Here is a 57,671-nt window from a genome sequence, read left to right as displayed (position 1 = left end):
ATCACTTGTTCTTGCAGCAGGCACGCTCTTGGGTGCATGTGGAAAAAGTAACGATAACGAGAACACTGGCGGCGGCAAAAAAGACACATTTTCTGTTGGTATGGTGACTGACATCGGTGGTGTCGATGATAAATCCTTTAACCAATCTTCATGGGAAGGCCTGCAAGCATTTGGTAAGGAAAATGGCTTGAAGAAGGGCAGAGGCGGCTATGATTATCTTGCTTCCAAATCGGATGCGGATTATACAACAAATTTAAATACGCTGGTACGTCAAGGGTTTGACCTAGTGTACGCAATTGGTTTCTTAATGCCGTCAGCAGTTGAAGAAATTGCGAAACAACAAAAGGATTCCAAATTTGCTATCGTTGATGCTGAAGTAGACCTTCCAAACGTGGCAAGCATTCTTTTTAAAGAGCAGGAAGCAGGCTTTCTTGCGGGAATTGCAGCGGCCAAGACTACAAAATCTAACCACATTGGATTCATTGGCGGTATGGAAGTTCCCGTTATTGAACGTTTTGAAACTGGCTTCTTAGCAGGCGTTAAAGCAGTGAATCCAGACATTAAAGTTGACGTTCAAATTGCAGGGGCTTTCGATAAGGCCGAGGTTGGACAGGCTATCGCCTCAAAGATGTATTCATCGGGAGCGGACGTCATCTTCCACGCAGCAGGTGCAACAGGGGTCGGACTATTTAAAGAAGCCAAAGACCGAAAGGCAAAAGACCCTAATAAAGACTTTTGGGCAATTGGCGTTGACCGTGATCAAGCAGACATGGGTCAAGATGTTGTCCTTACATCTGCCTTAAAACGCGTGGATGTAGCAGTTAAAGACCTTGCCACTAAAACAAAAGATGGCAATTTCCCTGGCGGTAAAGTAACATTATATGGTTTAGCAGAAGATGGTGTTGGCTTAGCCCCTATCAATCCGAAGGCAGCAAACAAAGCAGACATTGAAACAACAGTTAAAGATTGGGTTGAGAAAATCAAATCAGGTGCTGTAAAGGTTCCTGAAACACTTGATGAATTAAAGACATTTAATCCAAAACAATAACACTTAGGAAGATTAGTGTAATTTATGGGGTGAGTTTGTGCCTGAAAAACTGACTGAGAAAGAACAATTGATTCTCGATTTAATCCGGAACAACCCCTATGTTTCGCAGCAAGAGCTTGCGCAAAATTTAGAATTGTCCCGGCCCTCGATTGCTAACATGATTTCAGGGCTGATCAAAAAAGGCCATATTTTAGGCAGAGCCTATATTTTAAGTGAATCACAGCATGTCATTTGCATTGGCGGAGCTAATATTGACCGTAAATTTCATATAAAAGGGCAGGCACAGCTGGGAACCTCCAATCCCAGCTATGCCACCCAGAATGCCGGCGGAGTTGCCCGGAATATCGCTGAAAACCTCGGACGCCTAGGGTTGGAGGTATCACTTATATCTGCTGCCGGAGCTGATAAGGACTGGACCATCATTGAGGATTCATCCACTCCTTACATGAATTTAGAAACTGTATCCAAATCCCCCGAAAAAGCAACAGGCTCCTACACAGCAGTTCTGGACGCCAACGGTGAATTAGTGATTGCGCTTGCGGATATGGATGTATATGAAACCATCACACCTGAATTGTTGCGGAAGCATGAGGGATTTTTAAAACAATCAAAATGCATCATCGTCGATTTAAACAGTCCGAAAGAAACAGTTCAATACTTATGTCATTTCGCTAAAAGTCATAACTTACCGATTGTTATAATACCAGTTTCATCACCAAAGATGTCACGCTTACCAGATGAACTTGATGGTGTAACATGGCTCATTACGAATCGAGATGAATCAGAAACCTATTTTCAAAACGAAATCAAAAATGATTCAGATTGGAAAAACGCCTTAGAAAAATGGCTGTCTCTGGGAATCTCCAATGTGGTCATAACTAATGGAAAAGAAGGCTCAATGATCGGGAATAAAGAAGAAGGAATTTTCCATGTTCCTCCTATTGAAGTGAAGGAAATCATTGATGTAACTGGTGCGGGAGACGCATTTTCCTCGGCAGTTATTTACTCTTGGCTAGAAGGCAAATCTTTAATGGAAATTGCCAAGGCAGGAAGTATGAATGCATCCAAAACATTGCAATCGCCTTATACAGTTCGTCAGGATTTATCGGCGGAGCAATTACAAAAAGATCTGGAGGAATTATCATGAAAGAATATATAACATTATCAGAAGAAGTACGTACCGCTAAGGAACAAGGAAAACCAATCGTTGCCCTAGAGTCTACGATTATCTCTCATGGCATGCCTTATCCGCAAAATGTCCAAACAGCCCGTGAAGTGGAGCAAATCGTCCGTGATAATGGGGCTGTTCCGGCTACAATAGCCATCATTGATGGAAAAATTAAAATCGGGTTATCCGATGAAGAGTTAGAAATGTTCGGGAAAAGCTCCGGTGTCGCAAAAGCATCCAGACGCGACCTTGCTTATTTGCTTGCGACTAAAAAACTTGGCGCAACTACAGTAGCAGCAACGATGATTTGCGCTGAATTGGCCGGTATCAATATCTTCGTGACCGGCGGTATTGGCGGCGTTCACCGCGGTGCTGAAACCACGATGGATATCTCAGCAGACTTAGATGAGCTTGGACAAACAAACGTGGCCGTCATTTGTGCGGGTGCGAAATCGATTTTGGATTTAGGATTAACGATGGAATATTTAGAAACAAAAGGCGTACCAGTTATCGGTTACCAAACCGATGTACTCCCTGCCTTCTATACACGCAAAAGCGAATTCCCATTAAACCTGCGCGCCGATGATGTCGATGAAATTGCCTCTACCTTAAAAGTGAAATGGGATTTAAACCTAAAAGGCGGTGCAGTAATTGCCAACCCGATTCCTGAAGAATATGCGATGGATGAGGAATTTATTAATGGCGTCATCGAAACAGCATTGAAAGAGGCGGCGGAACGCCACATCACCGGTAAAGATGTGACACCGTTCATGCTCGGAAAAGTGAAAGAACTGACAGAAGGAAAAAGCTTGGATGCCAATATAGCTTTAGTTAAAAACAATGCTGTTGTTGGGGCAAAGATCGCTGTAAGCTTTAATGCGAAGTAATAATGTTAGAACTTTAAAAGGAGCCGTGGTGGCTCCTTTTTTAATTACACGTTCCATGTGGACTCGGACAGCCGATTGCTTCTTTTTCGACCTGGATTGTGCTGTGCTCGATATGAAAGTCATCATGGAGAACTTTCTGTGATTGCGCGAGAATTTCATCATGAACCCCTTCATCATAGATAGTTACATGGCAACTCAAAACCGGGTAACCGGAAGTAATTGTCCAAATATGGAGGTCATGTACTTCTTTGACACACGGGATTTTTCCAAGTGCATCCTTGACCTGATTTATATCAATTTGTGTCGGCGCCCCTTCCATTAAAATATGGAAAGAATCCTTCGTGACCCGAAACCCGCTGATTAGAATCAGCACAGCAACAATAACGCTGGCAATCGGATCGGCGATTCCCCAGCCGAGGAACATGATAAGCAATGCCGCGATAATAGCCCCAACAGATCCTAGCATATCGCCAAGAACGTGGAGGAATGCGCTGCGTACATTCAAGTTTTCATCCTTATCACCCTTCATTAAAATCCAGGCAGCAATAATGTTCACGATTAGACCTGTGATGGAAATGACCAGCATCCCTGTGCTTTGAATCTCCGGAGGATTGAAAAAGCGATGGACGGCTTCGTAAATAATATAAATCGATATTAGAATCAATGTTAAGCCGTTTAACGCAGCCGCAATAATTTCGAATCGTTTATAACCATACGTTTTTTCCTGAGAAACTGCCTTTTCCCCAAGCTTAATTGCGTAAAAGCTCAACCCTAGTGCAGCGGCATCGCTGAGCATATGCCCCGCGTCAGAAAGCAGCGCCAGACTGTTGGTTAAAAACCCGCCGATGACTTCCACAACCATGAAGGCCGCTATTAAAATAAAGGAACTAAATAACGCTTTTTTATTACTTGTATGTGAATGACCGTGTGAATGGCCATGTCCGTGTCCATGATGGTGATGATGGTGACCCATGTTTATCCCCCCATTAGCCTATTTGTACCGGCCTGCGATTTCTCTTTGTCTAAAACGAAAATATTACGATTACGGTTAGTTTTTTCTAATCTTGATTTTTCGATACATACTAGAATATATCTGCCTATCCCACAGGCCCCCTCTTGTTTAATCTTTAACCCGCAAGAGACGCAATCCATTTAATGTGACAATCAAGGTCATGCCCATGTCGGCGAAGATGGCAATCCAGAGGGTCAACCAGCCGGGTACGACAAGCAGCAGAGCCAAAACCTTTACCACTATAGACAGGGTAATATTTTGTTTAATAATCTGCAGTGTTTTCCGGCTTAGCTTTATCGTAAACGGCAGCTTGTTCAAATCATCATTCATTAGAGCGATGTCAGCTGTTTCTAGCGCCGTGTCCGTTCCGGCGCCGCCCATCGCGATTCCAACGGTCGCAGCAGCAAGTGCTGGGGCGTCATTAACACCATCACCAACCATTGCGACTCTTCCAAATTGCGATTTCATTTTTTTTATAAAAGCTAATTTATCCTCTGGTAAAAGTTCAGCTTCAATACTGCTAACCCCTGCATGCTGGCCAATCGATTTAGCCGTCGCTCGGTTATCGCCGGTCAGCATAACGGTCTGATTAATTCCCAGCTGATGAAGACGCTCAATGACACCGTGGCTGCTGTCGCGGACCTCGTCAGCAACGGCAATCAAAGCAAGAATACCTTTTTCCGTACCGACGAGGATCACTGTCTTCCCCTGGTTTTGCAAAAAGGTAATTTGGCTTTGAATCTCCGCGGGGATTTCCTTAAAAAGCTTTGAGTTTCCGACCAGATATTCCGTGCCGTCCACTAAACCCTTGATACCCTTTCCAGTAATTGAAGAAAAGTTTTCAACCACGTATTCGGTGTGTGCAGCTTTTTTTATAATCGCTCCTGCAAGCGGGTGCTGGGACTTGCTCTCCAGTACGGCGACTTTTTCAAGGAGGTTATCGTCCCCGCTAAAATTAATAAAATCGGTTACTACCGGAACCCCTCTTGTCAATGTACCTGTTTTATCAAAGGCAATTGCCCTTAAGGCACCTGTCTCTTCTAAAAAACTGCCACCTTTGATAAGGACCCCATTTCGGGCTGCATTTCCGATGGCCGTTACGATTGCGACTGGAGTAGAAATCACCAGCGCACACGGGCAGCCTACTACCAGTACGGCGAGCCCTTGGTAAATCCACTCCTGCCAACTTGCTCCGAATATAAGCGGCGGCACCACAGCCACCAGTGCTGCAACCGCCATAATGACCGGCGTGTAGTATTTTGCAAACCGGTCAACAAACGCTTGAGACGGTGCCTTTTCCGCCTGCGCTTCCTCCACCAAATGAATAATTTTTGCTATAGTCGTGTCCTCGCTCAACTTGGTGACTTTTATTTTTAAAAAGCCTTCCTCATTGAGCGTTCCTGCGAACACTTCGTCATTGACGGACTTTTCAACAGGGACCGACTCTCCTGTAATCGTAGCTTGATTAACAGAGGACGCCCCCTCGATAATGATGCCATCCATTGCTATTTTCTGCCCTGGCTTGACATGCATGATATCGCCAATTTCAATGTCCTCTGCTTTTAGGGTCATTTCGCGGCCGTTTCTGAGAACTAGCGCTTCCGCAGGCGCGACCTCCATCAGCGATCGAATCGAAGCCCGCGCTTTGTCCATGGAATAGCCCTCGAGCACCTCGCTGATGGCAAACAGAATGACGACCACAGCCCCTTCACTCCATTCGCCGATGATAGCCGCCCCGATAATCGCTATCGTCATCAGCGTTTTCATATCAAACTCAAGACGGGTTAAGTTTTTCAAGCCCGTTTTAAAAAGAGGAAATCCTCCCAGTAAAATGGCGGCTGCAAACAGAAGGTTATTTGTAAAAAGGTACCCGGCAATCATGAACACTAAGGACAGGCCTAGCAACGAATGCCGCTTCCAAAACGGTTCTTTTGTTACCGGTGCCCGCTTTTCCTTTTCTGGGTAGATCGTTAATTTTTCAAACGCGCCAGCTTCATGCAGTTCTTCCAGACTGGCATTTCCATAGACAGTGAGCTTCGAAGCTCCGAAATTAACCTGTGCATCAGCAACACCCTCCAGGTGTTTCACGTTCTTTTCGAACTTGGCGGCACAGCTCGTTCAGGAAAAACCCTGAACGCGGTAAACTTGTTTTTCAAGCGCTTTATCCACGATCCATCACCTCTACCTGGTGCTCAAAGGCAATATGAATTAATTGTTTTACATGGTCATCATCAAGGGAATAATAAACTAACTTGCCCTCTTTGCGGTATTTGGCGAGTCCAAGGCTTTTTAAATGACGTAAGTGATGCGAGGCCGTTGCCGTCGTCGCCCCGACAATATGGGCGACATCACAAACACAAAGCTCGTCTTCGAGCGTAAGTGCATAGGCAATTTTCATTCGCGTCTCATCAGATAATGCTTTAAAAAGCTTGGTGACTTCTAGGATATGCGAGCTGTTCTCAAGCTGCTGCTGGACTCGCGCCGTTTTTTCACTATCCACACAATTAATCTCACAAACATCTCGTTCCTTCATGGTGACACCTTCTTCATTCAAATATTCGTTTGAATATATCATATTCAAATACAGGTTTGAGTGTCAAACATTTTTATTCAAATGGTGATTTGAATGTTTATTTCTGCTTTTTGAAGCTTTTTCATTATGTTTCTTAATAAATAGAGTTGAATCTCCGCGTCTTTTTTCAGATTCTTTAAATGATTTATTTGCGTTCCCTACCCCATTATTTGCGAAATTTCCTGTTTTATTTGCAGTTCTAAAAAAGATGGGTCGACCCCCATTTTTTATTTGCGGATTTAAAAATTTATTTGCGATCCCTCCCCCGTTATTTGCGATTCTAAAAAAGATGAGTAGACCACCATTTTTTATTTGGGAATTCAATAAATTTATTTACGATCCCTCCCCCTTTATTTGCGAAATCCCCTGATTTATTTACGATTCTAAATAAGATGGATTGATCCCCATCCTTTATTTGTGGATTCAATAAATTTATTTGCGATCCCTCCCTCTTTATTTGCGAAATCCCCTGTTTTATTTGCGATTCTAAATAAGATGGATTGACCCCCATTTTTTATTTGTGGATTCAATAAATTTATTTGCGATCCCTCCCTCTTTATTTGCGAAATCCCCTGTTTTATTTGGGATTCTAAATAAGATGGATTGACCCCCATTTTTTATTTGCGGATTTAATAAATTTATTTGCGATTCCGCCCCCTTTATTTGCGAAATCCCCTGTTTTATTTGCGATTCTAAAAAAGAAGTGACGACCCCCATTTTTTATTTGCGGGTTTAATAAATTTATTTGCGATTCCGCCCCCTTTATTTGCGAAATCCCCTGTTTTATTTGCGATTCTAAAAAAGAAGTGACGACCCCCATTTTTTATTTGCGGCTTTAATAAATTTATTTGCGATTCCGCCCCCTTTATTTGCGAAATCCCCTGTTTTATTTGCGATTCCTATTCTAGATGGAGATGCTTCTCATTCGCTCTTTCATGAGGAACAAATTTTTAGAAAACTGCCTTATAAAATAGTAAAAAAGCCGCTCTGCGAAGCAGAGCGACTTCTTATATGATAGAACCGACTACTATTCCCGCCACCACCACAATCCAAGGCGGCAGTTTCCAATAAGCCAACATCGAAAATAACACGGCAGCAAAGGCAAAATCCTGAGGGGCATGAATCGAACTTGTCCAGATCGGTGTATAAAAGGCGGCAATCAGTATTCCGACGACTGCGGCATTTACTCCAGTTAACGCTCCTTTGATACGCGGGCTCCGCCTTAGGCTGTTCCAAAACGGCAGCGTTCCGAAAACGAGCAGAAAAGCTGGCAAGAAAATCGCTATTGTTGCAACGACTCCGCCCTTCCATCCATTGATAACCGCACCAATATAAGCTGCAAAGGTGAACAGTGGGCCCGGTACCGCTTGTGCCGCTCCGTAACCTGCCAGGAATTCCTCTTTTGACAGCCAGCCGGTCGGAACGAATTCGCGTTCCAGCAATGGCAGAACGACATGACCGCCGCCAAATACAAGCGCCCCGGAACGATAAAAGCTGTCGAACAAAGCAAGCCCACTGGAAGAGACTACTCCCCTAAGCAGCGGAAGAACAATCAACAAGCCGAAAAAAATAGCTAGACAGATCATCGCAAAACTCCGTGAAATAGGAAACTGGGCATTCGCTGCTTCTAGATCATTTTCATGATTTTTAAAAATCAACAGCCCAACTACGGCAGATAGCAATATAATAGCTATCTGCGAATAAGCGGTTTGCCACAGTAATACTGTTACAATTGCAGCAAGTGCGATGGCCTTTGTCGGTTTATTCGGCGTCAGTTTTTGCGCCATCCCAAGTATGGCTTGGGCGACTACTGCAACAGCAACAATTTTCAAGCCGTGGATCCAGCCAGCATCATTTATTTCCATTCCTTTTAGAAAAAGAGCCAAAAGAATTAGAGCAACAGCCGATGGAGCGGTAAATCCGATGAATGCCAAGATTCCACCTATTACGCCGCCTCGCATGACGCCAACACCAATCCCCACCTGGCTGCTTGCGGGACCGGGCAGAAATTGGCACAATGCCACCAAATCCGCATAGCTTTTTTCATCAAGCCATTTCCGGCGACGGACATATTCTTCATGAAAATACCCCAAATGAGCGATAGGACCACCGAATGAAGTTAATCCCAACTTTGTTGAAACAAGTAAAATTTCGATTAATGTCTTCACGTTATTTCTCCTATTTTTTATTAAACTTAAATTTCTGCAAGCCAGTCTAAGATACCTTTATTCTAGCATTCTTCGTCTAAAATTAATGGTCTATTACAATGGAATTATTGCTCTTAAAAGTTGTTTGGCGGATTACTTTCAGATTTCGGCGGATACTTTCAAGGGTTTGGCGGATTTTTACCTGGATTTGGCGGATACTATCCTGAACTCGGCGAATAACCCGCGAAGTTTGGCGGATAACCGCAACATCAATCCCTGCAAGAAAAAAGAAGAACCGCGAAGGCCCCCCTTTAAATAGGTATATTCAACTCAAAAACACTGCTCCATAACCTAGTGCCCCCATAATCACGAATGCCGGGTGGATTTTTAATTTTTCCATCAGTACATAGCTGGCAATGACCAGAAACAAGGTTTGCCAGATGCCAATGTTAATATAGGAGCCTGAAAAGAAGTTATAAGCCATGACACCAAGCATAACGGCGATGGCTGGCCTTACGTACAAAGTCATTTTCTTTACTTTCGGGGAATCTTTAAATTTATACAACAGTCCCAGTAGCGAAATCATTAGGATCAACGACGGTGCGACTGTGGCAAACACGGCAACGGCCGCCCCAAGAATGCCCCCTTGCTGGTAGCCGATATACCCCGCCATCTTTGTCGCAATCGGACCGGGCAGCGAGTTTCCGAGGGCCAGCACTTCGCTGAATTCCTGCACCGTCAGCCAGCCATAATGGTCCACCACTTCATTTTCAATCAGCGGAATAGATGATGGACCTCCGCCATAACCGAGAATGCCCGGGATAAAGAACGCCAAAAAGATTTTCCACTGAAGCATCATATTGTTTTCCTCTCTTTTTCAACGACTTCCGTTTCCGCCTTTTTCCCGCGGCCAAATAACGCCCAAGCCAACAGACCGGCTATAAGGACCCCTGGGTGGATCCCGAGGAGTTCCATAATAACAAAACTCACCACGACCATGGCCAAATTCCCTTTCCAGCCCATCCCCTTCTGGCCGTTTTGGAAAAATTGCCAGGTCAGGACAGCGAGCATAACACCCACAACCGGAACGACCGCTTTCGTCATTCCCTGCACCCATGGCTGATCTTTAAAAGAAGACAACGACGTCAGCAAGACAATCATTAAGGCGATGGTCGGAAGAATCGACGCAAGGATCGCTGTGAAAAGCCCAAGGATTCCTGCCACACGATAGCCAATGTATCCCGCCATTTTCGTGTTGATCGGACCGGGTAGGGCGTTGGCGAGGGCCAGGGTGTCGCCGAACTCCTCATCATTCATCCATTTGTAGATACCGACTACCTCTTTGTGGACAAGCGGTATAGCTGATGGGCCGCCGCCAAACCCAAGCATTCCTGACCTGAAAAAGGCCACAAACAAAGCAAGATGTTGTTTCATTTTTATCAATTCCTTTTCGCTCAAAACTACTTGTTAAAAGATATATGCCATATCATTTCGTTTGTTAACTAAAAAGATGAATATAATTAACAATTGGAATAATTTAGATTTTTCATCATTTTAACGCACATCCAGAAGACTGTCTATTATTTTTTTAAAGAAAACTCGCCGGGTGGCGAAGACAGAGGCGTAGTTGCACTTATACATTCTTATTGGCCAAAAAAAATAATCCATGAAGGATAACCTCCAAGGATTATAGTTTTAATCCGGTACGGCTTTTGAAGCGGCGCAGCATGATTTGGCTTTCGACCCGGGTGATGCCTTCCACCGCGTAAAGCTCCTGGTTGATAAATTTTTCAAGCGAAGCAAAATCCTCAACGAGAACGTGCATATGCAGCGTACTTGGACCTGTCATCTGATAGCAGCTTGCCACATTCGGGTTGTTGGCAAGGTTTTCCGCCACCGAGACGAGATACGCCGGCTCGCAGTCAACTTCAAAAAAAGCAGATACCTTTTTCCCGACCGCTTCAGAATTAATAACCACGCTGAATTTTTCAATAATGCCTGACTCTTCCATCCGGTTAACCCGCTCGCGGACCGCCACCCGCGACAAATTCAGTTCCTTGCCAATATCGGCATATGACGCTCGGCCGTTCTCAGCCAGGATGGCAAGAATTTTCCGATCCACTTCATCTATTTTCATCAAATCTCATTCCCTGTAAATGGATGTTTTCGTTCATTTTATCATAATTCATGGGCAATGATATTTATTTTTTAACCGCGTCATCTTTACTGGCAGCCCAGAACGCCGCAGCCACAGAAAGAAATATTACGATAAACGGCGCGTAAAACATTAAGAATTTTTCCAAAAAGAAGCCCCCCCATTATACATGATCATTGCGGTTCCCCTGCACATAATCCTTGTTGAACAAAAACAGCTTGAGCAGCAGGTACAGAGATGGAATGAGCAAACAGAGCCCAGCAATAAAGGCAGTCACCAGCGCGGTGGCCATTGCTTTATTTGTAAAGCCGTCATAAATAGTAAGGTACGGATACAAAAGGTAAGGATAGTGCGATATTCCGTATGCGAGGAAGGCGGCCGTAAACTGCCCAGCCAATAGCACAAAGGCGAACCCATAGGCAATCCTTCTCCAAAGCAAATACACCGTCCCAGCAAAAAACAAAACTGATAGCCCGAACATCCACCATAAATCAAGGAGACGCTCATAGTGTTCGGGATTATGTGTCCTCATCTCCACAATGATACCGGATGCGGTGATAATCGCCGGTCCCGCCCAGGCAAGGGCATATTTTCGAAGCAGATTTGCTGCATTATAATCCTTCGCCTTTTGAGCATACCAGGTCAAAAAGACGGCAGATATATATAAAACCGACGTCAAACTTAACACAACAATGCTCCATGCTAATGGGCTGGTAAATAACACCCAGTAGTCGAGCTCTGGTCCGCCGTTTCTTATTGTGACAAAGCCGCCCTCTGAAATAACCAGCACGATGGACAATGAAGCAGGAATAAATAATCCGGTCAATCCGTAAAGGATGGTGTACCGTCTGTACTTCAGGCCCCCATAGATTGTAAAAGCATAATAGGCTCCGCGTATCGCCAGGAGTATCGTCGCAATACTAGCCGGAACAAGCAGGGTCGAACCGTAGTAATAAGCTGTTTTCGGAAAAAAGCCGACCATCCCGACAAAGAAAAACACTAAAAATACATTTGTCACTTCCCAAACAGGAGAAAGGTAACGCTGAATTACTCTGGTTAAAATGTGTTCTTTTCCCGTGACGACACTAAAAGCATTGAAGAACCCGGCGCCAAAATCAATGGAGGCAACGATGATATAGCCAAACAAAAATACGCCTAGAACTGTTATTCCAAGTATTTCGAGCGTCATTTTAGGTCACCTGCCCTTTCCGCGTCGCGGTCCGCCAGTTCCTGTTCCACCGGATTTTTGCGGAACATCCGAATCAAGACTAGTATGCTGCCAATCCCAAGGATCAGATAAAGCAGCGAAAACAGCATTAACATCGTATCGACCTGACCGCTGCCCGTGGCTGCCTCACTTGTCCGCATGATTCCGCGAAGAATCCATGGCTGCCGGCCTACTTCGGCCATCCACCAGCCTGCTTCAATAGCAATTACCGCCATTGGCCCGCAAAGCACCAACAGCCAGCTAAACCATTTTTTAAAAATAATTCTCCATTTCCGATGCACACCTAGCACATAGACGAATGCCAGGAACGTCAATCCCATCCCGAGGGTGACCATTAAGTCGAATAAATAATGGATATAGAGAGGAGGTTCTTCATTATCAGGGAAACGGTCGAGCCCGATTACTTCTGCATTTGGATTGCTGTGTGCCAAAATACTAAGACCAAATGGAATTTTTAAAGCATATTTCACTTCCCCATTATCAAGAACTCCGTACAGATAAAGCGGTGCGCCTTTCTCTGTTTCAAAATGCCATTCTGCGGCCGCTAATTTTTCCGGCTGGTATTCAGCAAGGTATTTTCCGGAAAAATCGCCGATTACTGCGGTGGCTACGGAAAAGATCAAGCCAAGTTTCATCGTTAAGAAAAGTGCCTTTTTGTGATACACATGCTTGGTGCCCTTTATGAGAAGGCGGTAAGCCCCGATGGAGGCCAGGACAAACGCAGAGGTCATATAGGCCGTGGACAAGACATGGGCGACCTTTGTCGGCATTGCCGGATTGAACATCGCAACCAGTGGACTAACATTCACCAACTGACCTTTTACAATGTCAAAGCCTTGCGGCGCGTTCATAAAAGCATTGACGATAGTAATAAATAGGGCGGAAAAGGAAGCACCCAATGCCACAGGAATTAATAGAAGAAGGTGCTTCTTTTGATTTTTGAAGCGGTCCCAGGTGTAAATGTAGATTCCCAGAAAAATGGCTTCAAAGAAAAAGGCAAACGTTTCCATGAACAGCGGCAGGGCAATGACATTTCCGGCCAACTCCATGAAATTCGGCCAGAGGAGCGATAGCTGCAGACCAATCGCCGTTCCGGTCACAACACCCACCGCCACCGTGATAACAAAGCCCCTTGTCCACCTTCTTGCTAATAAAATGTAGTGTTCATCCTGTTTCTTGATTCCCACCCATTGTGCAATCATAATCATCAGCGGTACCCCGACGCCGATCGTTGCGTAAATAATATGAAAGGAAAGAGTCAGCTCGGTTAAAACCCGGCTGAAAAAAACCGCTTCTTGGTTAACCATTTTTCCTCACTAGACCACCTTTCTAAGAAAATGTTATGTATGTCATCTTTGGTGGTATGGAATTTTTTCGCAGCGTCCTTATGTTCTCCATTTCATCCGGTTTTCATTATCCTGAAAAAATCCGCCCGATGATGGATAATGCCATGATGGCTGCTACCGTAAAGGTGAGCCAAACTAGCATCCGTTCTTGTTTTTTATAAATAGGAATCACTCTCCCATTGTCCAATAATTATTGTTAATTTACTTCAAAATGGTTTTTTATATTAAAACAGAAGAAGAGAAGCGTCAGATTCTTCTCTTCTACTCTATTTCATTTAAAATCGACATCTGAAGATGGTCTTCCCAATTCCCATTAATCTTAATATTTTTCCGTGCAATGCCTTCTTTTTCAAAACCTGCTTTTTCTAGTACACGGATGGAGCCAATATTGGAAGGCATGACACCTGCGGCAATCCGGTGGAGTCCGAGTTCCTTGAAAGCATAATTAACTACTAGCTTCACCGCTTCCGTCATATACCCTTTTCCGTTGTATTGACGGTCAATACTGTAACCGACATAACAGCTTTGAAAAGAATCTCTAACTATGTCGAATAATTCGATATCGCCAATTAACTCGTTCGTTTCTTTTAAGAAGATCCCAAATGAATACTGGGTTTCTAGTTCCCGGCACTGAATGACAAACCGTATCGACCTCAATTGGTGCTCAAAGGAGTAAAAGTGCTCACTTCGCTTAGGTGAAGTTTCTTGGAAAAATTCGCGGTTTTTGATCGTAAGCTGCGTCATCGCCTTCGCATCCTTCTCCTCCAAAAAGCGAAGATAAATCTCCGTTCCTTCCATCCTCAAAATCCTTCCCCCTCTCTGATTCGGATTCCCGTTCCCGCTTCTATTCTATAAACATATGCACCAGCAATCATAAAAATCTATATAAACAAAATTACACATTCATGAAAAAAACTCCTTCTTCCTACGAAAAAAGGAGCATATGCACGTCGCTAGTGTGACTTATGAAGTTATGCAACCGACTGGAGTTATTCAATACTGCTAAAGATGTTAGGGAACGGTACCTGCTATTCCACAGTGTCAAGATTGCTAATAGTTTCAGGCCCCCGTATGTACTTCCGTACTGTCAGTGCTAAATCGGCTATGAAATATAACATGAGGGCTGGCCATGTCCAGTTCCATAGCGTTTCCGAAGCCTCATACATTTTGATAACAGCAGGATGAATCCATTTTAGACATAGGAACGAGAGCACACCCCAGCAAAGGGAAAATGGCAGACAAATATGGCCGTGCAGCTGCATGGGCGTGCCGGAATAATCCCACCACTGCTGTCTGAAAAATTTCTGCAGCAGGGCGCCGCTTATATATTCCACCACGGTGGGAATCGTGAAACATAGCAGCAGCACGAGTGCCAATTGGGAATCCGGTTTAGTTAGCAAAACTAGCAGTACAGGCGCAATGCCATACATCGGTTTAAATGGCCCGTACAAAAAATTGGCTTTAATAAAAGTTCCTTTTGTAAAGAAGTTATAGCTGTTTTCAAGCATCCAGCCGAAAAAGGAGTAGATCGTAAAATAAAAAACGATGGAGGCAGCTTCTTCAAAAAGGACATTTTGCGCATTGATACCATTTAACAAGCTAATCAGCATCGCAATCACCTCTTTAAATTGGAAAATCCATCGTTTATGGTTAGCAGAAGCCCGCCTAAATATTCGGAAATTCAATTTTATTACTTGTTATTAGTAATACTTTCATCATTTTGTCGTTTACTTTCCCAAAAAGAAGTTTTACTTTCCCAAACTGCATGTTTACTTTCCTGTTTTGACAAATTACTTTCCAATTTTGATACTTTACTTTTCAACCCAAAAATCCTTTAACCACTTTTCAATTAATCAACATTGTGTTGATTTATAACTGAGCCATTTATTATATTTAATTTAGATAATAAATATTTTTGGAGGCACCGACAATGGCTAACCAAACACATGATAAACGAGCAGCCCGAACGAAAATGCTAATTCGTGATGCCCTGACAGAGTTAATGGAGGAAAAAGGGTTTGAGGGCGTGACTGTGAGGAATTTGACGGAAAAAGCACAAATTAATCGCGGTACATTTTACCTGCATTACCGGGATAAATACGACTTGCTGGAGCAAAGTGAAGAAGAAATTCTGAAAGAAATAGAAGATAAAGCAAGAGGAATCAATCCGAAAGATGCACTTCACTCTACGAGTCAGGATGAGCCATTTCCTGTCATTCTGAAGTTATTTGAATACTTTCAAGAGAATGCTCGATTTATGAGGGTCGTTTTGGGTCCGAAAGGGGATGCCTCTTTTCAAGTTAAACTAAAGGAATTAATCAAACAGCAATTTTTACAAAATATCGCTTCAAAACTTAATGTGGAAGATATGCTTGTTCCTGCGGAATACTTCATCGCCTTTGTCAGTTCCGCCCAACTAGGGCTGATTCAGCACTGGCTGGAAACGGGGATGAAAAAGCCCCCAAAGGAAATGGCCTTAATTGCTGCAAAAATGATTTTATTGGGTCCTGGGCATGTGGCCGGAATTAAATGAAAACTCGTCGATTGGCGAGTCCGCTAGGACGAAGACAGAGGCGTTTGAATTTATGCGTTAGAAAAGTATAAATTTGTAAAAATTCACACTTTCCTATTAGCCAAAAATAACAATCAACACTTTGCCTCATATTGTTCATTGTAATTGCCCCGGCGGCATTTTAATATGAATATATAGAAACTCAACAATGTGTTGATTAAGGGGGGATCATTAAGATGAATCCAGCCATAAAAGTTGAAAACGTCAGCAAAAGCTTTAGCAAAAAAGCAGTGCTCCAGAAAGTAGACCTGTCAATCGAAAAAGGACAATTATACGGACTCATCGGGCCATCGGGGGCAGGGAAAACCACACTCGTCAAAATGATTGTCGGGATGGAAAAGGCCGATAACGGTGAAATCCAGGTGCTAAACACAAAAATGCCAAATCTCGCCATCCTCCAAGAAATTGGCTACATGGCCCAATCGGATGCATTATATGCCGAGCTGACCGGGGAAGAGAATTTAAAATTTTTCGCTTCGCTATACAAATTGAATAAAGAAGAACAGAAAAATCGGATTGCGTACGCTTCCGGGTTGGTCAACTTGACGGACGACCTAAAAAAAAGGGTATCGGCCTATTCCGGAGGAATGAAGCGGCGCCTGTCGCTCGCGATTGCCTTGATTCAGGATCCGAAAATTTTAATACTCGACGAACCGACTGTTGGGATTGACCCAGAGTTAAAGCTATCAATCTGGAATGAGCTGCTGCGGTTGAAAAATGAAGAGGGAAAAACCATCATCGTAACGACCCATGTGATGGATGAAGCGGAAAGATGTGATTATGTTGCGATGGTTCGCGATGGACGAATTTTAACAAGCGGCACACCAGCAGAATTAAAGGAGAAATACCAAGTAGACCGGTTTGATGAAGTATTTTTAAAAGCGGGGGTGAAGTAGTCATGAGGATTACAGCGCTGATTAAAAGAATTGCCCAGCAGCTTTTCCGTGACAAACGGACACTTGCGTTAATGTTTGTTGCCCCGTTATTAATCCTGACCCTGATGTACTTTTTATTTAACGGCAACACGGTTGACCCCAAATTAGGCGTAGTCAACATCGATGAGAGTCTTGTAAAAGTTCTCAAAAAAGCTGACATCACCGTAAAGGAATATGATAAAGCTGGCAAGAATACCGTTACAGACCATAACCTTGATGGCTTGCTCGTTCAAGAAAACGGTAAACTTAAATTAACGCTGCTAAACGCTGACCCTTCCAAGGCGAAGGCTTTGCAAATGAAGGTCAATCAAGCGGCAGCATCGCTTGCTCAAGCCAAACTCATTCAACAGAACCAAGCCTTGGCAGGGATGGTAACGCAAAAGATGGAAACCAAATATGTTTACGGAGATAAGGACACGGCCTTTTTTGATGTCTTAAGTCCGATTCTGGTAGGTTTCTTTGTCTTTTTCTTCGTATTTCTTATTTCTGGAATCGGGCTCTTGCGTGAGCGGACTACAGGTACACTGGAGCGTCTCATGTCAACACCTATTCGACGGGGAGAAATCGTTACAGCCTATCTGGTAGGTTACGGAATGTTTGCTGTCATTCAAACGGTTATTGTTGTTTTCTACGCTATTAATGTTCTAGATATCGTTCTGGTCGGATCGATTTTTCATGTGATTCTGATTAATTTACTTTTGGCACTAGTGGCCCTTTCTTTAGGGATATTGTTATCATCCTTTGCCGCTTCCGAGTTTCAGATGATGCAATTTATCCCGATTGCCGTTGTTCCTCAAGTATTTTTTGCCGGGATTTTCCCGCTTGAAGGGATGGCCAATTGGCTGCAGGCTATCGCCAAAGTCATACCGATGTATTATGCCGGCGATGCCTTGAAAAGTGTTATGTATAAAGGAGCCGGACTCGGGGATATTTCGGGAGACCTCACAGCACTTGTCATCTTTGCCGCCATCTTTATCGTGCTGAATATCTTTGCGTTGAAAAAGTACCGGACATTGTAGAAAAAGGAAAGCCGAGGGATGTTGGTTCCCTCGGCTTTCTTCATTTACATAAGTATGAATATTATCTAAGTTATCCTTTATCAACCCTTCCATCTCTACTTGAGCACAAAACACATAATACTTCTATCTTCACTAAAGTCCCAATCCACAAAGATATCAGCGACAGGATTATTAAAAATTTCTTCAAAGCGGTTATCATGATGTAAATACAACTTTTCTAGTTCATCCTTTGCGACCATAAGTGTATCTTCATATCCCTTTTCAATTAACTTCTTTTCAATTTGAACTAAAATTCCATCCCGCTGTACCAGATAGATTTTTGGAGAGATAAAGAATGCCTCTGTTCTTTCAGGTCTTTTTTGAACTAAAATACTAATTCTTTCAACTTCATCCGTTAATAGCGTTAAATCAATAGGGCGGTCAATATTCTGAAGGTTTTGTTTAGCGATCTCACCTTCAAATTGGACAGTTATCATGCCTGTATTTTGTGGATAATTCCAATCGTGGTAAAACGATTCTACATTTTGTTCAAATTCTAATTCGATAATTGCCTTCAATTGGTACAGGACCGTTTTCATGATTATATTTCGGGAAATTTCGACGTTATCTGAATTGCCGTTCTCAAGCAAAGTGGATTCCAAAGGAGACAAAAACCCTCGTATGTAAAAAATCAGAAATCGCTCGTTCGCATAAGCAATGCAGGATTCCGGGCCACGACCAAAATTTTTCCTTAACAATTTGCTAGTTAGGCTGCTTATATCCATTAACTTTTGCTGCAGTGTTGATGACATAAGTGATTTGACCTCTCTTTCGACAAAGGCAAAAAAAGACTGCTTAACATTATCATGTCCAGGCAGTATGATTACTATTTAGTAATAAACCTTGTTGAAGCTAAAAATCAAATAGCTTTTATTATGTTTACAATCCCACATCAAGAATATATCCTGGATTGACCTATTAAATATTTTTTCAAATAATTCCCTATTCTTAAAGTATCCCTTTTTTATTTCTATAGTATGAGTTAATAATAGGTCTGTTTGCCCTTGTTCCAATAACAAGTATTCCAGTGGAAGCTTGCTCTCTTGAGATTCAATCGCACAAATATTCTGCGTATACTTGACAACCTTAAGATTGTACGGGATTTTATGCAGCTGTGAACCTACCATTCGTACTGTTTGATATAACTTCCTTTCAAACTCTTCATCTATCTTTACATCCGGATTGAAAGTATTATCCACTAATAACAAAATACCGGAGTTAGTATGAAAGTTCCAATCTTGATGAAAGGAATCGAAGGAAATCTTTAAAAGCTGCGATGCCTCTTGCATTAACTCGTTGGATAATGCAGATATTACAGAGGAGCGATATCTCATTACTAAGTTATACTCTTTTTTGTCGGTTAAGACTTCTTCTGCAGGTGTCTTAAAGTTACGAATATAGATATATAATCGGTTTTCTTTTAACACAGAATAACAGGTTTCAGGGCCCTTCCCAACCCCCTGCTTGATAATTCTACTGAAAGAACTGCTTACAGATAGCAGATCTTCTTGCGTTGCAACCATTCAAATCCCCCTTATAAAAATAAAAAGGCCTAACTTCACAAAAAGGAAGTTAGGCCACGGTCAAGACGACTAATAATAATAGTTTCTACCATTTACCATCACAATGATTTATAGATTATCAAAAAAGATACTTTTAGTTAGTATGATATATCTAATGACTGCAAGACATTAGACATATATCATCATAGCATCATTTACATTGGATAACAACAGGTCCTGATGAAAAATTAACGAATGAATGTTTCATGGGTGCAAAAACCCCCATTTTTTTAATACCAGCTACATTACCCTGTCTTTTTCCCATATTTCCGTTGTTCCTGTACAAAAAGGATTCCAAGTTCATGGTGTTCACCTTCGAAAAGGGCACGCTGGACGAAGCGGATCTCGCTGTTGGTATCGAGAACGTCAAGCTTGCAGTGGGCGCGGTTCTTTTGCAGCGCCTCATAGAAGGTCGATTCATCACGAATTTGCATTCCGTTCACTTTCGCAATGGTTTCCCCAACCTTGAGACCCATTTTATCTGCCGGCGATTGCGGAATGATGCCTATGATCATCAAGCCGTTATTTTTTTTCGAAAAATAAACTGGTTTGTTGTCATCCTTTAAGTAAGCGAATAATGATATAGCTTCCCGGCCGATGACAGCAAGTCCGACTGTCACAATCGATGCTAGCGGATACCAATAGCCTGCTACTGAAAGTAAGGTAATCAATACACCAAGCGTAATAACTTGACGGCCATGCTTTTTAACGGCTTCACTTGGAAGCATCCCTTTGATTTGCTGATGAAAGCTGATAGCGAAGGGTACTAGAATAAGAGAATATTCTGTAACACCCAAATGGAATACCGGCCACCAATCGAATGGCAGTATTAATGCATTTCCCGGTACCAGCATAAGCATGGGAAGCATCCAGAGGCGCTTCACCTCATGGGCACCAATGCTTTGGCCGCGTTTGCTCTTAACCAGCTTTGGTGAAGTCCCCTTGGTACCATTTTTGAAAATAAGGATCCCTTCAGCGATTATGAGGAAACCCAAAATGACCACGATGGATGGATAAATCCTGTCACTAATCTGGTTAAAGGCTTTTGAAAAAAACGGAATTGACCAATTGTTTTGCGCAAACAGGATGACCGCAAAGAAAGCAGCCCCAACCGTGTAAGCCGGAGACATCCAGCGGACATTTGTGGTCAGTGACCACAAAAGGGTCGTCCCCACGACTAGCAGGATTGCCGCAAATGGCACAGCGATTCCCACGGCGACTACAATGGCCGAAAGAATTACGCCGATAATAAGCCCGAGAGGAAACAACTGCCGCAATTCAAAATAGGCATCCTCGGCCCGCACATGGAAATTTTTCCGTTCACGTTTTACCCTCATTACACCCAAGATTCCTGCAAGGAAAACGAGATAGTATAAAACAGGATGAAGAAATAACTTGCCTGTCCCTTTGAGAAGTTCCACAAGCCATATTTGTACCAAATCCTGTCACCTGCCTCTATCAAAGTTTCTAGTAATGGAATTTAAAAGTCTCTAAGTTTTATTTTACCAAATTAAAACCATAAAACATATTGCTAGATTATAGAAACTTTTAAATTAGTTATTTTGGAGCGGGCCGGTTTTATGGGGGATTACGGTTATCCGCCGAATCTGACTGGATATCCGCCAAATTTGTGAAGTTATCCACCGGATTTTTCTAATATCCGCAACCTGATAGAGCTTTCCGCCAAAATACGAATGGTATCCGCCAAATCGGATTCAAGAGCACAAAAAAGCAGCACCCCTCTATCCAAGGGCCGCTGCTCTGCTGCAAAAATGCACCCTATTTCGCCGCCAGTCTCAATGCCGCTTGCAGCTGCAGGTCGTTTTTCTCTTTTTTCATTTCTTTCATCGCGGCTTCCTCTAGTTTGGAGGCCGTTTTCGCGTCAATTTTCCCAGTAACCGGTAGGTCGTGATTTTGCTGGAAGCCTTTCACGGCTGCCGCAGTTTCCTCACTGAAATAACCATCCGTCCGCCCAGGAGCAAGCCCCAACCCGTCTAGAATCTCCTGAGCATTCTTCACCTGTTCATTGTTCATGTCCTTAACGAGTGGCTTTTCAATCTGAAGCGGATGGGTAGAGAAGATAACCGGCTGCTTAACGGCCACATCTGGCTTGATGCCCTTCTTATGAATCCAATTTCCATCCGGAGTCAGCCATTTATATAATGTCAGCTTGATGTTGCTGCCGTCCTCCATCGGCATCGCCTGCTGAACAGTGCCCTTGCCGAATGTTTTCTCTCCGACAATCGGGTAGCCGGCCGCTTCCTTTAACGCTCCAGCTAAAATTTCCGAAGCTGAAGCACTGCCTTTGTTTGTAAGAACGACTACCGGATACGGTTTTTTCTCAGTTATCGTTGAAAAAAAGCGCCGCTTGTCGCCATTTCTCTCCTGAATTTGAACGTAAGGTTTGTCGTTTGGAATAAACTCTTTTAAAATCTCGTCAACACTCTCGAGGAGTCCGCCCGGGTTACCGCGCACATCAAGCACGAGTCCTTTAATTTTGTCATCCTCTAACTCTTTTAAGCTCTTTTTAAAATCTTCATCTGTTTGATCAGAAAAAGAAGTAATCTCGATGTAGCCGACTTTTTTGCCGTCCTGCTTTTTGACTGAGGAATGGACAGTCTCAAGCGGAATTTCATCGCGCTTTACTTTTACTGTCAATGGCTCCTTAAGGCCTTTTCTGGCAATCTCTAAAGTGACGGTTGTCCCCTTTTTGCCGCGAATTTTGAGCGTGGCTTTATTCAGGTCGAGTCCTTCAACAGAGGCCCCATCCACCTTTAAAATTTGATCATTTGGCTTGATTCCTGCTTTTTCAGCTGGTGAATTTTTAAAAGGTGAGACAATAACAATTTTACCGTCGACCATTCCCACTTCGGCACCAATTCCTTCGAAGGAGGATTCCAACGTTTGTGTAAATTGCTGGGCTGTATCCTTATCCATATAAACGGAATATGGATCCTTTAATACCGAAAGCATCCCTTGGATGGCGCCCTCAACCAGCTTATCTTGGGCTACTTTTTCAACATAGTTATCCAGGATCAGTTCATAGGCCTTCTCCACCTTTTTCAAGTCCTTAACTTCTGTTTCGGACGCCGCCGTCTGGACATTGGCAGCTTTAGGCTTGTTTTGCGGGATCAACGCCTGTTCTAGCTGGGAAGATGCATCCTTCTTCTCTAAAAACTGCATACTCGCATAGGTGCCACCTGCCCCTGTTATCAGCGACCCTGCCATCATCAAGGCTATCCATTTTCGATTCATTCAAAGGTCCTCCTCATATAGTACGCCTAATAATCTATTTTCTAAAAAGGCTCCGAATTCCTGCCCGATTATTAAGATATATGTAAGGAATGGACGAGTTATGAGTGTCTGAGAGGATAAATGAAAACTCGCCGATTGGCAAGTCCGATAGGACGGTTCATGATGCAAAGTTGACATTGTACGCTATTAGGAAAAAAACAGGCGGAGCCTCTGCTCCGCCTGTTTAAGTTATTATGTTTACAACGGTACAATTCCCACCGGATTGATGGCCGCATGGTATTCCCATTTGCCTCTGTATAGCTCGAAGTGCAAGTGCTGGCCGTGGGAGTCGCCAGTGTTCCCCATAAGTCCGATTTGCTGGCCTTTTTTCACGGTAGTGCCTTCGCCCACCATTCTCGTGCTCATATGCGCATAAACGGTTGTATAATACTGACCATTGATATTATGCAAAATGTAAACGACGTTTCCATAACTGCTTGAGAAATGAGATACATACACTTCTCCATCTGCTGCGGCAACGATTGGCACAGAGCCCGCCTTGGCAATGTCGACGCCATAGTGGAAGCCGCCATCTCGCCCACCGTATCCTGAGGTAATGATACCTGCAGCCGGTCTTGTGAAGCTGCCTCCCGAAACCGGTGGTGCTACAGCTACAGTATTGCTGCCATTGCCGGACGGCTTAGCAGCGGCTGCAGCTGCTGCGGCTGCGGCTGCTGCGGCTGCTGCCGCTTCCTGGGCTTTGATGGATCTTTGAATTGCAGCCTCCTGAGCAGCAAGAATCTGCTCCTGCTCCTGCATGTCCACTACATATTCCTGGGCTTCTGCTTTTTGGTCAGCTATCGTAGCCAATAAATTATCTTTTTCAGCCCGTTGTGCGCTTAATTGTTCGTTCATTTTTTTCAAATCTGCGACCATCGTTTCTAAACTAGCAAGATCCGATTCTACTTTTTTCTGCTTTTCTTCCACTTCAGCTTTGTCAGCCTCGTGTTGCTTTAAAATATCCTGGTCTGCCTGCATGAATGTGGCTACCGCGCTTGCCCGGTCAATAAAGTCACTAAAGCTCTGCGACCCCAGCAAAACATCCAGGTAATTTATTACAGTTCCATTCGCCTGATAACTGCGGACCCGGTCCTTCAAAAGGACATTTCGTTTTTCAATCCGTTCCTGCAAGGCCTTTATATCTTCCTGAAACTTGGCGATTTCAACCTTTGTTTCGTCAATCTTTGCCGTTTTTTGATTGATTTTACTCGTTGTGTCGTTCATGGCAGCTTCAAGACGGCTGATTTCATTGTGAACACTGTTTTCTTGATTTTGCAGATCATTAATTTTTGCATTCGCATCGTTAATTCCTGACTTAAGTTCGGACCGCTGGCTGTGGATTTTATTCTGCTCACCCTTCAGACTGGAAATAGAGGCTGCTTTTGTTGTCAGCGGCAAGCCTCCAAGGACAGTCCCAAGTCCGACGGTGGCAGCAGCGGTCAGCGTAATTATCGTCTTCTTCATTCCGATTTCTCCCTCGTTTCTCTCTCTAATCGGTTAATCGTCCCTATTTTTCAAATGATTCTATAAAACACACAAAATCAGGAAGGAACAATATACGGTTCCCTCCTGATCTTATTAAACTTTTAAAAATTTCCTTACCGACATGACACTGCCCCAAACTCCGATAAAGGCACCCATTAATAGGAGGATACCGGCAACTTGGTAGAAGAATGGATCAAACGGAAGGATTTTGATAAATGTCCCAACCAGCTTAGGGCTAATATAATCGTAGGCTCGGTAATAAGCGATGCCGATTAAGATGATCGGCAAGATTGAACCGATAATTCCAAGCCATAACCCTTCAAGGAAGAACGGCCAGCGAATAAAGGAGTTTGTCGCTCCTACCAGCCTCATAATCTTAATTTCTCTTCTTCTCGCAATAATCGTAATTTTGATCGTATTGGAAATAAGGAAGATCGCCGTAAAGAACAAGCCTAGGATTAACACAACTCCGACATTTCGGCTAGCTTTAATGAACTTAAATAGTTTTTCAACCTTGTCCTGACCGTATTTGACCTTGGCGACATAATGGAGCTTTTCCACTTTTTTCGCGGCCTTCATCGTGTCGGTTGGATTTTTTGTTTTTACAATAAACACGTCATTTAAAGGGTTATCCTGTTCAAAAAGCTTAAAGGCTTTCCCTTCTTCACCCATGCTCTGAACTAAATCTTTCAATTCTTGTTCCTTAGGAGAAAATTTGACACTTTTCACCTCAGGAATGGCCTGAATCTGTGCCATCAAGGCATCCTGATCCTGTTTGTTGGCAGCAACATCGATATGAACGCGGATTTGCACGTCCTCTTCAATCGTATCGGCCACTTTATTTAAATTCATCATAATCACAAAAAAGACACCGACTAAGATAAGGGTAACGGTAACGGCCCCCACTGACGCAAATGTCATCCAGCCGTTTCTTTTAATACTTTTTAAGCTTTCCCGGGCGTGACGGCCAATTGTTCTAATTTTCATAACCGTATTCACCTCTTTGTTCATCACGCGCAATTCTTCCGCCTTCAATAGCGATGACGCGATGTTTTAAAGTATTGACTATCTCTTTGTTGTGGGTTGCCATCACGACAGTTGTGCCGCGATTATTGATTTCTTCAAAAATTTTCATTATCTCCCATGATGTATCAGGGTCAAGGTTCCCTGTCGGCTCATCGGCAATAACGAGTCTTGGTGAGTTAACAATGGAGCGGGCAATCGAAATACGCTGCTGCTCACCGCCGGAAAGCTCGGAAGGAAGCATTTTAATTTTATGCTTCAAGCCAACAAGATCCATAACTTCCATGACACGTTTCTTGATTACCTTCGGCTGCGCCTCAATAACCTCTAAAGCGAATGCGACATTTTCATAGACTGTTAGTGTTGGAAGCAGTTTAAAGTCTTGGAAGACAACGCCAAGGTTACGGCGGAATAACGGAACCTTGCTCATCTTTAACTTTGCAAGATTCGCTCCGTTGATCGTGATTGTTCCTGAGGTTGGAACTTCTTCGCGGTACATCATTTTAATAAATGTCGATTTCCCGGCACCGCTCGGCCCTACGACATAGACAAATTCACCCTGATTAATCCGGACGTCAATCCCATTGATAGCAGAAACGCCATTCGGATATTTTTTATATACTTCCTGCATTTCTATCATAAAGATCACCTATTGTTTTAAGTTTGTTTTACAAATTTCGACAATACGGACAAAATAGCTACAACTATATGCATAATTCTGCATAATAGTATTATAACATCATAATTTGTCAAAAAAAGTGGTATTTATATTACAGTTTCTTTTCAAAAATACAAAAAGAGACATGTTTTTTTACATATAACAATATTGTTAGGAAATTCATGTTCTTTTGTCGAATTTTCTTCACGGACCATATTAGGATAACATACATAATTTGAATGTCCAAACATTAGGGGGAAGGAGATTCTGGAAAAAGTAGTTAGGATTAAGATTTTTTCCGGGGGTAAAAAATTAAAACGCCCTGTTAATGAACAGAGCGTTTCTTGGGTAGTTTTTACTTTTTCGCAGATAGCCATTCAGCCACTTTGTCAGCATCATCACCAGTAATGACGCCTGCTGGCATTCCGCCGCGGCCATTATGAATGATATCTAGGATTTCATCCTTGGAATACTTAGAACCAACCTTTGTTAGGTTAGGCCCTACTCCACCTTTAAGATCTCCGCCGTGGCAGCTGGAGCATTTTTGATCAAAGATCTTAGCAGCTTCATCACCGGTTGCAGTGTCTTTACCACCGCCGCCAGTGTCCTTGTTCCCGCCGCCCCCGCAAGCAGCAAGTCCCATTACTAATGATGTTCCTAATAACAATGTTAGCAACTTTTTCTTCATTGTTACTCCCCCTAATGTAAATAATCCCATCACTGATTAATTATACCAATGTTATGGGCGTTTGAAACCCTCCCCTAACACCTCTGCAGCATCCATTACCACGACAAAAGCAGACGGGTCAAGGGTTTTGACCAATTGTTTCAATTTTGTGAACTCCGTTTGATCCACCACACACATCAAAACTGGGCGTTCATGCTCGGTGAAACCACCGTATGCTGATAGTTTTGTCACACCACGGTCTATTTTATGCAAAATCCCTGCACGAACTTCTTCTTGTTTATTTGTAATTATCATCGCCATCTTTGACCGGCCAAAACCGACCTGAACCAAATCAATGGTTTTGCTGGTTACATACAGTCCGATTAATGCATATAAGCCTTTTTCAATATCAAAAACGATAGCTGCAGTGAGGACGATGAGGCCGTCAATCATAACGACACATCTACCTAGGGTAAAACCAGTGTATTTATTGATGATCTGTGCGGCAAGGTCGGTTCCGCCAGTCGATGCATTTCCTCTAAAGACAATCCCAAGACCAAGACCAACGCCAATCCCGCCGAACAAAGCGCCGAGTAGTGCATCATGTGTCCACGGCTCCCAATTTCTTGTTAGGAAAACCACGAACGGAAGAAAAACAGTGCCGGCTAGTGTTTTGACGCCAAATTGTTTTCCAAGCAGAACTACACCAGCGATAAACAGCGGAATATTGAATGCCCATTGGACGTATGCGGGCTCAAGGCCGAGCACGGATTTTAAAATAGTACTGATGCCGCTGACTCCACCCGAGGCAATTTGGTTTGGCAAGAGAAAAACGTTGAACGTAATCGCAATAATGGCTGCACCGACCAGAACAAAAAGGTAGTCGGCGGCAATTCTGGTTTTTGGATAAGTGTTTGTTAATTTGCTCAATATATTCATGAAATGATACCTCTCTTATTAAATTCCGATTGAGAGTATAGCACGGGAAAAATATGGTGTAAATGGCATTAGGCTAACGCGATAAAGGGGTAAATTTTTATTAGCATATGTTCTTTGGAGAAATTTCATAAGGGAAGCTAGAGGGCATACTCGAATCACTAGAAGAAACCGTTAATCTTCATTAAAGCTACCATGATTGGCAACAATCCCAAATAAAAGCCTTTGCCAACCAAGTTGACAAAGGCTTTTATTTGGGATATCGATTATGAAATCCTTGAACGCAAATATGAATTAATAAACTGATCCAATTCCCCGTCCATAACAGCCTGAACATTACCAGTTTCGGCACCAGTACGGTGGTCTTTTACCATTGAATACGGATGGAAGACGTAAGAGCGAATTTGACTTCCCCAGCCGATTTCCTTTTGTTCGCCGCGAATTTCCAAAAGCGCCTTTTCCTTCTCTTCAATTTCCCGTTGGTAAAGCTTGGCTCTTAACATGTTCATGGCCCGCTCGCGGTTTTGAATCTGGGATCGCTCGGTTTGGCAGCTTACCACAATGCCGGTCGGGAGATGGGTAATTCGGATGGCTGATTCTGTTTTGTTAACGTGCTGTCCGCCCGCGCCACTTGAACGGTACGTATCAACCCGTAAATCCTCTGTCCGAATTTCAACCTCGATATCATCGTTTAGTTCCGGCATCACTTCACAGGATGCAAAAGATGTATGTCGCCGGCCGGAAGAATCAAACGGCGAAATCCTTACCAAGCGGTGAACTCCCTTTTCTGCCTTCAGGTAGCCATAGGCATTATGCCCTTTGATAGCGAGGGTCACGCTTTTGATGCCTGCTTCATCACCCGGAAGATAATCAAGGGTTTCTACCTTAAAGCCCTTTTTCTCGGCCCATCTTGTGTACATTCTTAGCAGCATTGAGCCCCAGTCCTGCGACTCTGTTCCACCGGCACCCGGGTGAAGCTCAAGGATTGCATTATTTTTATCATACTCTTCACTTAAAAGAAGCTGCAATTCAAATTGACCTAACCGGTCTGTCAGCTGCTGAAGCTCTTCTTCCAGTTCAGCCTGAAGCTCGGCATCGCTTTCTTCTTTCACCAACTCATAGGTCACTTCCAGGTTCTCAAATGATTCGTTCAGTTCATAAAATTCATGAACCTGGTCCTTCAAGCCATTGGCCTCGCTGATTACTTTCTGGGCCATTTCTTGGTCATTCCAAAAATCGGGGTGGAGCATTTCATCCTCAAGCTCCGCAATTCTGGCTTCCTTGTTTTCTAGGTCAAAGAGACCCCCTAAAGTCGGCTAATTTCTTAGCCGTAATTTCAAGTTCATTGCGAATTTCCGCTAATTCCATTTTCGTCACCTCTAAAAAGTTATAACATTTATTATAGATTATTCTGAAGTTGCTGGTTAGTCCTTGTTAATTATAACTTGAGAAGTGGGAAAAATTCAAAAAAAGGCGTTGAATTTTTCTTTTGGATATTTTTGGCACTAATCTAGAAATTCTCCCCTAAAACCTTTGTATTTTCCTATATGAATCTGTCGAAAATGGTACTATTGAATAAGAGCAGGTGGTAACATATGAATTTATTGGATGAATTGATTGATACATATTTAATGAACAATATCGGACAGTCTTACCTGGATTTGGAGACGAAACAAGTTGTCTATGACGGAGACCCACTCATAACCGACGAAGAAGGAATAGACTGGGATGATGAGAAAAATATAGACCGTTATATTGAGATTCCAAGCATCGAATCTTTTGAAGCATTTCGGCTAATGGAGCTATTTGCAGCACAGGTTAATGATGACAAAAAAAGCGAGCCGCTGTTTCGAGCGTTAAGTAGCAGTCATCGGCCTTTTCGTAAATTTAAAGATGGGCTGATTGTAGCCGGGCTTGAAAATGAGTGGTATGCCTTTGAATATGGGTATGCAAAAAAAGAAATGGAAGAATGGTTAGAATTTATAGAGAAAAAAGAGGTGTAAAGCGAGATGGAGAAACCAAGCCGGAATGAACCATGTCCTTGCGGGAGCGGAATAAAGTATAAAAAGTGCTGCGGTGCAAGTGAAGCTGTGTCCATCACCCATTTACTGGAAAGTGAAGCAGACGAGCTGCAGAAGCAAATGATTCATTTTGCGTTCAATTATTTTGGCGCGGAAATCGAAGATGATTTTGAAATGTTCATGGAGTATAGCAGCCTCGAATTAGAGGATGAAGAAGAACGGGAATTCTATGAAGTGGTTCATGCCATCTGGTTTTCCCTTTTTGAAGAATTGGATGACGGAAAAAAAGTTATTGAGAAATTTATAGCTACAGAGGCTGGAAAAATTAAGCGGCCCAAGCTGAAGAAAATTTTTCAAACTTGGACAAAGGGGCGTACAATTGCCGGGAAAGTCTTAAAAGTTGAAAACAACAAGCTGACAGTAGAGGATGGCTTTACGGGGGAACAGCATGAGACAATTATTACAGGTACGCCGGCTGATTTTGAGGAAGGCACATTCCTTTTGGGTTTGTTGGTACCATTTGACCAAAACTTTGCATTTTTCCCGGCGCCATTTGATTTGCCGGATTTAAAACCTGAAGTTGCTTTTTCTTATATTGAAGATAGCAGCATCGCCGCAGACTATCCGTCCCCACAACAGTATTTAGATGATTTTTTTATTGAAGTTTTGAGCGAACTGCCGATGGTTGGCGGCCTAATCGAAACGGATGACATAGAATGGCCAGCCCCAATTTACAAGGAGGTTGCCGACCTTTTCAAAGCACAAGCAGAAGCTTTTGACACGCCTGCGCCAGTTGTGGACGCTGGGATTGTGCTTTGGTTTAGTTATTGCCAGAAGCGGAAAAAGCGGATTCAGAACCCGAATCTATATGCCGCCGGGCTGCATTATTTAATGCAAAAAATGATGCCGATGCTGGAAAAAGTATTTACACAAAAGGAGCTTGGGCAGATATACAGCGTGTCCGCGAGGTCCATTTCCACAATCTCATCGGAGATGGAAAATGTCCTGAACCAAGAAATAAGCGAAATGATGAATATTGTGTACGGGGTTGACGAGGAACCACAATTTGAAGAAGCGGAGGTCATTGAGTTTCCGAAAGGAAAAGATGAAAAGGGGCGTAGAGGAAACCCCAGTAAGGCTTCCGCCTTTACTATAAATATTCCTGACAAATTGCCAAAGAAGGTTTCAAGACGAGATGAGCACCGTGCTCAGGAATTGGTTTTTGAGGCCTTGCGTTCTGAAGTCGTTACAAAACTTCAACTGATCCAGGAAGCACTAAACATTAATCCCTATTGTGTCGATGCTTATGTTTTACTTGGTGACCTTGCCGAAAACCCCGAAGAAGCGGCAGAATTGTATTATCATGGCCTGCAGGTCGGCGAAAAACATCTCGGCAAGGAGTTTTTCTTGGAAAACGAAGGGGATTTCTGGGGGCTAATTGAAACAAGACCGTACATGCGGGCAAAGTTCAATTATGCCGAGACAATCTTTTTGTTAGGGAATATTGACGAGGCAATAGAGCATTATGAGGAACTGCTCATATTGAACACAATGGATAATCAGGGTGTCCGGACTTCCTTGTTTGTGGCTTACATCGAAAAAGAAGAATATGAAAAGGCCGAAGCTCTGTTAGAAAAATATAATGAGGAAACAACAGAAACCACCTACAATAAGCTTTTGCTAGAGCTGCTCACGAACGGCAACACAGTAAAGGCAAAAACGTTGGTGAAACAGGCAAAAAGCAGTAATAGGTTTGTGTTATATTACCTAACCGGCAAAAAGAAGCTGCCGAATGATGCGCCTGAATATTACGGTTTCGGGGATGAGAACGAAGCTATTGTGTATGCGTCGATGCATTTGCATTTGTGGGGGAAGGTTGACGGGCTGAAGGAATGGTTGTTAAAGCTAAGATAAGAAGTCTAAATTATAGGGATGGCAAAAATTCTAAGATTGAAGGAAACTTGGCTGTTCGATATTTTTTCCATTTACCAAATAGCTTGTATATTAAATGCTAAAAAAGGGGCTACCAAAAAGCCAAATTTTTTGGAAAGCCCCTTTATCTATTTTTCCGTTAGTAAATTAATTTGCACTACGTGAATCTTCGTAACTGCCCTTTGAGTGACAGGTTGCACACTTCGAATGGATGTCCTTATGGACAGTATCCCTGGAGTGACAGGACGTACAAGATGTATTTTTATCTTTTATCGCTTGCACCACTGCAGGATTCGTACTTTGGTGACAAGTATTGCAAGTGATCGGGTTGCCATTTGCATCTTGTCTGCCATCGCGGGCATGTTCGTTCGTTAGTGATTTTGCGTGGCATCCTGTACAATCCGGTTCATTATTTGCCTTATGAAGTTCCGGAATATCGTGATTGTTCAAAAGTCTGGTTGGTGTAGACTGATATCCTGTATAGCCTTTGACCTGTGATCCTGGCTGGTGGCAGAGGATACAGTCATTCATTTCACGATTCTCCGTTACCCTTAATGGCATTGTAGCATCAACATTGGTTGGTTGATATTTGATCGATGGTGTTGATCCGTGTGGAGCGTAAGCAAATGTCCCATCAGGGTCTTCATGGCACTGACTGCAGTTAGACGGGACGGATATATAATTGTGACAGTTATCACAACGATTGTTTGAATGTGTTCCATTAAAGTATAACTTTTTGATATGAACACTTTCTAAATCCCCATTGCTTCCCTCAATGCGATTGGCCTGGTGACAGGAAGTACAGTTGGAAATATTTGAATCCTTCATATCTGGGTAGGTATTGGTATAGAATTTCCACTCTTTATTAATAGATGTACCTGACAGGTCGGACGCTGCGATGGAAACAGTATGGTAAGCTTCATTTTCCAAGGCGTCAGAAGGAGTGTAGCTTACTAAACCGGAACCTGCATCATAGGTGAAACCAACAGGGTGTCCATCCAATTTAAATATGATGGAATCGCCATTAATTGTGCCGTTTGGCGATGTTATTGTTGCAGAAATCGCTGGTTTTAGATTCTTAACACCGTATTTAAAAGGAATGGCATTCGAAACCACTGGTTTGACAGAGACAGTAAATTTCCAGTTGCGGGTGATGCTGTTACCTAATTTGTCTTCTGTATATAAGGACAGGGTGTGTTGACCATTTCGAATCGTACCGGTGTACGTAATGTAAGCAGTTTTCCTGGATGTAACAACATAATCATCATCATAATCGGAATAACCTTCATATTTAAAATCAAAATCTACGGGTGTTCCGTCTAATGTTAAACTTCCGTTATCTTTGATATCCGTTAAATCTTTTAATTTTGTGAAATATTCAAGTTGCTGTAGTCAATCGTAGCGCCGTCTTTTAAGCCGCTAAAATATTCAAGGGCTGGCGCTGTGTTATCAACAACAAAACTCCAGGTTTTTGTACTTAAATTACCATTCATATCTTTTACTTCCAGAGCCGCAGTGTAACTGCCACTGGCAAAATTTCTGTTATATGTTACAGTACCAGTTTCGGAGTTAAAATTTAATGAAGCAGTACTCACATAACTATTATTTATTTTGAGCTTTACGGAACTCCAGTCCACTGCTGTGTTATCCTTAACCGTTGCAGATAATTGACCCAAGTTGGCCTGCTCACTTTTATCTGCAGGACTAAGATTGCTGAACTTTGGCGCTTCCTTTACAATAAATGACCAGGAATCATTAAGAGTGTTCCCAGCATTGTCATTGATGCTGACTTCTACCGTGTTGGTTCCATCCTTTAAATCGGATGCTTTATAGAAGATAGTCCCATCCTTGCGTTCGACTTTATAGGAAAATTGCGCATTTACCTGAGTGCCGTTTATTTTCATGCTCAAGCTTTGGTCGTCCAAATCATTTGCACTTTTTACATAGGTAGATATATCCGGATTTGAAACGGTTGTCGTACCATTACTGGAAGGCTTGTAATTCGAAAAGTTGTTACTTAAAGCGGAAACATAAAATGTGCTTAGCATCAATAAAGCAGCAATAAACACCACGCTGATACCAACCGATTTACGACTCATCTTAAAACTCCCCCATTTTGTGAGACATGTTTTGTCTCTCTTCTCTATTTACTCTTCTTTAAACCAAATGACATTTCCCACCCTATCCCCCCTTTCTTTTATTGATTAAAAAAGATCTACAATTAGTAGATCTAATTCACTAATTTTGTATAATACAATGTATTTAATAACAGAAAAACATACCGTAATGAGGAGTTCTCAATTTAAATATAAACCTGCAAAAATATCCACATTAAGTCTTTTGGCTTATGTGAGGAGATTTTTATGGGTATTTATACCCATAAAAAAGATGCTAATATTATTTTCTTTCCCAAACGCACAAAAACGAGAGGAAATTTCCCTCTCGTTTTTTACGGCTACTTCTTAGGTGCATGGGCGGCCTCGATAAATGAGTTATTGGTGCTATGGCATTTGGAACATGCCTGATCAATATCATTTTTATTATGGCCAACAATTGAATTGATGGCCTGACCTGCATCATCATAAATCGCATTGCCCTTTATACCGTAAATTTCAGTTGACCCATTATGGCATTTGGTACAGAACTCCCGTTCATTTACCGCATTCCATTTCGTCCCTGAAGTTCTATATTTATCAGTTACCGTTGGATTATTACCCAATACTTCCCGCAAATTATACAGATTGTTCGATCCATGTGTTTCATGGCATTCCGCACATGGGATTGGGCCATTTAATTGGCTGCCATCTCTTTGAGTGGTTGCATTCATCGGAATGCTAAAATTATGGCCAGAATTGGCGTCAAGATAAAAGGATTCGATATCTGAACTAACCTTATTTTGTTTTTTCTTTTCAAGATTATGACACCTTAAGCATAAGGAATAATCTCCGATGGTTTTGGTTGGAACTTCAAGGTCTGTTGATTTATTAATTTTTGTAGTTTCATTGCCTACTGCAGTGAAAGACTTGTTATATTTAAGTAATTCGTACATTCCTTTATCTGCAGGTATAGCTGCAAATTCGATAGTATTATCATGACAAGTTTCACAAGATGTATCCAAACTGTCCACCGTTAATGGGGTAGCTCCCATTTTCTCTTGATCTTCCGAATTATGTTTATAGACATAATGGTCCTTCAACAAATTCGGGTTTTCCTCTGACCATTCCGCATGAGGGTTATGACAGCTGGTGCATGATGTTGCATCCTTTAAATTGTCCTTTCCAGTTGATGAATACTCAACCGGATTATCATGATGGTATTGGCTTGTAATCCCATCAATCAGTGGTGCGTTGGTAGTCCCGTCGTGGCAAGCCATACAATAGTTTTGTGAATCTTTACCATTTAACTGTTCATTAAAATCAATAAGATAGGAGCCGCCTTCCCGGCCTGAAGTTAGTTTACTTTTTGTATCCAGTTTGTCAAACGGTGAATCAGTATGCGTGCTGTGACAGGATGCACACATATTCGTATTCAACATGTAATGTCCATGAGGATTTGACGATGTGTGTTTTTGCTCGTCAATATCATCCCAATCAGCATTTGTTTTGGTTGTAATTTTGAAAAACTTCGTAAATACCGGATTGTCCAAATCATCAGCAAGTTCGGGATCTAGGTACACCAGATAGGTCCTGTTAATTTTTAATTCACCAGCAGCAGGAGTAAAGGTGATATCGTAATAATATTTATTATTTTTTAAAACTGGCTCACCGATTTGAGTCGTTCCTTTAATAGTATCCGTGCCCAATATTACATTGATAGGGTTATAGCTTCCAGTGTCAATTTTGCTTTTAAGCTGATCCATTCTTTGGTCGTCAACAACAGTTATTTTGATTTTCGCATTAAGCGGAACGCTGGTTAAATCTTCGGACTTTTTTTCCGAATTGTCTGGGAAGATAATTTTTGTATCGCCGATGTATGGTCTAGTTAAAGCCAGGATAAAGGACGTTGTTGCACTAGCAATTTCACCTGTTACCTTATCGGTCATTTCCATTGAAACTGTGTGGGTACCTTCCGGCAATGTCTTTGTTGAAAAAGACCACTTTTTTGGCGAGCTTGTTTCATCAAAATTCCAATCGCCTGCATTGGCGGACGAATCGGAAATCTTCTTGCCATTTTCTAATAGGGTAAACATCAAGTTAGTTTGTGGTACATCAGCAGTATAGGTTCCTAAGATTAGAATATTTGTTGAATCAAAAACTTCAGATGGTGATGGTGTCGTTATGGAAATTGCAGGTTTTACAGTTACCGTTGGTATTTTTATTATAAAAGCGATAGATGCCGTTGCAGGATTGGATGTTGATGATGATGATAATTCTTCCAACTTAATAGTAATAGCATGATCTCCTTCTGATAAAGCGGATGTAGAAAAAGTCCATTTGTGACTTGTTTCATCAATCTGCCAATTGGAATCTGCAATTTCGACTCCATCCTCAGAAGCGGTAAATGACAATTCGGACTTTGGAAACTCAGAAGTATATGAGCCTGAAATAACAACATTTTTAGTAGAAAGTTCCTCATTCGGGACAGGGGACTCAATTGTTATGGCAGGATCACTGGCAGAGTATGCATCAATGGACGGAAACGACAGAATCGTAGTTCCTAAAAGCAGAACGATCAAGAAAATATAAATATAGGATTTATTATACAAGGGGAAGACTTTCACCAGATATCATCTCGCTTATTATGGATTTATGTATTTAATGTAGGTTGTAGAGTTATATATAGGGATTACACATCTATTATAGCAGTGAAGATAGGCGGAAATTGAGGCAGAAATAAAGCAATTTATTGACGATATTTTGTCAAAAAGTTTGACAATTTTGTGTCAGATATAGGATAATAAAATTAAAGCAAGGCAACAAAAATTGCTGCCCTGCTCTTTGTGAGAATTAAAATATACTATTTCAAAAGCTAACAAGTAGTGGCGCTATTTGTTGGCTTTTTTTATTCTCTAGTACCTGGTTGACCTGGTTTTAATGGAGCTTCACCGTCGTCATATTGAACTCCGGCATCATTAACAACAGCATGAGAACCATAAATTGTGCTTGTAGGTCCATCAATTGCTTCATTGGCAGGGTTGTTGATGAACTGACCGCCAGAACCGTGACAAGCATAACATACTGACATACCAGTGTAACGTTTTAATGCAGAAGATGGGTTAGGATCTACATAATAGTCTAACTTTCCTGCATGATCGCCTTCAAAGTAAGATTCATCGTTGGAATCTTTCATGATTGTAGCATCAGTACCGTGACCGTAGTGGCAGCGTACGCAAGTTAGGTTATCCTTGCCAGTTGTATGGCGGTGTGCTTGAGTATAAGTACCGGTTAAGTTAGTACGTACGGTAGACAAATAGTCAGTGTGACAAGATGCACAGTATTTGCTCATTTCTGTACCACTGTCATAAATATAATTTGTGTAACCACTATCAAATAGTGATCTAATATTAGTTGTAGTTTCAACATCAATACCTAAAGAGATTTGTGCCTTAGAAACAGCATCTACAGCTGTGGCAGCACCAAATGCAAATCCATCTCTCCAAACAATTGTAAGACCTGTAGCAGGAGCACCAGTTAAGACTGTATTAGCTGCCTCACGGCTGGAACCTCTTAACCATAGGGAGAAGTCTCTAACATAAGCTTTGCCAGTCCATCTGTAGGTTTGGATAACCTTTTGGCCTACCTGAACATTTGCACGAGAATACATGTAACCTTCTTTTGTTTTATCTGTAGAAAGGTCAGCAGCTGTTATAGTTTTCTTAGCAACAACGTATGGCTTAATGAATGATGCTAATGCAGCTGAATTGGTATCTAAATCGATGATTGTAAGATCCTTGAATAATTTACCGTTTAAAGAATCTTTTTGAGCATCAGTTGCACCATCAAGTGTTACACCCGTAGGTAATGCTTTGTACTCAACTCCGCCCCAGCCTAGTGGGTCCATGTTTAAGTTATTTTCCATTGTAGAACCTGCTCCGTGCGGTGCGTGGCAGCTTGCACAGTTAAATTCTCCACCCCATACTGCTTGTGATTTACCTCCACCAGGAGCAGCACTTACAGTAATTGAGCCGTCTGATTGGTGAAGTGAACCGTTGTGTGCGGAATCAGTACTAATGTTAAAAGTACCAGCAATTTCTTTTGTAGTTTCTGCAGATGATGTTGCAAATGCGTTATATGCACCAGTTGTACCATCATGACAAGCAGAACATGTGCTGTATACGCCATCTTTAAACAATAAAGCTTCACCTTGGGCAGCGGTGTGCGTTTGGTGACAGGCCGCGCAAGAGTTTGTGTTGTTTTGGTAGAAACCGTGCTTATTGCCGCCTTTGCTGGCAGCGCCAGGTAAACCGGTATGGTTGGCGTTCACAAGCCCTGAACCGTCAACGTCTACCATTTCAGGATCATCAGAAACGTTATACAATTTCTTATTAGTATCATTTACAGTTGTGACACCGTATTTTGTTTCAGTAGCTACTTCCTTGGCAGGATCTGTAACATCAACCAGGACAAATTTGTAAATAACACCAAGTTGGAAATTAACATTATCCGGTGTAACAGTAACTGTTACATACTCACCCGCAGCACCAGTTGGTTCTGGATGTGGAGCTACCGCTGTTTTAACAGGAGATGAATACAATGCATCAGTATAACCATCTTCATTTGAATAAACTTTTACAGTGAAATCTTTAGCTTTATCGCTAGTGTTAATAAATTTAAATGACCAGCCGCTGTTGTCGCCAGTCAAGCTGCCCCAATAGGCGCCTCTAGCAAATACAGAAGTGCTGAGTATTCCCACTAGAATAATCGTTAAGACTAGTGAGAAGCTGAATTTAAACTTACTCATTCCAGAAAACCTCCCTGTTTTCTCGCTCTTTTCTCTTTTTCTCTCTCTCTCTATTAATCTTAAAACCTGCTCTTTTCCTCTATTTAAGGCATCACCTCCTAAAATGCAATAAGTGTTTTAGTAATAAAAACCTACCCTGGCGTTTACGGTATCTGTAATTAATACTTCTCCTTTATCATCCACAAATAATCCGTTTGGAAGATAAAACTGGTTCTTATCGCTTCCAATACCGCCAAATTGGAAAATTTGCTTTCCATCCTTGTCAAAGCCATAAACATAATGGGTCATGTTATCGACCATTAACAGCGTACCGTTTGAAGCAACCCCAATTCCTCGTGGATTAACAAACTTGGAGCTGCCCTTATTGTCTGCTGAGCCATTGATAGTGCGCTTATATTTTCCAGTTTTATCATAGACAACCAGTCGTTGCTTTCCTGTATCGGAGACATAAATATTTTTGTCATCGTCAATGGTCACTGCATTCGGCGCATTGAGAAGGTCTTCTTTTCCCGTTACACTAGTGATCTCAAGCATTTTTTTGCCTTTTAAATCAAAAACTACAACTCTATTATTTGGAATATCAGTTACATAAAGCTGATTGTTATATATCCGTAAACCTCCTGGACCTTTTAATTGATCTGCTTTATCGGCCACTTCAAAGTATTTGATGAATTTCCCCTTTTCATTAAAGATGGATATATTGGCATTGTATAGGTCCGCCACATAGATGTTTCCATCCTTATCCCCGGCAATGCCGTAAGGAAATTCGAATTGTCCTTTATCAGTGCCTTCCTTGCCGAATTTAAAAACTGGCGTGCCAGACCTATCAAAAACCTGAACCTGTTTGTGATTTGTGTCAGTCACATAAACGAATTCTCCAACTTTTGTTACATCCATCGGTTTCTCAAGAGGATCATTCAAATCCCCTTGGATATAGTAACTCAATGTTGGTTGCCCGCCAGTCTTCAAATTATCTGCTACTTTTATTGCGTCATCCTGAAGATGGAAAAAGTAGATGACTGCAAACAGCACGATGCTAAGTGCCACTATGGATCCCATCCATATATAGGTGGTCTTCTTTTTCATGGCATTTCCATCTCCTTCACTATTTGTTTTTAGACTTTATTCGATCCAATGCTTTGATTGCTGGTTTAAAGGTAGGGTCGTAAGAAAGTGATTCTTTGTAGATATCCTCTGCCTCTTTTAGCTTTCCTTGGTCTTCGGCCACTAAGCCAGTCTCATAAATAACATCTGTATTGCCCGGTTTGAAACGATTTGCTTGTTCCAATGCCGCTGTTGCTTCTTTATACATTTTTAGCTTTCTATAGCTTCTAGCTTTTAGTAGAAGACTTTTATAGTCCTGCGGTGCCAGCTTTGCAGCCTTGGTGGCCATTTGAAGTGCATCGTCCGTTCTATTCTCTTGATCATATACAATCGCCAAGTTTAAATAGGCTGCATAAAAATTTTTATCCAAGTTCTTTGCAGTTTGATATTCCTTGATGGCGTTACTATTGTCACCTTTTAGGAAGTAGGTATATCCTAGCTGAACCCTTAAGCTCGGATCATTTGGTTTTTGCTCCACAAGTGTTTTATTATAGGCCAATTGTTTGGCAATTTCGTCATCCTTCTGGTTCCACAAGTATTTTTCACTAATGTAATAGCCTGCAGATAAACATATTGCCAAGGTTCCCACAAGGAGGATAAGGGATTGCCACCATTTAAAACGGTCACTTTTTACTTTAATTTCTTTTTGGGAGCTTCTCGTAGGTTCCTGGGCATTAGGCTGTATTTGCGCTTCCATATTCGCCCTCCTAATCTGGTTAATTACCATTATTCTTTATGACACGATTCACATTTTGGCCTGTTGTGACAGGTGTAGCACTGTTCAGTCGGCGCTGTAACCCCATTAATATTAATTGGGTGACGTTCCTTAAAGTTCTTGCCATCATGCATGGCCGGGTGACAGCTGCTGCATGCAACGGTCTTACTATCATTAAAGCCTGTTTTTTGGTAATCGTGGCAGGCAAGACATTTTTCCTTGCTATTTTTTGCAATTGCACCGTGTATATTGACAAATCCTTTTACGTGGGTTTCCGGTTTTGTCGTGTGACAATTCTGGCAAAAAGTATTTTCTTTTGCATAGTCTTGAGCGGATATTTGTTTTGATTTGTTCGCTCCATTACTTAAAAATTGCTGTGAAGCCGGAACCTCTTTTATGCCTTCTACTTCTGTTTCGGACATAAGTCCATGGCATTTATTGCAACTTTTAATATCCTCTTTTGCTAAAGTGCCATGATTTTTTGTTTTGAAATCAGCCTTCTTGTGCGATTTAGGCTCCATTCCTGCATTATGGCATGTCTCACATTTATTGGAGACATTGCGTAGCTCGTGGCACTCCATACAGGTTTCCATTTTGGGACTTGTAAATTTGACATCGCTCATCATCGACTTTCCAAGTGTGTCATCCCACTTTTCATAGTCCGATTTAAACGTCACATTTCGTTCTGCAATTTTCCCGTGTGCAACCCCGCTATGACACTGGGTACATTTAATATCTTTTGCCAAGTGCTTATCATGTGGAATAATCAGGTCGCCAGAAGATGTAACTTCTCGCGTTTCCATGTTATGACACTTTTCACAAGCAGAATTGGGTATGTTTTTTGGCATTTGAATTGGAGCAGTATAGGCATCAGCAGTTTTTTTATAAAGCTGTGCTAATCCGTTTGCTTTTGCCTTAGTGAGATTCTCTACTCCCTCCCCAATATGGCAGTTAACGCATTCCACTTCGCTGTGCGTGGAGGCCTTCCACGTATAGTACTCAGGTTTCATCTCATGACATGATGAGCAAAACTTCGAGCTAGATGTTGCTTCTAGCCCTGAAAATCCAAGAAAGAAAAACAGGGCTAGAAAAAACAGTGTCAGCGTCAAAAATTTAAATCCCTTGTAACGAAAACGGGGAGGGGCCGATCGTTCTTGCTTTTGCTCTTCATCCATATAGCGACCCTCCTGTCAATTTATTAGTTTTTTACATCCGACTTAAAGCCAGTTCTATGACAGTATTGACAATAAACATCTGTAGGTGCCTTGGCACTAGTTGAATCGGCAGCCGGTTTTTCACGATCGTGACAGACAAAACATTCTGCCTTTTGGTCTGCTGTTTTTGCTTGGCTGGCGTGAGCAGTCAGCCATTGATCGCTCTCACCGTGCCCTGCTGGCCGGTCTGCGTGGCAAGCAGCGCAAAACTTATTGGTACGGGCCTGGTCTTTTGCAAGAGTAACGTTAGGCGTGTATATTACTTTTTCATTGCCCATTTTGAGCAAGGAAATGATGTCTTCCTTCGGAATTTCTCTTATCCACTTGGAATCCTGGTGGCAGTTCATACATTGATCCAGCTTTAGAATGGCTGTCGTACCGTGGTTCTGATTCCAATCAACTGCTTTATGCGTTTTAGGAATGTTTAATTTTTTATGACAGGTTTCACAGGACATTGAGATTTTAACGTCTTTTTGCTGCTTACCGATTGCTTGTAAAATTAGCTCCTGCGTTTTTTCTTCATGTGCCTTTGCTAATTCTTCAGCCGTTCCGCTTCCGGGAGTTCCTTCTGCAGGTTTTGCTGTTGTTTCCTTCGCAGTTTCACTGACTGATTCTTTTTTAGTTTCATCAATCTTTTTCTCAACTTCCTCCGGATTCGGCGGAACAAGGTAAGAAACATCTTTCCAAGGCTTTTCGCCATTGTTCACTTTGTCATGACAATCGATACAGGTACCCATGTTCGGGCGCAAGTATTTCTTTTCCATGATTTTTTCAGCTGTTTCTTTCGTGAAATCGCCGCGAACCTCATCTGTGTTGATGCCGCGGGCTGCCATTTTGGCGTGAACCACACCGGCGTGGCAAGAGATACATGGAATGCCTTCATCAATATGCCCTTTGTGGTTAACCTTTAGGTCACCGGATGCAGTGACAAGGCGGTTCTTGGAGTGGCATTGCATACAGTTTTCGTTAGATACGACTTCTTCTTCAGTTTGGACAATTTGTTTTGGCACCCCTGTGACATGATAATAAACTTCCTTCAGGGATTTCACTTTGTGTGTAAGCATATTGATTGTCCCTGGTTTGATATGGCACTGGACGCAAGTGATATTATTGTGGGCACTTGCCGTGAATGTAGAATATTCCGGCGCCATTTCGTGACAGCTTGAACAAAAAGTCGGCGAGTTGGTTAAAGTAAGAGCGCCATAACTTCCCCCGCCGACAACAATCAACCCAATTAGTGAAATGAACATGACTTTCCAGCGTGTGACCGGATCCTTCCAATCTATGTTTCTAAGCTTTTGCCAAAGCTTGCGAAAAAGGCCAGCTTTTCTATCTTCTCTTGCATCGGGATTGGTTTCTTTTTTCTTTTTCCCCCAAAAGGCCATTTTCCTCACCCTTCCCATATTTAATTGGTTCTCTATTTATTTTCCTTTGCTACCTCTCTAAAGGTAGTATCTTACATTAAAAAGAAGAATCCAATGTACAATTTGTGAATATTTTTACATTCACAGAATTGCTACAATTCACTAGATAAACAACATACAAACGTTGTAATCTAGCGGTTTAGTTAACAATATACACAGAGTGATAAGATGTATTAGAACTAATTTTTATGCATATTATTTTTAAAATATACAAATAGCCATAGACTCTAAAAGGCAAACCAAAAGTTCTATGCATTTTTCATGGATTTGTCATAATTGAAGCGGATAATAGGACGTATGTCCGGGAATTTCCGCTGAGTTTCTTCCATTGTTGTCACCTGCATAGTGAAAATGGTAAGATTAAATAGGAAAATTAGAGATTTTTATTGGATTCACTTTTTCAAAAAATGCTTTTGAGTCTCAGATAAAAGGAGCGTTTCATCAAATATGGGGATTTTAAATAAAGTGTTTGACCTAAATAAACGTGAGCTGAAACGGCTGGACAAGCTGGCTGCAAAAATTGATGCGATTGCCTCGGAAACAGAACGTTTAACTGACGAGCAGCTACGTGAAAAGACGGAAGAGTTCAAGGCCCGCTACCAAAAGGGCGAAACGCTTGATGACCTATTGGTTGAGGCGTTTGCGGTTGTCCGTGAGGGTGCCCGCCGCGTGCTTGGCCTTTATCCATACCATGTTCAGCTGATGGGGGGTATTTCTCTCCATGAGGGTAATATTTCCGAAATGAAGACCGGTGAAGGTAAAACATTAACGGCGACAATGCCGGTTTACTTAAATGCTTTGTCCGGAAAAGGCGTGCATGTTATCACGGTCAACGAATATCTGGCAAGCCGCGACGCAACCGAAATGGGCCAGTTGTATGAATTTTTAGGACTGACCGTTGGATTGAACTTAAACAGCATGGATAAGGATGAAAAACAAGCTGCTTATGCCTGCGATATTACGTATGGTACGAACAACGAGTTCGGCTTCGATTACCTGCGTGATAACATGGTCCTATACAAAGAGCAAAAGGTTCAGCGCCCTCTTTATTTTGCCGTCATTGACGAGGTCGACTCGATCTTAATTGACGAGGCGCGGACACCGCTGATTATCTCAGGCTCTGCCCAGAAGTCGACGGTTCTTTATATGCAAGCGAATGCGTTTGTACGGACGTTGGCGAAGGACGTTGATTATACGTACGATGAAAAAACAAAAGCTGTTATGCTGACCGAAGAGGGTATCAGCAAATCAGAGAAAGCATTTGGCATTGAAAACTTGTTTGATATTTCTCATGTAACATTGAACCATCATATTAACCAAGCGCTAAAGGCGATTGTGACGATGCACCTAGATGTCGATTATGTCGTGCAGGATGGCGAAATTGTCATCGTTGACCAATTTACTGGCCGTCTGATGAAGGGCCGTCGTTACAGCGAGGGCTTGCACCAGGCGATTGAAGCCAAGGAAGGCGTCGAAATACAAAACGAAAGTATGACGATGGCGACCATTACGTTCCAGAACTACTTCCGGATGTATGAAAAATTATCCGGTATGACTGGTACGGCGAAAACGGAAGAAGAAGAATTCCGCAACATTTATAATATGAACGTTATCGTCATTCCGACAAACCGCCCGATTGCTCGTGATGACCGTGCAGATTTAATTTACGCATCAATGGAAGGCAAGTTCCGCGCCGTTGTTGAAGATATTGCCGAGCGCCATCAAAAGGGACAGCCTGTGCTTGTAGGTACAGTCGCAATTGAGACTTCTGAACTGATTTCCCGGCTGCTTTTGAAAAAGGGTGTACGCCACAATGTCTTGAACGCGAAAAACCATGCACGTGAAGCAGAAATCATCGCTGAAGCAGGATATGCTGGTGCGGTTACGATTGCGACGAACATGGCCGGACGCGGTACCGATATTAAACTCGGCGAAGGCGTTAAAGAGCTGGGCGGACTTGCAGTAATTGGTACCGAGCGTCACGAGAGCCGCCGTATTGATAACCAGCTGCGTGGTCGTTCCGGACGTCAAGGGGATCCTGGTATTACTCAGTTCTACTTGTCCATGGAAGATGAATTGATGCGCCGCTTCGGTTCTGACAATATGAAAGCAATGATGCAAAAGCTTGGCATGGATGATACCCAGCCAATTCAAAGTAAAATGGTATCCCGTGCTGTAGAAAGTGCACAGAAACGCGTGGAGGGCAACAACTTTGACGCCCGTAAGCAGCTATTGCAATATGATGATGTACTTCGCCAGCAGCGCGAAATTATTTATACGCAGCGTGACGAAGTGCTGGAATCTGAGAATTTACGTGAAATTGTTCAAAATATGATTTTACGGTCCATTCAGCGCCACGTCGAGGTCAATGCGCCTGGGCATATGGATGAAGAAGAATGGAATCTTAAAGGGATTATCGACTTTGCCCATGCAAACCTGCTTGGGGAAGGCGACGTGACGGTTGAGGACTTGCGCGGCAAGGATCAGGAAGAGATTGTTGAATTTATCTTTGCCAAGTGTAAGGAGCACTACGATGAAAAAGAACAGCTTCTGTCTCCTGAGCAAATGCGTGAGTTCGAAAAGGTTGTTACCTTGCGAGCAGTTGATTCAAAATGGATTGACCACATCGATGCGATGGACCAGCTACGCCAAGGGATTCACCTACGGGCTTACGGACAAACGGATCCTTTACGTGAGTACCAGCATGAAGGTCTTGCAATGTTCGAGGCAATGGTTGAATCCATTGAGGATGAAGCGGCCATGTACATCCTGAAGGCGGAAATTCGTAATAACCTTGAGCGCCAAGAGGTTGCCCAGGGCCATGCCGTAAACCCGAAGGAAGACGGCGAGGCTGTTAAGAAGAAGCCGAAGCTAAATAAGGAGAATGTTGGACGGAATGACCCATGCCCTTGCGGAAGCGGGAAGAAGTATAAGAATTGCCATGGGGCAGGGAAATAATATTCGCATTTGAGATGGAGTCGGCAATTAGGTTGCCGGCTCTTTTTTTAGTTTTGTTGCAGTCGAATTAGTCCTCACTACATAAATTAGGGCTTTTACGACAAAGTTTCGGAGGGTCACAATATCATTTTAGTCATTCACGACAAAAACACGTGTTCACACGACATTAATTAGTGTAATCTGGAGTAAATTACATTTTCCTCACTTCTCTCAAAAATCTTCTGATCTCACGACATTATTTTATGACAAAAAGAGCCAAAGCGGACCGCTCTGACTCAGTGTTTATGCCCCCGGTTTAACCGAGGCCATTCTAAATTTTAAAGTTTATTAGGATTAATTATCTTCGTTCCCCTGTGAATCTTCAGCTTTTTTACCTGCACCAGCATGCTTTTGGGCAGCTTGGGCTTGTTTTTCTTGAGCTCTTTTTACGGCTGCAGCTTGTTTTTCTCGAGCTCTTTTTACAGCTTCAGCTTGTTTTTCTTGAGCTCTTTTTACAGCTTCAACTTGCTTTTCTTGAGCTCTTTTTACAGCTTCAGCTTGCTTTTCTTGAGCTCTTTTTACAGCTTCAGCTTGTTTTTCGGCAGCTTTTGCTTGAGCTGCAGCTTGGTAGTCTGCACCTTTATTTGCAGATTCCGTTTGTTGCTGGTCTGCTGTTGAAGTATCCTCGCCTTGGCTGTTTTCTTCTGTTACAGCTGTAGCTTCTTCTGTAGTTTGAGTAGTTGCTTCAACTTCAACTGCTGTTTCTGTCTCTTGTTTCTTTTGCTTTTTTAGAGCTTTACCATGTTTTTTCACGGTTGTTGTTTGAACGTCGGAAACTTTTTCTTCGATTTGCTGCACTTGTTCAGCAAAATCTGCATCTTTTTCTTCAAGCTTCGCAAACTTTTTCTCAAGTTTTACAAAAGTCTTCTGAATGTTTTTCATATGTGCTTGCTGTGCAACTGGATTTTTTATATGTGAAAGAGATGCTAATAGTGCATCGATATTATTGGCCAGTTTGCCTTCAACTGTACCTTTAGCAGCAGCTTGAGTATCATCAGTTTTTTCTACATCAGCGGTTTTTGTGTGGTCCTCTTTTTCCACATCTGCAGTTTCTGTGTCAGTGTCTTCATCAGTGGCGGTAAGCTTTTGTGCTGCCTCCTCTTGTGTTGCGACAGCATCCTTTAACACCTGCTCCGCTTCGTCCGTTTTACCATCTGCAATTAACGCGTTTGCCTCAGCGATACGTTCAGCTGCAAATCCAGCCAAAAGCTTTGCTTGTTTATAATCGTCAAATGTAAAGGCAAGGCGGATTTTTTCAGTGATGGTTTTTACAAAATAAAAGAAATCTCCAGGAACCAATGATGGTGCTTCAGCTTTTTCTTTCACTTCAGTTTGGGCCTTGTCCTCTTGTTTTACTTCGTTATCGGCTGCCACAGTTTCGTCAGCATCAATATCAGTGTCTTCTACTGTTGCTTCATCTGATGGAGTTTCAGCTTCTTCGGAAGTTGTTGTTGTTTCCGCTGCATCTGTTTGTTCAGTAGTGGTCTCATCAGTTGCGTTTTCAGTAGTTGTTGCTGTTTGATCTGTAACCTGCTCTGTAGTCGTACCTGTAACTGCAGAATCCTCCGTTGTGTCATTACCAGTAGCAAAGGCCGCTCCTGCTCCTACTGAAAAAATAAGTGATGATGCCAATACACCGCTTGTAACCAGATTTGTCAGTTTCTTGTTTATCATGTCTTGTTTTGCCTCCTTGTGAAGTTCTACTAAACTTTACGTCGGGCTTTTTTCTTTTTTGTAGGTGTTTTTTTTAAAAATTGTTAAAAGGTTACATTTACCTACGTCATCACGAAAAAACGACTATCAAATAAATGATAGCCGTCTAAGAAAGTCCTATTAAACTGAAAATTTATTACCAGATTGTATATTTGTACTTCTTCCAACATGTTTGAAAAAATAAATAGGAGCAACCTTTAAAAATGCTTTGCCCATCCTGTTTATTCCTCTAAAAGACCTATATTTCATTCTTTTCCAATTTAAATAGATTTTAAGAAAAAAACACTATGATGATAGTGAAAATTAACTAGATGATCTGGGCAGATGAAATACAGACCCAATAAAAGAACCCTCCAGTAAGTGGAGGGCCATGTTTATCTCTTGTTATTCTTCATAAATTCGAGAACTTCTAGGTCAATCCAGCCCCTCTTTTGTTCCCGCATTTCAAAGTTTTCGGTATGAATAAAAGTGGTTAGCGCCTGATAGATTTCATCATCACTGGTGTCATCGCCCGGAAGGTACCCTAACCGTTTTAAATGTTGCGTTACCTCTGTTTTAACTTTCCCTTCAACTGATGCTATTTTTTCTGGCTTAGATGTCGAAAAATAGAGCCGTTGAAGTTGATAAATTCTGATTAGTTCCTTTATTGGATCAGGGTGGTCGTCCACGCGAAGGTCGATGTACCGGTCGTTATAGCCGCCGTAGCCTCCTTTTTCTTTCACAACGTAAAGGGCGGCAGACTGTTTGCCGCGGTTGTCACCGCCCGCTTCCTGCCCGGCATCTAAGGCTGCAAGAAGCCTTTCGGCCAGCGTCCCCTCCGCTTTTTGAAATATTTCAGACATCGCTTGGACCGTTTTTTCATCAACTAAAATGTTCCCCTGCGCAGAAAAGTGTGGTCCTGTGACGCCACCGGCCCAGTTATAGCAGGCGCTTCCGGTAAATGTCGCAGCGTCGCCATTTGCATCATTGAGTCCAACCTGCCGAATTTCTTTGTCAGGGTCATCGGCAAGGATGGCTTCAAGTGTTTCTTGTGCTGACTTTCCTTGCTCCATCAGTTCAAGAGCCTTGGGCCGTAAGCCGTATTGGCATAGGATTGGGTTGCAACCGCTCCGACTCCCGCTTTGGCCCACGGAACTACCGCTCCTACGCCTAAAAATTTAGATTGAACGGCAATTCCCCATTCTTTTTCCACTGGGTCATAACCGACGATTGAAAATGTCATTTAATTTGCCTCTCCTTTTGAAGTAATCTGCCGATATAGAGCGGATATCCGCCGAGTACGCTGTTTTATCCGCTTAATCCCGGAAATTTATGCCATATTAGAAATGTTATCCGTCGAATTTTAAGGTTTATCCGCCGAACGGAGTTTTTTAGATCCATGTCCGAGCTTCCGCAGCCCTTGAATCACCAAGCCGCAACGGCCCCGTCTGTCCGGGGTTCAGTACCGCCCATCAAAACGCCGGTATCTGGGTCACGCCAGATGATCTGTCCACGACCAAACGAGCCTGTGTCAAGGGCAACCTCAATCTGATGACCTTTCCGAGCCAATGCTTGAGCGATGTGGTTCGGGAAATGCGGCTCGACTTGAATTTTCTTACCCTCAATCCACTGCCACCTTGGAGCGTCAAGTGCAGCCTGAGGATTTAAACTGAAATCAATCGTATTCATGATGACTTGCATATGGCCCTGTGGCTGCATATAGCCGCCCATGACGCCGAACGGCCCAACCGGCTGATCTCCTTTTGTCAAGAAACCAGGGATAATGGTGTGATACGTCTTGGAGCCTGGGCGCAAAGCATTTGCGTGTGAAGGGTCCAGTGAAAAATCATGACCTCGGTTCTGAAGCGATACCCCGGTACCTGGCACCACGATGCCGGAGCCGAAGCCCATATAGTTGCTTTGAATGTATGACACCATATTCCCTTCACCATCTGCAGTTGCTAAATAGACCGTTCCGCCGCGTGGCAATTCGTATGGCAACGGTTGGAGCGCTTCCCCACTGATTTCACTGCGTCTTTTCTCGCCGTACTCGTCGCATAGAACGTCGGCTACCTTCATTTTCATAAAAGAAGGATCGGTAATATAGGCCTTGCCGTCGGTATAGGCGAGCTTCATGGCCTCGATTTGCTTGTGATATGTATCGATGGTTTCCTTTTCGGTGAGCTCGAAGCCCTTGACGATGTTCAATGCAAGCAGCGCCACTAGCCCCTGTCCGTTCGGTGGAATCTCCCAAACATCGTAGCCACGGTAGTTCAGCTTAATCGGCTCAACCCACTCAGCCCAGTATGCTTCCAAGTCTTTTTTGGAAATGAACCCATTGTGGCGCTCAGAGAAGGCGGCTATTTGGTCGGCGATTTGGCCTCGATAAAAGCTTTCAGCATTTGTATCGGCGATGGAGCGGAGAGTCACGGCATGGTCCGGCGAACGCCAGATTTCTCCTGCCTTTGGAGCGCTCCCATTTGGGGCAAATGTGTCAAACCAAGGCTGGAACTCCTCACTGGTGAGTGAGTGTTTATAATGTTTGTAGGCATACGCCCAGTTTTTAGCAAGAACAGGTGTTAATGGATAGCCGTTTTCGGCATAGTCAATGGCCGGCTGGAGTACCTCTTTTAGCGGGAGGCTGCCAAATTTTTTAGAAAGTTCCGCCCATGCTGAAGGTGCGCCTGGAACTGTTACCGGGATAAGACCATGAGCCGGCATTTTTTCATAGCCCCGTCCCTTAACTGCATCAATAGTCAGCGATTTTGGGGACGGGCCGCTTGCGTTTAGACCGTGGAGTTTGCCCTTCGTCCAAACGAGCGCAAATGCGTCACTACCAATGCCGTTGGAAGTTGGTTCAAGAACCGTTAATGCCGCTGCGGTGGCAATCGCAGCATCGATGGCATTGCCCCCTCTTTTTAGGATATCAAGACCTGCTTGAGCAGCAAGCGGCTGAGAAGTGGCAACCATGCCGCGTCGTGCAAACACGGTCGTTCGGTGGGATGGATACGGATTGTATTGATAGTCAAAATTCATTTGTGAACCCCTCTTTCTTTTGTATATTACTTCCATTATAAAGAAGATTCTGAATTTAGGGTATCGTAATATTTTCATAGTACCAAAAAAAACGCTGCCAAGGGATAGGCGCCCTGGCAACGTTTTAATAGTTTATTAATGTGCTTCGATTAAACCGTAGCGGCCATCTTTACGCTTGTAAACAACGTTTGTACGGTTGGTATCGGAATTTGTGAACACGTAGAAGCTATGCCCCAGCAGGTTCATCTGCAGGATTGCTTCTTCGCTGTCCATTGGCTTAAGGTCGAAGCGTTTCGTACGAACTAATTCCAACTCCTCATCATCATGGACATCTGCAGCATTCAGAGTTGTGAATTGGAAATCAACGTTTCCTTTTTCACGGAACTTGCGGTTCACCTTTGTTTTGTGCTTTCTGATTTGACGTTCTAGCTTGTCAGTGATCAGGTCAATCCCTGCATACATATCTTGGTTTGTTTCTTCGGCACGCAGTACTAAATTTGGCAGTGGAATTGTTACCTCTACTTTGGAAGTTTTATCTGGATTGAATCTAAGATTCACGTTAACTTTTGCATCAGGTGCTTCTGTAAAATAACGCTCCAATTTTGAGATTTTCTTTTCTACATACTCTCTGATTGCTGGAGTTACCTCAATGTTTTCACCACGTACGTTATAGTTCATGTGTGGAGTCCTCCTTTATTTTAAGGCTATGTATTACATTTCTATTTTACCCTATGATTATCCTGCTGAATCAACATAAATTGTTTGTCGATTTATTGACAAAAACACCGGGAAAATAGTGACAATGTTTTGCACAGCCTTTGACTTGTGTGGAGAAGTTTACTATTATGAATGGTTGTACATCTTTATTTTAGTATTGATTGGGACAATTTGCCACTAATAAGCTTCGGGAATATAGGAAATTGATTTGAAACGATAGAGGATTGTCCCTAATTGTTCGCCTGAGATGACAGTGTCCACGTGCAGTGCCTGACACCATTACTCTTATCTAGCTAATGTTATGGACCAGACTGTGTCAGCGCCCGCTTGTTTGAGGAGTTTTGCTGCGTGTCTTAGGGTGGAGCCGGTGGTGTAGATGTCGTCGATGAGGATGACCTTTTTTCCATGCAGGTTGGTTTGAGAATCGATTTGAAAGACTTGGGGGAGATGGATTCTCTCCAACCTGGATTTTTTGGACTGCTTTTCGGTGTGGACCCGCGAAAGTATATCAGTTGGCATTTTTCCTGCTTCTGTCAAAATTGCTTCTGCCTGATTGAAGCCCCGCTCGTAAAGCCGTTCTTCGCTTAACGGGATCGGCACAAATAAATCGGCTTCCCAACCTTTCGTAACCTCCTTGAAGTAATCCGCAAACACTTTGGCTAGCACATAGTCCCCGCGAAATTTATATTTGGCCATAACCTCCTTCAAAAAATCATTATAAAGGAAAATTGAAGTATTCTTTTGAAGGAATCCTTGCCAGTCAGGATCCTCTTCCCAACGCGTACAATCATGGCATAATTCCCCGTCGCGAAATTGCTCGTCCAACAGTCGGAACGGTCTGCTGCACATCCGGCAGATATCTCCTTCTATTTTTTCAAACTTCTCATCACAATCCGCGCATACATGGTGCTCTTTTTCTTTTGAAAAAATAGCTCTCCATCCTATATCCGGATATATTATTTCCTGGCAGATAATACATCGATTTTGACTGAGAAAATTCATTTGTTTTATCCCTTTCTTCGAAAGATAGACCACCCTTTAGATGTCAATCAGTCCCCGCTTCACCCCCTCACGGTTCATCGTGACAATCTGCTTCCTGGCCTTCAGCATCTCGTCTGTTTTTCCAAAATGAAAAAAAGTCACCACTCCATCCGGGTAATCCTTGTTTCGTCCTGCTCTGCCAGCGATTTGCACAAGGGCACTTTCAGTAAAAATCAAATCCTCGGCACCCACAACGGCAACATCAATATTGGGAAAAGTAACGCCCCGCTCAAGGATGGTGGTAGTTAGCAGTAGTGGAACTTCTTTTGCCCGCATCTTTTGCACCTTTTCCTTCCGTTCAGGGTCTTCTGCGTGAACTGCTTCGATTCTAGAATCGAGCTTGCGAAGTAATGGAAGGGCTTTTTCCATCAAAGGGATATGGGGAAAGAAAACAAGTGCCTGTTTGCCGCTCTCGAGCCTGTCTTTTATCCATCGAAGGACATTGGCGGGAAGCCTGCCTTTTTGGAGCTGTTTTTGCCAGTTGCCGCACCATGCAAATTCAGGAATGGGAAGCGGATGCCGATGAAACCGGGCCGGAATGGTAGTAAATGAACGTTTGCCGGCACGGCATTCCCTTTGCCATTTTTCATTAGGGGTTGCTGTCAGGTAAATCATCGCGGAGGACGGCTTCCGGGCCTGAATCGCCGCATGCTGGAGCGATTCCTCGACAGTGTAAGGAAACGCGTCAACTTCATCCAAAATAACAGCATCAAAGGCTTGATAAAAGCGGAGCAGCTGGTGGGTTGTGGCGATGGTTAAAGGGGCGTAGAGATGGCGGTCCGTGCTGCCGCCGTATAGGGAAGCGACCCTAATCTCAGGAAAAGCTTCCTTAAGTCTCGGCGTCAGTTCAAGAACTACGTCTGTTCTCGGCGTGGCGATGCAGATTCTTTTATAGGCGGCAAGCGCAGTTTCAATTCCGGCAAACAACACCTCGGTTTTCCCGGCCCCGCAAACGGCCCATACTAGCCACTCCTTTTTTTGCCAGATAGCCTCAACTACCTTGTCAGAAGCCACCTGCTGCCCTTCTGAAAGTTTCCCATTCCAAGCCATAATTTTTTGCGGAAGGGTGATGTTCGGCGCCGGACCATTCCAGCCGATTAAAGGGGTGCATTCACTGATTCTACCCATCATGATACAGCGGCGGCAATAAAAGCAGTTTTCACCGCACCGAGAGCAATGGAAGATGGCGAACAACTGTTGATCCTTGTTTCCACATCTCATACACATGGGCTTTTTCCCGATATAGTCGATGCCTTTACGATATGTAATATAGCCATTCTCATAGTGAGATTGAATTTCGTCGAGTGGGTGCGGGATATCGTCAAGGAGGAGCTGCTTGCCAGCGAGAATCTGCTGGAGTTCGCGGCTATATGGAAAGTCTGGGTTTAACGGCGGCTGCAGGATTTCCGGGATTTGTGTGATTCGATAGGAATCTTCTGTGAAAAATCTTTGTGGGATGAGTTTTTCATCCTTTATTTGAAAACGCATGGGAGGCCACCTTCTTTTAACCCTTTATCAAAAAATTCGCATATTTTTGTTCGTTTTCTAAAGTAGCCATAATATTTTGAGGCTCCCATTCCAAAAGTGGGAAATAAAGACGCCCCCTCTTCTCTCCTTCATAAGGTAATTTCAAAAGATGAAGCTTTTTTTGGGCTGTATGGACTGTTGGCAGATGAAGAAAGCTGCGGCACTCTGCATTGGTAATTGATGAATTTATTAGAAGAAAGTAGTCTCTGATGGAATCAATAAAGGCATCTTTTGAGGTGTAAAGGCAGATTGGGCAAATCCAGCTTCTACGGTCGTACACCATCGGGATATGAAGGCAATCGGGGCATCGGACTCCTGACCGGATGTCATTTCTCGTCAAACCATATTCTTTTAAGATATTGATTTTTTGTGGAGTGTGATGACTTAATAAGAAATTTGCAATTTTATAGATAGTCTCTTCATCCACTCTTGGCTGGTTATATGTATTTTCAAAGGTTTCAATTTTTTTAAATATATCCCTTGATTTGCATACCTTTTTAAATGCGTTTGGATCATTGGTGTTGCTTTTTAAAAAGGTCTTTGTGCTGCTGAAAAAAACAAGCTGGTCGATAGGCAGAAAATTCATTCCGTATTTCGCCAACAATCTTCCTAATAATATACGCAGCCTTTCAGCCTGAACACGAGGATCTTCAAAAATCTCTTCAGTACCATCCGGTTTAACCCGAATTAATTGGTTAAATTGATTGTCGAATATCAATGTTCCAGCTATATTTTTCGCTTCAATAATGAGAATGCCGTTTCTTGAGATGAGAAGTGTGTCAATTTGGAAATGAAATCCGTTGTATTCGAGTTGAAGGTCGTGGAAGATAACATATTTTTCTTGGGGGAGTTGTTTTACAAAATTTCTTAAGGCTAGTTCGCCTCGAAAGCCAGCTTTTCTTTTCGCGAGGTCTTTTTCGATTTCGGGTTGTTTAGGATGGCCGATTAAAATACGGTAAACCAGGACTTGGGTTAAGACCAGTCTCAGGGGGACGGGCAAGTCTCTCATTAACAATGGAATCATCGCTCCTTTATTAAAAAATACAACTACATTTTACAACTACTGTTTAAAGTTGTCGAATTTTAGCTAATGGCAGTTTGATAGATTTATAAAGTGTGTCCTCCTAAGCTGGGGTATTCGCCGAAATAGATTAGTTTTTCGCTATTTATAAGGCAATATTCGCCAAACTATGTTAGTTTTTCGCCATGTATTAGGCAATATTCGCCAAACTATGTTGGTTTTAACCGATTCTTTTAAGTTATTCACTGGTTCCGTTGACTTATTCGCCAAACCCTTTGATTACCTTTTTTCTCAACACGCTGGCCCAGCCTCCGGCTTGCTTGCTATTTTTGGCCGGCCATTACGTTATTCGCCCGTTTTGAACAAATATTCGCCAAACTTAGAAGGTTATTCGCCGACAAGGTTAGTTATTCGCTGAAATTAGGTGACTATTCGCCAATTACTATAACTTATTCGCCAAACCTATTTACTACATACCAAAGTAACCCCCAGCAAATAAAAAACCATTCCAGCAACCCGGAATGGCCAGTCAGTAACTTAAAAAACCTATTTCTTCATCCACCCCATGCCCATTGCACCTTCCCCAAGATGGGTTCCGATGACGGCACCGAAGTAGCCGATGGTAAAGTCGACGTTTGGATAGAGAGCCTCAAGCTCCTTCTTCCACCCTAGTGCTTCCTCCTCGCGATTTGCATGGATCACCACTGCTTGGTAGCGGCCGCCGCCCATTGCATCCTCTCCAAGTAAATCTGCAATTCGTTTCATCGCTTTTTTGCGGGTGCGAATTTTTTCAAAAGGGACGATTGCCTTGTCCACAAAATGTAATAAAGGCTTAACCTGCAAAAGGCTGCCGATTAAAGCGGCTGCTCCTGATAACCGTCCGCCACGCTGGAGGTGCGACAGGTCGTCAACCATGAAATAAGCGTGAGCTGTGCTCTTCAGTTCTTCCAAGCGCGCTATAATCCGCTGGGGGTCCATTCCCCTTGACGCCCATTCCGCCGCCTCTAATGCATAAAACCCTTGAACCATGCAGCTAATTTCCGAGTCGAAAGAGTACACTTTGATGCCCTCGACCATTGTTCCAGCTGTTACCGAGCCTTGGTAGGTGCCGCTGATGCCGCTCGATAAATGGATACTGATAACCGCATCGCAACCCTCCGCCGCCAACCGTTCGAACAACTCCACAAACTGGCCTATCGGCGGCTGAGATGTAGTTGGCAAGTCCTTTGTCTTTACCTCCTCGTAAAACTGTTGCCAGTGAATGTCGACTTCTTCCCGGTAGACTTCATTGCCGAAAATGACATTCAACGGGATCATATGTATATTCCATTTATCTAGTAATTCCGTGGGAATGTATGCGGTACTGTCTGTGACAATTGCCGTTTTCATATGTATATTTACCATCCTTATTTTTTTTACAATAATACTGTTCATTATTTTATCAAAAAAGCTTTCTCCAAAAAAGAAAAAGAACACGCATTGCGCGTGCTCCCCAATCATAACATATAATTAGTTTTTCAGAAAAATAACTACCTTACTTCCACCCAGCCATTCTTAATCGCCACAACAACAGCCTGAGTACGGTCATTAACATTCATTTTTTGCAAGATATTTGATACATGGTTCTTAACGGTCTTTTCACTGATGTAAAGCGCTTCGCCGATACCGCGGTTGCTTTTTCCATCAGCAAGCATTTGCAGTACCTCACACTCACGGCGTGTCAATAAATGAAGCGGGCGGCGGATTTCAATAGTCTGCACGTAAGAACCTCCGCGCGTCACACCTGCTGCTAGTTTACGATATTCGTTGACTAAATTATGAGTCACCTTTGGATGAAGGTAGGAACCTCCGTCTGCCACGACACGGACCGCTTCAATCAACGCATCGGCATCCATCTCTTTTAACAGATAGCCGCAGGCTCCTGTCTGCAGTGCATGAGTGACATAATTCTCATCATCATGAATGGAAAGGATGATAATCTTAGTATCCGGATATTTAGCGACTAGCTCGCGAGTTGCCTCTACACCATTCATTTGTGGCATATTGATGTCCATGATGACAACATCAGGACGGTGTTCTTCAACAAGCGTTAATGCCTCGCTGCCGTCATCGCCTTCTGCCACGACCTGGAACGATTTCTCAAATTCTAGAATTCTCTTAACACCTTCTCTAAAAAGCTGGTGATCGTCAATAATAATAATTTTTGTAGTCATTTGTAACGCCTCCTAGTTTTCAAATTCCCCATCAGAGAATGTTACTTTCTTCATTATCTGAGCTCAATTCATTAACGGCACTTGGATGGAAACAGCGGTGCCTTTGCCGATTTTCGAATCAACCGTCAAATCGCCTTCAAGCAGGTCGACCCTCTCTCTCATGCCCATCATGCCGAAGGAACCCGGCTTCTTTTGGTTTGTATCGAAACCAACGCCGTTGTCCTTGATTAACACTTTCACATCGGTGTCCGTCATTTCCAATTGAACTTTTATGGAGCAGGCATTGGCATGCTTGAGCGCGTTTTGCACCGATTCCTGTATAAGCCGGAAGAGGGCAACCTCATATTTCGTCGGAAGTCTCTTC

48 protein-coding genes and 1 pseudogene (2 of these 49 cut by a window edge) are annotated in these 57,671 nt (G+C 42.8%); 9 read left to right on the top strand and 40 right to left on the bottom strand.

Going from position 1 to position 57,671, the window contains the following annotated elements; all coding sequences use genetic code 11:
- The 3 genes in view from KHA99_RS12030 to KHA99_RS12020 are tightly spaced (at most 37 nt apart) and all read left to right on the top strand, a layout consistent with a single transcriptional unit that may run on beyond the window.
- Nucleotides 1-1,048 carry the 3' portion of a BMP family lipoprotein gene (locus KHA99_RS12030; RefSeq protein ID WP_213117680.1) on the top strand. 29 nt of this gene lie to the left of the window's left edge, so the window shows 1,048 of its 1,077 coding nt (coding positions 30-1,077); its start codon lies off the left edge, out of view; its stop codon occupies nucleotides 1,046-1,048.
- A gap of 37 nt (nucleotides 1,049-1,085) precedes the next feature.
- Nucleotides 1,086-2,195, top strand: coding sequence for a PfkB family carbohydrate kinase (locus KHA99_RS12025; RefSeq protein ID WP_213117679.1), 1,110 nt, complete (start codon nucleotides 1,086-1,088; stop codon nucleotides 2,193-2,195).
- On the top strand, nucleotides 2,192-3,103 hold the full coding sequence (locus tag KHA99_RS12020) for a pseudouridine-5'-phosphate glycosidase (RefSeq protein WP_213117678.1): 912 nt from the start codon (nucleotides 2,192-2,194) through the stop codon (nucleotides 3,101-3,103). Before KHA99_RS12025 ends, KHA99_RS12020 begins: the two co-directional genes overlap by 4 nt.
- 40 nt (nucleotides 3,104-3,143) lie before the next feature.
- Here the strand turns inward: KHA99_RS12020 and KHA99_RS12015 are convergent, their stop codons facing one another.
- The 12 genes from KHA99_RS12015 to KHA99_RS11965 form a co-directional block, all read right to left on the bottom strand.
- A complete protein-coding gene (locus tag KHA99_RS12015; protein WP_213117677.1) occupies nucleotides 3,144-4,076 on the bottom strand; it encodes a cation diffusion facilitator family transporter in 933 nt (310 codons plus the stop codon).
- A gap of 147 nt (nucleotides 4,077-4,223) precedes the next feature.
- Nucleotides 4,224-6,287: a heavy metal translocating P-type ATPase gene (locus tag KHA99_RS12010; RefSeq protein WP_213117998.1), complete on the bottom strand. Its 2,064-nt coding sequence runs from the start codon at nucleotides 6,285-6,287 to the stop codon at nucleotides 4,224-4,226.
- Entirely contained in the window at nucleotides 6,277-6,648 is a 372-nt protein-coding gene (locus KHA99_RS12005; protein ID WP_213117676.1) for an ArsR/SmtB family transcription factor, read from the bottom strand. Before KHA99_RS12005 ends, KHA99_RS12010 begins: the two co-directional genes overlap by 11 nt.
- A 1,046-nt stretch (nucleotides 6,649-7,694) precedes the next feature.
- The gene (locus KHA99_RS12000) at nucleotides 7,695-8,855 is read right to left on the bottom strand and encodes a chromate transporter (RefSeq protein WP_213117675.1); all 1,161 of its coding nucleotides are present in this window, start codon (nucleotides 8,853-8,855) and stop codon (nucleotides 7,695-7,697) included.
- A 304-nt stretch (nucleotides 8,856-9,159) separates the two neighbouring features.
- Complete coding sequence (locus tag KHA99_RS11995) at nucleotides 9,160-9,690, bottom strand: chromate transporter (protein ID WP_213117997.1); 531 nt, start codon at nucleotides 9,688-9,690, stop codon at nucleotides 9,160-9,162.
- Nucleotides 9,690-10,268, bottom strand: a complete 579-nt coding sequence (locus KHA99_RS11990) for a chromate transporter (RefSeq protein ID WP_213117674.1) — start codon at nucleotides 10,266-10,268, stop codon at nucleotides 9,690-9,692. Before KHA99_RS11990 ends, KHA99_RS11995 begins: the two co-directional genes overlap by 1 nt.
- Nucleotides 10,269-10,521: 253 nt before the next feature.
- Nucleotides 10,522-10,971 carry an Lrp/AsnC family transcriptional regulator gene (locus tag KHA99_RS11985; protein WP_213117673.1) on the bottom strand — a complete coding sequence of 150 codons (450 nt, stop codon included), beginning with the start codon at nucleotides 10,969-10,971 and terminating at the stop codon, nucleotides 10,522-10,524.
- Between the two features lie 64 nt (nucleotides 10,972-11,035).
- Nucleotides 11,036-11,137, bottom strand: a complete 102-nt coding sequence (cydS, locus tag KHA99_RS31505; protein WP_372447587.1) for a cytochrome bd oxidase small subunit CydS family protein — start codon at nucleotides 11,135-11,137, stop codon at nucleotides 11,036-11,038.
- Nucleotides 11,138-11,152: 15 nt separating this feature from the next.
- Nucleotides 11,153-12,178, bottom strand: coding sequence for a cytochrome d ubiquinol oxidase subunit II (locus KHA99_RS11980; RefSeq protein ID WP_213117672.1), 1,026 nt, complete (start codon nucleotides 12,176-12,178; stop codon nucleotides 11,153-11,155).
- Entirely contained in the window at nucleotides 12,175-13,524 is a 1,350-nt protein-coding gene (locus KHA99_RS11975) for a cytochrome ubiquinol oxidase subunit I (protein WP_213117671.1), read from the bottom strand. Before KHA99_RS11975 ends, KHA99_RS11980 begins: the two co-directional genes overlap by 4 nt.
- Nucleotides 13,525-13,824: 300 nt before the next feature.
- Nucleotides 13,825-14,367, bottom strand: coding sequence for a GNAT family N-acetyltransferase (locus KHA99_RS11970; protein ID WP_213117670.1), 543 nt, complete (start codon nucleotides 14,365-14,367; stop codon nucleotides 13,825-13,827).
- A 224-nt stretch (nucleotides 14,368-14,591) separates the two neighbouring features.
- Entirely contained in the window at nucleotides 14,592-15,173 is a 582-nt protein-coding gene (locus KHA99_RS11965) for a putative ABC transporter permease (protein WP_213117669.1), read from the bottom strand.
- Between the two features lie 320 nt (nucleotides 15,174-15,493).
- Between KHA99_RS11965 and KHA99_RS11960 the strand changes: the two genes are divergently transcribed.
- The 3 genes from KHA99_RS11960 (at nucleotide 15,494) to KHA99_RS11950 (ending at nucleotide 18,089) form a co-directional block, all read left to right on the top strand.
- Entirely contained in the window at nucleotides 15,494-16,096 is a 603-nt protein-coding gene (locus tag KHA99_RS11960; RefSeq protein ID WP_213117668.1) for a TetR/AcrR family transcriptional regulator, read from the top strand.
- A gap of 215 nt (nucleotides 16,097-16,311) precedes the next feature.
- Nucleotides 16,312-17,031 carry an ABC transporter ATP-binding protein gene (locus KHA99_RS11955; protein WP_213117667.1) on the top strand — a complete coding sequence of 240 codons (720 nt, stop codon included), beginning with the start codon at nucleotides 16,312-16,314 and terminating at the stop codon, nucleotides 17,029-17,031.
- 2 nt (nucleotides 17,032-17,033) lie between these two features.
- Nucleotides 17,034-18,089: an ABC transporter permease gene (locus tag KHA99_RS11950; protein ID WP_213117666.1), complete on the top strand. Its 1,056-nt coding sequence runs from the start codon at nucleotides 17,034-17,036 to the stop codon at nucleotides 18,087-18,089.
- Between the two features lie 95 nt (nucleotides 18,090-18,184).
- Here KHA99_RS11950 and KHA99_RS11945 read toward each other — a convergent pair whose 3' ends face one another.
- From KHA99_RS11945 to prfB, 10 genes are all read right to left on the bottom strand, one after another.
- The gene (locus KHA99_RS11945) at nucleotides 18,185-18,880 is read right to left on the bottom strand and encodes a Na-translocating system protein MpsC family protein (protein ID WP_213117665.1); all 696 of its coding nucleotides are present in this window, start codon (nucleotides 18,878-18,880) and stop codon (nucleotides 18,185-18,187) included.
- Between the two features lie 78 nt (nucleotides 18,881-18,958).
- A complete protein-coding gene (locus tag KHA99_RS11940) occupies nucleotides 18,959-19,651 on the bottom strand; it encodes a Na-translocating system protein MpsC family protein (RefSeq protein ID WP_213117664.1) in 693 nt (230 codons plus the stop codon).
- Between the two features lie 284 nt (nucleotides 19,652-19,935).
- On the bottom strand, nucleotides 19,936-21,129 hold the full coding sequence (locus tag KHA99_RS11935) for a PDZ domain-containing protein (protein ID WP_213117663.1): 1,194 nt from the start codon (nucleotides 21,127-21,129) through the stop codon (nucleotides 19,936-19,938).
- 340 nt (nucleotides 21,130-21,469) lie between these two features.
- Nucleotides 21,470-22,945 carry a S41 family peptidase gene (locus tag KHA99_RS11930; protein WP_213117662.1) on the bottom strand — a complete coding sequence of 492 codons (1,476 nt, stop codon included), beginning with the start codon at nucleotides 22,943-22,945 and terminating at the stop codon, nucleotides 21,470-21,472.
- A gap of 237 nt (nucleotides 22,946-23,182) precedes the next feature.
- On the bottom strand, nucleotides 23,183-24,448 hold the full coding sequence (locus tag KHA99_RS11925) for a murein hydrolase activator EnvC family protein (RefSeq protein WP_213117661.1): 1,266 nt from the start codon (nucleotides 24,446-24,448) through the stop codon (nucleotides 23,183-23,185).
- Between the two features lie 114 nt (nucleotides 24,449-24,562).
- Entirely contained in the window at nucleotides 24,563-25,456 is an 894-nt protein-coding gene (gene ftsX / locus KHA99_RS11920) for a permease-like cell division protein FtsX (protein WP_213117660.1), read from the bottom strand.
- Nucleotides 25,446-26,132, bottom strand: a complete 687-nt coding sequence (gene ftsE, locus KHA99_RS11915) for a cell division ATP-binding protein FtsE (protein WP_213117659.1) — start codon at nucleotides 26,130-26,132, stop codon at nucleotides 25,446-25,448. Before ftsE ends, ftsX begins: the two co-directional genes overlap by 11 nt.
- Nucleotides 26,133-26,505: 373 nt before the next feature.
- A complete protein-coding gene (gene cccB, locus KHA99_RS11910) occupies nucleotides 26,506-26,838 on the bottom strand; it encodes a cytochrome c551 (protein ID WP_213117658.1) in 333 nt (110 codons plus the stop codon).
- A 51-nt stretch (nucleotides 26,839-26,889) separates the two neighbouring features.
- Nucleotides 26,890-27,756, bottom strand: coding sequence for a YitT family protein (locus tag KHA99_RS11905; protein WP_213117657.1), 867 nt, complete (start codon nucleotides 27,754-27,756; stop codon nucleotides 26,890-26,892).
- Between the two features lie 263 nt (nucleotides 27,757-28,019).
- A protein-coding gene (gene prfB, locus KHA99_RS11900; protein WP_213117656.1) for a peptide chain release factor 2 occupies nucleotides 28,020-29,121 on the bottom strand; the annotation gives its coding sequence in 2 pieces (ribosomal slippage) (nucleotides 28,020-29,048 and nucleotides 29,050-29,121; 1,101 coding nt in all).
- 227 nt (nucleotides 29,122-29,348) lie between these two features.
- On the opposite strand from prfB, the gene KHA99_RS11895 reads away from it, so the two are divergent.
- Together KHA99_RS11895 and KHA99_RS11890 are read left to right on the top strand one after the other, a co-directional pair.
- On the top strand, nucleotides 29,349-29,756 hold the full coding sequence (locus KHA99_RS11895; protein ID WP_213117655.1) for a UPF0158 family protein: 408 nt from the start codon (nucleotides 29,349-29,351) through the stop codon (nucleotides 29,754-29,756).
- Between the two features lie 6 nt (nucleotides 29,757-29,762).
- Nucleotides 29,763-31,688, top strand: coding sequence for a YecA family protein (locus KHA99_RS11890; RefSeq protein ID WP_213117654.1), 1,926 nt, complete (start codon nucleotides 29,763-29,765; stop codon nucleotides 31,686-31,688).
- 165 nt (nucleotides 31,689-31,853) lie between these two features.
- Here KHA99_RS11890 and KHA99_RS11885 read toward each other — a convergent pair whose 3' ends face one another.
- The 8 genes from KHA99_RS11885 to KHA99_RS11850 form a co-directional block, all read right to left on the bottom strand.
- Nucleotides 31,854-32,822 carry a hypothetical protein gene (locus KHA99_RS11885; RefSeq protein ID WP_213117653.1) on the bottom strand — a complete coding sequence of 323 codons (969 nt, stop codon included), beginning with the start codon at nucleotides 32,820-32,822 and terminating at the stop codon, nucleotides 31,854-31,856.
- Between the two features lie 245 nt (nucleotides 32,823-33,067).
- Complete coding sequence (locus tag KHA99_RS11880) at nucleotides 33,068-33,805, bottom strand: Ig-like domain-containing protein (RefSeq protein WP_213117652.1); 738 nt, start codon at nucleotides 33,803-33,805, stop codon at nucleotides 33,068-33,070.
- Between the two features lie 356 nt (nucleotides 33,806-34,161).
- Nucleotides 34,162-36,411, bottom strand: coding sequence for a multiheme c-type cytochrome (locus tag KHA99_RS11875; RefSeq protein WP_213117651.1), 2,250 nt, complete (start codon nucleotides 36,409-36,411; stop codon nucleotides 34,162-34,164).
- A 296-nt stretch (nucleotides 36,412-36,707) separates the two neighbouring features.
- A complete protein-coding gene (locus tag KHA99_RS11870) occupies nucleotides 36,708-38,606 on the bottom strand; it encodes a cytochrome c3 family protein (RefSeq protein ID WP_213117650.1) in 1,899 nt (632 codons plus the stop codon).
- A gap of 117 nt (nucleotides 38,607-38,723) precedes the next feature.
- Nucleotides 38,724-39,692: a 6-bladed beta-propeller gene (locus tag KHA99_RS11865; RefSeq protein ID WP_213117649.1), complete on the bottom strand. Its 969-nt coding sequence runs from the start codon at nucleotides 39,690-39,692 to the stop codon at nucleotides 38,724-38,726.
- Between the two features lie 19 nt (nucleotides 39,693-39,711).
- Nucleotides 39,712-40,407, bottom strand: a complete 696-nt coding sequence (locus KHA99_RS11860) for a tetratricopeptide repeat protein (RefSeq protein WP_213117648.1) — start codon at nucleotides 40,405-40,407, stop codon at nucleotides 39,712-39,714.
- A gap of 29 nt (nucleotides 40,408-40,436) precedes the next feature.
- Nucleotides 40,437-41,600 carry a cytochrome c3 family protein gene (locus KHA99_RS11855; RefSeq protein WP_213117647.1) on the bottom strand — a complete coding sequence of 388 codons (1,164 nt, stop codon included), beginning with the start codon at nucleotides 41,598-41,600 and terminating at the stop codon, nucleotides 40,437-40,439.
- A gap of 23 nt (nucleotides 41,601-41,623) precedes the next feature.
- Nucleotides 41,624-43,024 (bottom strand): NapC/NirT family cytochrome c, encoded by a 1,401-nt coding sequence (locus KHA99_RS11850; RefSeq protein WP_213117646.1) that lies wholly within the window; start codon nucleotides 43,022-43,024, stop codon nucleotides 41,624-41,626.
- Between the two features lie 486 nt (nucleotides 43,025-43,510).
- Here KHA99_RS11850 and secA point away from each other — a divergent pair, with 486 nt between their 5' ends.
- On the top strand, nucleotides 43,511-46,021 hold the full coding sequence (gene secA, locus KHA99_RS11845) for a preprotein translocase subunit SecA (RefSeq protein WP_213117645.1): 2,511 nt from the start codon (nucleotides 43,511-43,513) through the stop codon (nucleotides 46,019-46,021).
- 333 nt (nucleotides 46,022-46,354) lie between these two features.
- Here secA and KHA99_RS11840 read toward each other — a convergent pair whose 3' ends face one another.
- From KHA99_RS11840 to KHA99_RS11795, 10 genes and pseudogenes are all read right to left on the bottom strand, one after another.
- Nucleotides 46,355-47,734 (bottom strand): DUF5667 domain-containing protein, encoded by a 1,380-nt coding sequence (locus tag KHA99_RS11840; protein ID WP_213117644.1) that lies wholly within the window; start codon nucleotides 47,732-47,734, stop codon nucleotides 46,355-46,357.
- A gap of 413 nt (nucleotides 47,735-48,147) precedes the next feature.
- Nucleotides 48,148-48,995, bottom strand: a pseudogene (locus KHA99_RS31695) (DUF1028 domain-containing protein).
- A gap of 182 nt (nucleotides 48,996-49,177) precedes the next feature.
- Nucleotides 49,178-50,788 carry a gamma-glutamyltransferase family protein gene (locus KHA99_RS11830; RefSeq protein ID WP_213117996.1) on the bottom strand — a complete coding sequence of 537 codons (1,611 nt, stop codon included), beginning with the start codon at nucleotides 50,786-50,788 and terminating at the stop codon, nucleotides 49,178-49,180.
- A gap of 135 nt (nucleotides 50,789-50,923) precedes the next feature.
- Nucleotides 50,924-51,466: a ribosome hibernation-promoting factor, HPF/YfiA family gene (hpf, locus tag KHA99_RS11825; RefSeq protein WP_213117643.1), complete on the bottom strand. Its 543-nt coding sequence runs from the start codon at nucleotides 51,464-51,466 to the stop codon at nucleotides 50,924-50,926.
- A gap of 324 nt (nucleotides 51,467-51,790) precedes the next feature.
- Entirely contained in the window at nucleotides 51,791-52,507 is a 717-nt protein-coding gene (locus KHA99_RS11820) for a ComFC family protein (protein ID WP_213117642.1), read from the bottom strand.
- A 36-nt stretch (nucleotides 52,508-52,543) separates the two neighbouring features.
- The gene (locus KHA99_RS11815) at nucleotides 52,544-54,034 is read right to left on the bottom strand and encodes an ATP-dependent helicase ComFA (protein WP_213117641.1); all 1,491 of its coding nucleotides are present in this window, start codon (nucleotides 54,032-54,034) and stop codon (nucleotides 52,544-52,546) included.
- Between the two features lie 16 nt (nucleotides 54,035-54,050).
- Entirely contained in the window at nucleotides 54,051-55,082 is a 1,032-nt protein-coding gene (locus KHA99_RS11810) for a nuclease-related domain-containing protein (protein WP_249366661.1), read from the bottom strand.
- 558 nt (nucleotides 55,083-55,640) lie between these two features.
- Complete coding sequence (locus KHA99_RS11805) at nucleotides 55,641-56,483, bottom strand: DegV family protein (protein WP_213117995.1); 843 nt, start codon at nucleotides 56,481-56,483, stop codon at nucleotides 55,641-55,643.
- Between the two features lie 140 nt (nucleotides 56,484-56,623).
- Nucleotides 56,624-57,307, bottom strand: a complete 684-nt coding sequence (locus KHA99_RS11800) for a response regulator (RefSeq protein WP_213117639.1) — start codon at nucleotides 57,305-57,307, stop codon at nucleotides 56,624-56,626.
- 63 nt (nucleotides 57,308-57,370) lie between these two features.
- Nucleotides 57,371-57,671 carry the 3' portion of a sensor histidine kinase gene (locus KHA99_RS11795; RefSeq protein ID WP_213117638.1) on the bottom strand. It continues 842 nt past the right edge of the window, so 301 of the gene's 1,143 nt are visible here — the last part of the coding sequence; the start codon falls outside the window, past its right edge; the stop codon is at nucleotides 57,371-57,373.

Source organism: Neobacillus rhizophilus (assembly GCF_018343535.1).
Classification (GTDB): domain Bacteria; phylum Bacillota; class Bacilli; order Bacillales; family Cytobacillaceae; genus Neobacillus; species Neobacillus rhizophilus.
The sequence above is the reverse complement of the archived record's forward strand: the minus strand, read 5'-3'. Positions and strand labels throughout refer to the sequence as shown.

Excerpts from the sequence above, each read along its gene's own strand:
- KHA99_RS12020 (WP_213117678.1), top strand. The coding sequence starts at position 2,192 with ATGAAAGAATATATAACATTATCAGAAGAAGTACGTACCGCTAAGGAA.
- KHA99_RS12015 (WP_213117677.1), bottom strand. The coding sequence starts at position 4,076 with ATGGGTCACCATCATCACCATCATGGACACGGACATGGCCATTCACAC.
- KHA99_RS12005 (WP_213117676.1), bottom strand. The coding sequence starts at position 6,648 with ATGAAGGAACGAGATGTTTGTGAGATTAATTGTGTGGATAGTGAAAAA.
- KHA99_RS11995 (WP_213117997.1), bottom strand. The coding sequence starts at position 9,690 with ATGCTTCAGTGGAAAATCTTTTTGGCGTTCTTTATCCCGGGCATTCTC.
- KHA99_RS11990 (WP_213117674.1), bottom strand. The coding sequence starts at position 10,268 with ATGAAACAACATCTTGCTTTGTTTGTGGCCTTTTTCAGGTCAGGAATG.
- KHA99_RS11985 (WP_213117673.1), bottom strand. The coding sequence starts at position 10,971 with ATGAAAATAGATGAAGTGGATCGGAAAATTCTTGCCATCCTGGCTGAG.
- KHA99_RS11980 (WP_213117672.1), bottom strand. The coding sequence starts at position 12,178 with ATGACGCTCGAAATACTTGGAATAACAGTTCTAGGCGTATTTTTGTTT.
- KHA99_RS11975 (WP_213117671.1), bottom strand. The coding sequence starts at position 13,524 with ATGGTTAACCAAGAAGCGGTTTTTTTCAGCCGGGTTTTAACCGAGCTG.
- KHA99_RS11965 (WP_213117669.1), bottom strand. The coding sequence starts at position 15,173 with ATGCTGATTAGCTTGTTAAATGGTATCAATGCGCAAAATGTCCTTTTT.
- KHA99_RS11960 (WP_213117668.1), top strand. The coding sequence starts at position 15,494 with ATGGCTAACCAAACACATGATAAACGAGCAGCCCGAACGAAAATGCTA.
- KHA99_RS11955 (WP_213117667.1), top strand. The coding sequence starts at position 16,312 with ATGAATCCAGCCATAAAAGTTGAAAACGTCAGCAAAAGCTTTAGCAAA.
- KHA99_RS11950 (WP_213117666.1), top strand. The coding sequence starts at position 17,034 with ATGAGGATTACAGCGCTGATTAAAAGAATTGCCCAGCAGCTTTTCCGT.
- KHA99_RS11945 (WP_213117665.1), bottom strand. The coding sequence starts at position 18,880 with ATGTCATCAACACTGCAGCAAAAGTTAATGGATATAAGCAGCCTAACT.
- KHA99_RS11940 (WP_213117664.1), bottom strand. The coding sequence starts at position 19,651 with ATGGTTGCAACGCAAGAAGATCTGCTATCTGTAAGCAGTTCTTTCAGT.
- KHA99_RS11930 (WP_213117662.1), bottom strand. The coding sequence starts at position 22,945 with ATGAATCGAAAATGGATAGCCTTGATGATGGCAGGGTCGCTGATAACA.
- KHA99_RS11925 (WP_213117661.1), bottom strand. The coding sequence starts at position 24,448 with ATGAAGAAGACGATAATTACGCTGACCGCTGCTGCCACCGTCGGACTT.
- ftsX (WP_213117660.1), bottom strand. The coding sequence starts at position 25,456 with ATGAAAATTAGAACAATTGGCCGTCACGCCCGGGAAAGCTTAAAAAGT.
- ftsE (WP_213117659.1), bottom strand. The coding sequence starts at position 26,132 with ATGATAGAAATGCAGGAAGTATATAAAAAATATCCGAATGGCGTTTCT.
- cccB (WP_213117658.1), bottom strand. The coding sequence starts at position 26,838 with ATGAAGAAAAAGTTGCTAACATTGTTATTAGGAACATCATTAGTAATG.
- KHA99_RS11905 (WP_213117657.1), bottom strand. The coding sequence starts at position 27,756 with ATGAATATATTGAGCAAATTAACAAACACTTATCCAAAAACCAGAATT.
- KHA99_RS11895 (WP_213117655.1), top strand. The coding sequence starts at position 29,349 with ATGAATTTATTGGATGAATTGATTGATACATATTTAATGAACAATATC.
- KHA99_RS11890 (WP_213117654.1), top strand. The coding sequence starts at position 29,763 with ATGGAGAAACCAAGCCGGAATGAACCATGTCCTTGCGGGAGCGGAATA.
- KHA99_RS11880 (WP_213117652.1), bottom strand. The coding sequence starts at position 33,805 with ATGAGTCGTAAATCGGTTGGTATCAGCGTGGTGTTTATTGCTGCTTTA.
- KHA99_RS11870 (WP_213117650.1), bottom strand. The coding sequence starts at position 38,606 with ATGAGTAAGTTTAAATTCAGCTTCTCACTAGTCTTAACGATTATTCTA.
- KHA99_RS11865 (WP_213117649.1), bottom strand. The coding sequence starts at position 39,692 with ATGAAAAAGAAGACCACCTATATATGGATGGGATCCATAGTGGCACTT.
- KHA99_RS11860 (WP_213117648.1), bottom strand. The coding sequence starts at position 40,407 with ATGGAAGCGCAAATACAGCCTAATGCCCAGGAACCTACGAGAAGCTCC.
- KHA99_RS11855 (WP_213117647.1), bottom strand. The coding sequence starts at position 41,600 with ATGGATGAAGAGCAAAAGCAAGAACGATCGGCCCCTCCCCGTTTTCGT.
- KHA99_RS11850 (WP_213117646.1), bottom strand. The coding sequence starts at position 43,024 with ATGGCCTTTTGGGGGAAAAAGAAAAAAGAAACCAATCCCGATGCAAGA.
- secA (WP_213117645.1), top strand. The coding sequence starts at position 43,511 with ATGGGGATTTTAAATAAAGTGTTTGACCTAAATAAACGTGAGCTGAAA.
- KHA99_RS11840 (WP_213117644.1), bottom strand. The coding sequence starts at position 47,734 with ATGATAAACAAGAAACTGACAAATCTGGTTACAAGCGGTGTATTGGCA.
- KHA99_RS11830 (WP_213117996.1), bottom strand. The coding sequence starts at position 50,788 with ATGAATTTTGACTATCAATACAATCCGTATCCATCCCACCGAACGACC.
- hpf (WP_213117643.1), bottom strand. The coding sequence starts at position 51,466 with ATGAACTATAACGTACGTGGTGAAAACATTGAGGTAACTCCAGCAATC.
- KHA99_RS11820 (WP_213117642.1), bottom strand. The coding sequence starts at position 52,507 with ATGAATTTTCTCAGTCAAAATCGATGTATTATCTGCCAGGAAATAATA.
- KHA99_RS11815 (WP_213117641.1), bottom strand. The coding sequence starts at position 54,034 with ATGCGTTTTCAAATAAAGGATGAAAAACTCATCCCACAAAGATTTTTC.
- KHA99_RS11810 (WP_249366661.1), bottom strand. The coding sequence starts at position 55,082 with ATGAGAGACTTGCCCGTCCCCCTGAGACTGGTCTTAACCCAAGTCCTG.
- KHA99_RS11805 (WP_213117995.1), bottom strand. The coding sequence starts at position 56,483 with ATGAAAACGGCAATTGTCACAGACAGTACCGCATACATTCCCACGGAA.
- KHA99_RS11800 (WP_213117639.1), bottom strand. The coding sequence starts at position 57,307 with ATGACTACAAAAATTATTATTATTGACGATCACCAGCTTTTTAGAGAA.